The 45,098-nt window shown below is 70.3% G+C and carries 35 protein-coding genes, 1 pseudogene and 2 riboswitches; of the genes and pseudogenes, 17 read left to right on the top strand and 19 right to left on the bottom strand.

Translation table 11 applies throughout. The annotated features are described in order from the left end of the window. The coding region (locus tag VKV26_11640) for a trypsin-like peptidase domain-containing protein (protein ID HLZ70542.1) at positions 1–1,010 on the top strand (1,010 nt) is incomplete at its 5' end. A gap of 227 nt (positions 1,011–1,237) precedes the next feature. Here VKV26_11640 and VKV26_11635 read toward each other — a convergent pair. Together VKV26_11635 and VKV26_11630 are read right to left on the bottom strand one after the other, a co-directional pair. After that, positions 1,238–2,113 (bottom strand): lysophospholipase, encoded by an 876-nt coding sequence (locus VKV26_11635; protein ID HLZ70541.1) that lies wholly within the window; start codon positions 2,111–2,113, stop codon positions 1,238–1,240. A 148-nt stretch (positions 2,114–2,261) separates the two neighbouring features. After that, the gene (locus VKV26_11630) at positions 2,262–4,127 is read right to left on the bottom strand and encodes an aldehyde ferredoxin oxidoreductase family protein (protein HLZ70540.1); all 1,866 of its coding nucleotides are present in this window, start codon (positions 4,125–4,127) and stop codon (positions 2,262–2,264) included. 217 nt (positions 4,128–4,344) lie between these two features. Here VKV26_11630 and VKV26_11625 point away from each other — a divergent pair, with 217 nt between their 5' ends. Continuing rightward, positions 4,345–4,860 carry an NUDIX domain-containing protein gene (locus VKV26_11625; GenBank protein HLZ70539.1) on the top strand — a complete coding sequence of 172 codons (516 nt, stop codon included), beginning with the start codon at positions 4,345–4,347 and terminating at the stop codon, positions 4,858–4,860. A gap of 43 nt (positions 4,861–4,903) precedes the next feature. On the opposite strand, the gene VKV26_11620 is transcribed toward VKV26_11625, so the two are convergent. From VKV26_11620 to VKV26_11600, 5 genes are all read right to left on the bottom strand, one after another. Next, positions 4,904–6,163, bottom strand: coding sequence for an MFS transporter (locus VKV26_11620; GenBank protein HLZ70538.1), 1,260 nt, complete (start codon positions 6,161–6,163; stop codon positions 4,904–4,906). Between the two features lie 134 nt (positions 6,164–6,297). Beyond that, complete coding sequence (locus tag VKV26_11615) at positions 6,298–7,521, bottom strand: sensor histidine kinase (protein HLZ70537.1); 1,224 nt, start codon at positions 7,519–7,521, stop codon at positions 6,298–6,300. 464 nt (positions 7,522–7,985) lie between these two features. After that, the gene (locus VKV26_11610) at positions 7,986–8,984 is read right to left on the bottom strand and encodes an ABC transporter ATP-binding protein (GenBank protein ID HLZ70536.1); all 999 of its coding nucleotides are present in this window, start codon (positions 8,982–8,984) and stop codon (positions 7,986–7,988) included. Between the two features lie 152 nt (positions 8,985–9,136). After that, a complete protein-coding gene (lexA, locus tag VKV26_11605) occupies positions 9,137–9,778 on the bottom strand; it encodes a transcriptional repressor LexA (GenBank protein HLZ70535.1) in 642 nt (213 codons plus the stop codon). A gap of 498 nt (positions 9,779–10,276) precedes the next feature. Further along, positions 10,277–13,258, bottom strand: a complete 2,982-nt coding sequence (locus VKV26_11600; GenBank protein ID HLZ70534.1) for an EAL domain-containing protein — start codon at positions 13,256–13,258, stop codon at positions 10,277–10,279. 131 nt (positions 13,259–13,389) lie between these two features. Between VKV26_11600 and VKV26_11595 the strand changes: the two are divergent. Continuing rightward, positions 13,390–15,462: pseudogene (locus tag VKV26_11595) on the top strand (S9 family peptidase). 63 nt (positions 15,463–15,525) lie between these two features. Here the strand turns inward: VKV26_11595 and VKV26_11590 are convergent. Together VKV26_11590 and crcB are read right to left on the bottom strand one after the other, a co-directional pair. Continuing rightward, the gene (locus tag VKV26_11590) at positions 15,526–15,861 is read right to left on the bottom strand and encodes a DUF190 domain-containing protein (protein HLZ70533.1); all 336 of its coding nucleotides are present in this window, start codon (positions 15,859–15,861) and stop codon (positions 15,526–15,528) included. Positions 15,862–15,887: 26 nt separating this feature from the next. Then, the gene (gene crcB / locus VKV26_11585; GenBank protein ID HLZ70532.1) at positions 15,888–16,265 is read right to left on the bottom strand and encodes a fluoride efflux transporter CrcB; all 378 of its coding nucleotides are present in this window, start codon (positions 16,263–16,265) and stop codon (positions 15,888–15,890) included. Positions 16,266–16,336: 71 nt separating this feature from the next. Beyond that, positions 16,337–16,412, bottom strand: a riboswitch (Fluoride riboswitch). 76 nt (positions 16,413–16,488) lie between these two features. Between crcB and VKV26_11580 the strand changes: the two genes are divergently transcribed. Beyond that, a complete protein-coding gene (locus VKV26_11580) occupies positions 16,489–16,986 on the top strand; it encodes a hypothetical protein (GenBank protein HLZ70531.1) in 498 nt (165 codons plus the stop codon). A gap of 388 nt (positions 16,987–17,374) precedes the next feature. Here VKV26_11580 and VKV26_11575 read toward each other — a convergent pair whose 3' ends face one another. After that, complete coding sequence (locus VKV26_11575) at positions 17,375–18,370, bottom strand: DUF72 domain-containing protein (protein HLZ70530.1); 996 nt, start codon at positions 18,368–18,370, stop codon at positions 17,375–17,377. A 190-nt stretch (positions 18,371–18,560) separates the two neighbouring features. Between VKV26_11575 and VKV26_11570 the strand changes: the two genes are divergently transcribed. The 9 genes from VKV26_11570 to VKV26_11530 all read left to right on the top strand — a co-directional run bounded on the left by VKV26_11570 (position 18,561) and on the right by VKV26_11530 (position 29,085). After that, entirely contained in the window at positions 18,561–19,073 is a 513-nt protein-coding gene (locus VKV26_11570; GenBank protein ID HLZ70529.1) for a DUF2231 domain-containing protein, read from the top strand. Between the two features lie 235 nt (positions 19,074–19,308). Further along, positions 19,309–19,617, top strand: coding sequence for a ribbon-helix-helix domain-containing protein (locus VKV26_11565; protein HLZ70528.1), 309 nt, complete (start codon positions 19,309–19,311; stop codon positions 19,615–19,617). Beyond that, the gene (locus VKV26_11560; protein HLZ70527.1) at positions 19,614–20,021 is read left to right on the top strand and encodes a type II toxin-antitoxin system VapC family toxin; all 408 of its coding nucleotides are present in this window, start codon (positions 19,614–19,616) and stop codon (positions 20,019–20,021) included. Before VKV26_11565 ends, VKV26_11560 begins: the two co-directional genes overlap by 4 nt. 402 nt (positions 20,022–20,423) lie before the next feature. Then, positions 20,424–22,634: an MMPL family transporter gene (locus VKV26_11555; protein HLZ70526.1), complete on the top strand. Its 2,211-nt coding sequence runs from the start codon at positions 20,424–20,426 to the stop codon at positions 22,632–22,634. A gap of 322 nt (positions 22,635–22,956) precedes the next feature. Continuing rightward, positions 22,957–24,282 (top strand): hypothetical protein, encoded by a 1,326-nt coding sequence (locus VKV26_11550; GenBank protein HLZ70525.1) that lies wholly within the window; start codon positions 22,957–22,959, stop codon positions 24,280–24,282. Between the two features lie 141 nt (positions 24,283–24,423). Next, complete coding sequence (gene ccsB / locus VKV26_11545; protein HLZ70524.1) at positions 24,424–25,305, top strand: c-type cytochrome biogenesis protein CcsB; 882 nt, start codon at positions 24,424–24,426, stop codon at positions 25,303–25,305. Positions 25,306–25,363: 58 nt separating this feature from the next. Next, positions 25,364–26,041: a TlpA disulfide reductase family protein gene (locus VKV26_11540; GenBank protein HLZ70523.1), complete on the top strand. Its 678-nt coding sequence runs from the start codon at positions 25,364–25,366 to the stop codon at positions 26,039–26,041. Between the two features lie 10 nt (positions 26,042–26,051). Then, complete coding sequence (locus tag VKV26_11535; GenBank protein ID HLZ70522.1) at positions 26,052–27,806, top strand: cytochrome c biogenesis protein ResB; 1,755 nt, start codon at positions 26,052–26,054, stop codon at positions 27,804–27,806. Then, positions 27,796–29,085 carry an MFS transporter gene (locus tag VKV26_11530; GenBank protein HLZ70521.1) on the top strand — a complete coding sequence of 430 codons (1,290 nt, stop codon included), beginning with the start codon at positions 27,796–27,798 and terminating at the stop codon, positions 29,083–29,085. The genes VKV26_11535 and VKV26_11530 overlap by 11 nt, the downstream gene beginning before the upstream one ends. A 15-nt stretch (positions 29,086–29,100) precedes the next feature. On the opposite strand, the gene VKV26_11525 is transcribed toward VKV26_11530, so the two are convergent. From VKV26_11525 to VKV26_11505, 5 genes are all read right to left on the bottom strand, one after another. After that, positions 29,101–29,652 (bottom strand): molybdopterin-dependent oxidoreductase, encoded by a 552-nt coding sequence (locus VKV26_11525; protein ID HLZ70520.1) that lies wholly within the window; start codon positions 29,650–29,652, stop codon positions 29,101–29,103. A gap of 230 nt (positions 29,653–29,882) precedes the next feature. After that, positions 29,883–30,452, bottom strand: coding sequence for a CAP domain-containing protein (locus VKV26_11520; GenBank protein HLZ70519.1), 570 nt, complete (start codon positions 30,450–30,452; stop codon positions 29,883–29,885). A 106-nt stretch (positions 30,453–30,558) separates the two neighbouring features. Continuing rightward, positions 30,559–30,660, bottom strand: a riboswitch (cyclic di-GMP riboswitch). A gap of 250 nt (positions 30,661–30,910) precedes the next feature. Beyond that, positions 30,911–35,155, bottom strand: a complete 4,245-nt coding sequence (locus tag VKV26_11515; GenBank protein HLZ70518.1) for an IPT/TIG domain-containing protein — start codon at positions 35,153–35,155, stop codon at positions 30,911–30,913. A 93-nt stretch (positions 35,156–35,248) separates the two neighbouring features. Beyond that, complete coding sequence (locus VKV26_11510) at positions 35,249–36,766, bottom strand: hypothetical protein (GenBank protein ID HLZ70517.1); 1,518 nt, start codon at positions 36,764–36,766, stop codon at positions 35,249–35,251. Positions 36,767–36,815: 49 nt separating this feature from the next. Further along, complete coding sequence (locus VKV26_11505; protein HLZ70516.1) at positions 36,816–38,366, bottom strand: hypothetical protein; 1,551 nt, start codon at positions 38,364–38,366, stop codon at positions 36,816–36,818. Positions 38,367–38,976: 610 nt separating this feature from the next. Here VKV26_11505 and VKV26_11500 point away from each other — a divergent pair. Then, on the top strand, positions 38,977–39,300 hold the full coding sequence (locus VKV26_11500) for a cupin domain-containing protein (protein ID HLZ70515.1): 324 nt from the start codon (positions 38,977–38,979) through the stop codon (positions 39,298–39,300). Here VKV26_11500 and VKV26_11495 read toward each other — a convergent pair. Together VKV26_11495 and VKV26_11490 are read right to left on the bottom strand one after the other, a co-directional pair. Further along, positions 39,207–39,674, bottom strand: coding sequence for an SRPBCC family protein (locus VKV26_11495; GenBank protein ID HLZ70514.1), 468 nt, complete (start codon positions 39,672–39,674; stop codon positions 39,207–39,209). The genes VKV26_11500 and VKV26_11495 overlap by 94 nt on opposite strands. A 112-nt stretch (positions 39,675–39,786) precedes the next feature. Next, positions 39,787–39,945 carry a hypothetical protein gene (locus VKV26_11490; GenBank protein ID HLZ70513.1) on the bottom strand — a complete coding sequence of 53 codons (159 nt, stop codon included), beginning with the start codon at positions 39,943–39,945 and terminating at the stop codon, positions 39,787–39,789. Between the two features lie 116 nt (positions 39,946–40,061). On the opposite strand from VKV26_11490, the gene VKV26_11485 reads away from it, so the two are divergent. After that, positions 40,062–40,790 carry a hypothetical protein gene (locus VKV26_11485; GenBank protein ID HLZ70512.1) on the top strand — a complete coding sequence of 243 codons (729 nt, stop codon included), beginning with the start codon at positions 40,062–40,064 and terminating at the stop codon, positions 40,788–40,790. Positions 40,791–40,969: 179 nt separating this feature from the next. Here VKV26_11485 and VKV26_11480 read toward each other — a convergent pair whose 3' ends face one another. Beyond that, entirely contained in the window at positions 40,970–42,496 is a 1,527-nt protein-coding gene (locus VKV26_11480; GenBank protein HLZ70511.1) for a GMC family oxidoreductase N-terminal domain-containing protein, read from the bottom strand. Positions 42,497–42,815: 319 nt separating this feature from the next. Here VKV26_11480 and VKV26_11475 point away from each other — a divergent pair, with 319 nt between their 5' ends. Together VKV26_11475 and VKV26_11470 are read left to right on the top strand one after the other, a co-directional pair. Further along, entirely contained in the window at positions 42,816–43,886 is a 1,071-nt protein-coding gene (locus VKV26_11475) for a hypothetical protein (protein HLZ70510.1), read from the top strand. Between the two features lie 224 nt (positions 43,887–44,110). Continuing rightward, complete coding sequence (locus VKV26_11470; protein HLZ70509.1) at positions 44,111–44,962, top strand: intradiol ring-cleavage dioxygenase; 852 nt, start codon at positions 44,111–44,113, stop codon at positions 44,960–44,962. A 15-nt stretch (positions 44,963–44,977) separates the two neighbouring features. On the opposite strand, the gene VKV26_11465 is transcribed toward VKV26_11470, so the two are convergent. Beyond that, on the bottom strand, positions 44,978–45,098 hold a 121-nt coding region (locus tag VKV26_11465), incomplete at its 5' end, for an IS5/IS1182 family transposase (GenBank protein ID HLZ70508.1).

Genomic DNA, 45,098 nt, shown 5'->3' with positions numbered 1-45,098 from the left:
CGAGCGTCGACGGCCAGCCGATGCCGTCGCTCGCGCCGATGCTCGAACGCGTCACGCCGGCGGTGGTGAACATCAATTCCAAGACCCGCGTGCGCGTGCGCAACCCGTTCATGCAGGATCCGTTCTTCCAGCAGTTTTTCGGCATGCAGAACGCGCCGCGCGAACGCATCGAGCAGTCGCTCGGCTCGGGCGTCGTGATCGATGCGTCCAAAGGCTACGTGGTGACGAACAACCACGTCGTCGACGGCGCCGACGACATCTCCGTCACGCTGCACGACGGCCGCACGCTGGCGGCGAAACTGGTCGGCACCGATCCCGACACCGACGTCGCCGTGATCCAGGTGCCGGCGGAAAACCTGACGCAGATCGCGCTCGCCGATTCGAGCAAGGTGCGCATGGGCGATTTCGTGGTCGCGGTCGGCGATCCGTTCGGCGTCGGCCAGTCCGCCACCGGCGGCATGGTCTCGGGCGTGAACCGCACGGGCCTCGGCGGACGCGGCTTCCAGAACTTCATCCAGACCGACGCGCCGATCAATCCCGGCAACTCCGGCGGCCCGCTCGTGGACCTCGGCGGCAAGGTCGTGGGCATCAATACGCTGGCCGCGGGCCAGGCGGAGCCGGGCGTGCAGGCGCAGGGCATCGGCTTCTCGATCGCGATCCACACGGCCAAGCCGGTCGCCGATCAGCTCGTCAGCTCTGGCCAGGTCGTGCATCCCTCGCTGGGCATCGGCTACGTGCCGCTGAACCCGGCGATCGCCGCGCAGCTTGGCGTAAACGCGAAGCAAGGCGCCGTGGTGTTGCGCGTGCAGCCCGGCGGCCCGGCCGCCGGCGCCGGCCTGCAGCGCGGCGACGTGATCAGCCAGGTGGACGGCCAGCAGCTACAAGGCGACTCGGGCCTGGCGGAGGCGATCAATCCGCGCAAGCCGGGCGACACGGTGACGCTGACCGTGCTGCGCGGCGGCCAGAGCATGCAGGTGAAGGTCACCCTCGGGCAGCTGCCGGCGGGCTGAGCGGTGGCCCTCATCCCCCGCTTCATGCCTCTTCCCCCGATTCCAGGGGAAGGGGAGATCTGCAAGCGGGGCTCTGGGGCTGAAGGTGCGGCGCTGCCGCCACCTGTGGGCCGTACCTGCGGACCCATGGCGGGGAGCAGCCAGCTCAAACGGCCGTGCCCGCCGCTCATGCGAGGGCCGCAGGCGCGGCGGGTCGGCCATATCGATGCAGCGTGAGCTGGCCGCGATCAGGCGCCGCGCCGCGCGGCAGCGCCGGCCGCCGCGCCGGGTGTCGCGCGCTCGTCCAGCCAGCCGCACAGCTCGGCGATGACCTCGTCCTTCTCCGGCTCGTTCAGCACCTCGTGCGCCAGCCCGTCGTACAGGCGCAGGCGCTTGTCGGTGGAGCTGGCGCGCGCGTAGAGCTGGCGGCTGCCGTCGGGATTGGCCAACTCGTCGGCGGTGCCGTGCACGATCAGCAGCGGCACGGCGATCGTCTCCATTCCTCGATCGATGCGGTTCAATGCGTCGACGAAGGCCCGCAGCATGCCGGCGCGCATCCTGCCGCGGTAGACCAGCGGATCCGCGTCGTAGGCCGCCGCGACCGCCGGATCTCGCGAAACCGTCTCGGCCTTGAGCCGGGCGAGCGGCAGGCCGGGAACGAGCCGCCCGAGCACGGAGAAGACCGGCGCGGTGAGGCGCTGGGCGCGGTCGCGGGCCGTGAGGGCGGGGCCGCTGAGCACGAGCCCAGCCAGCTCCGGCTGGAATTGGATGGTGTGGAGCGCGGCGATCGTGCCGCCCATGCTGTGCCCGAGCAGAAAGAGCGGCTTGCCGGGATGGCGCTCGCGGACCCGCCGCAGAAAGCGCCGCAGATCGTTCAGGTACAGGCCGAAGGTGCGCACCGTGGCCCGCTCGCCCTCAGAGCGGCCGTGGCCGCGCAGGTCGAGCGCCTCGACGGCGTAGCCGGCGGAAGCGAGCGCCTGGCCGACGTGCTCGTAGCGCCCGCTGTGCTCGGCGTAGCCGTGCACAAGGGCAACCGCCGCCCGCGGCTCGCCCTCCGGCAGCCAGGCGTGCTCGAACAGGCGCAGGCCGCCCGCCGCGTCGAAAGTGCCTTCTCGCGTCTGCATCGCCGTACCCTCCCGGCCGCGCCGGATGGCCCGATCGCGTCCGGAACGCTTCAGCCAGGCTCACCCCTCTCTCCCATACGCTCGGCGCAGGGGGCGGATCTCCCGCCGCTTGTGTATGGGCGAGAGGGGAACGGGGGAGTGAGGGCGCCTACGCCCCGCCGTGCACCATGGGCACGACGTCGGCCAGGCCGAGCGACTGCAGCTTGGCGGCGCTGGGCTTGCACGTCTCCGTGTCCCAGTCGCAGGCCTGCAGGTACTCCTTCTCCAGCGTCTCGGTGTCGAGGCCGAAGTCCTTGTGCGGCCCTTCGCTGTAGACCGCGCCGGACATGCGCTCCGGCACCTGGCGCTTGCGCGGGTTGCCGCCCTCGCGTACCTCAAAGGCCATGCGCATGTTGGCGATGCGCTCGCCCACCTCCAGCAGCTCCTCGCGCGTCATGTCGAAGCCGGTGGTCATGTTGATCCACTGCGGGATGTTGGCCGTGTTCGCGGCCATCATCACGAACTGGCAGTGGCCCGCGGCGTTGACGACGTGCATGTACTCCGAGGCGCCCTTGTGGTGCGGGCCGCGGCCCTCGGACACCGTGCGGTCGCGCTGCGCCGCGGGGATCAGGCCGAAGCGGCGGTTGCCCTCGTACTGCGTGTGCCGCGCCGGCGTCGGGTCGAGCTTGTAGGTCGTGTGGTACTCGGGCTGGAGCTTCGGGTCGTGCATCGGCAGCTCCTGCCCGGCCACATGCATGGCGAACTTCTCCGAGCCGCGGCCGATCTTCTCGGAGGCGACCTTGACGCCGTCCGCCAGCACGGCGCCGATGCCCTGGCGCGTGCCCATCATCTCCAGCAGCTTGATGATCGCCTTGTCGTCGCCCCAGTGCAGCTCCAGGCCGTCGGTGTCCTCTTTGGTGAGAATGCCGTTCTCGTAGCACTCGATCGCGAAGGAGACCGTGGCGCCGGCCGAGATCGAGTCGAAGCCGTAGGCGTTGCAGAGGTGGTTGGCGTAGGTCAGCGAGTCGAGGTTGTTGTTCAGGTTCATCGTCCCGAAGGTGGCCATCGTCTCGTACTCGGGCCGGTGCGTGTGGCGCGGATACGGGTACTCGGCGTTCTCCGACTCTTTGGACTCGGCGCCACAGGCGAGCGGGCAGTGCCAGCAGGCGTAGTGCTTCTCCATCGTGGCGTTGACCACGTCGCCGGTGATCGTCTCGACGTTGGGGAAGTCGACGATGCCGACGCCGCCCCAGTTCTTCACCGGCGAGTCGCCGCTGTGCGCCGAGCGGCTGGTGATGCCGGTGGTGCCGTACGTCCGGAAGAAGTCGGCCGTGGGCTTGACGAAGTCCTGCAGCCCCTGCTTCACCTCGGCCAGCGTCTCTTTGTTCTGCACCATGATGTTGCGCGAGGGCACGATCACGATCGCCTTGAGCTTCTTCGAGCCCATCACCGCGCCCACGCCGCTGCGTGCCGCCAGTCGGCCGTGGTCGTTGCAGATGCCGGAGATCAGCGACAGCGTCTCGCCCGCCGGGCCGATATCGGCCACGCTCGACTTCTTGCCGTGCCGCTCCATCAGCAGCTTCTCGCTCTCGATCGCGTCCGTGCCCCAGAGATCCGAGGCGTCCTCGATCGAGACCTCGTCGTCCTTGATCAGCAGGTAGACCGGCTTCTCGGACGCGCCGAAGAACATGACCCCGTCCCAGCCGGCATGCTTGAGATACGGCCCCGTGTTGCCGCCGCAGTTGGCGTCGCCCCAGCCGCCGGTGAGCGGCGACTTGCACACGGCCTGATAGCGCTGGCCGAAGAGCGGCGTGCCGGTCATCAGGCCGGGGAAGATGCCGAGCATGTTCTCCGGGCCGAGCGGATCGGCGCCCCTGGGCACGCGGTCCAGCAGCATGCGGGCGCCGAGGCCGTAGCCGCCCAGATACTTGCGGTACATCTCATCGGGCAGGTGCTCCGCCTTGATCTCGCCCGTGCTGAGGTTGACGTTGAGGATCTTGCCGTTGAAGGCCCGCTCGGTCTGGCCCGTGGTCATTGCGGTCTCCCTTCGCGCGATCGACGCCCACCGGCGCGCGGCTGCACGGCGCGGGGTCGGTGGGCGTACGCTGCGGTTATGTTCGAGCAGCCCGTGGCGCAGAGCAATATGCTGCGCTCAGCATAACGCTTGTTCGCGACGCAGGCTCCAGCCGCCCTCCTGCCTCCCCTCTTCTCCGCAGACGAGGCGTGTGGGGGCGGTCTCGGGACGAAGGACGGTGACGGCTGCGGTGCGGGAGCGAGCGCAACGGCGGCTGCGCGAGTGGCGCATCGTTCTGCTACGGCGCACGCCGCTCTCCTGGCGTGCGAAGCGCTGGCTGATCTGGGCGCTCTCGCCGCGCTACGCGCTTGGTGTGCACGTCACGATCACGGACGCGCAGGGCCGCGTGCTGGCGCTGCGCTCGGCCTACTCGCGCCTCTGGCAGTTGCCGGGCGGCGGCGTGGGCTACGGCGAGAGCCTGGAACGGGCGATGCGCCGCGAGGCGCGGGAAGAGACCGGCCTGGCGCTGCGCGATCTGCGGCTGGTGGCGCTGCAGCGCGACACCTCCGGCCGCGGCCTGCACGGCCTCTTCCGCGCCGAGCCGGCGCCGGGCGCCATCCGCCTCAGCGAGGAGCACACCGAATGGCGCTACCTTCCCGTCGCCGAGCTGCCGCCCTTCTACCGCCGCTGCGCCGCCAACGCGCTGGCCGCCGACCGCGGTGACGGCGTGCCCGTGTTCGCCGCGTTCGATTGACGCGAGTTCGTCTCCGGTCCGGTTCGGCCCTGCGCCCGTCCGCCTATCCTTCGCCCTGTGCGCCGGCGAGGGCGACGATTGCGGCGGCCCGCGGGCGCGGGATCAGCCCGAAGACGGTGATGCCCACCAGCACGAGCACGCCGTACAGCGCGGCGTACGTGGCGCCGACGCTCCACAGCTTTGCCAGCGCCGCGCCCAGCGGCGGCCCGGCCAAACCGCCGGCCGAGCAGAGCGCCAGCGCCGAGGCCGAGACACGCCCCATCAGCGCCGGCTCCGTCTCGCGCTGGATGAGGAAGGCGTACGGCGTCCAGATCGCGGCGAACGCCACGCCCGTGATGCCGCTAACCACGAGCCACACCGCCGGCACGGCAGCGATGCTTGCCGCCGCCGCGCCGCCGGTGATCACGCCGATGAAACCGGCGAGCATCAGCCCGGCGGCGAGCATCGTGAAAGCGTTGTGGCGGTGGCCCCACTGCCCGATCGCGATCGAAGCCAGGATATTGCCGAGGCCGGCGCAGCCGATCGCCCGCCCAATCGCCGCCTCGTTCAACGCCAGCCGTTGCAGCACGAGCACGGAGGAGCTGTCGCTGCCGGCGACGAGGATATACTCCGCCGTCATGGCGCCGACCAGCAGGCGCAGGGCGCGGCTGCGCCGGATGTAGCCGAAGCCCGCGCGCAGCTCGCGCCGGAAGGCCGGCGCCGCCTGCGCCGCCTCATCGGGCAAACGCGGCAGTGCCGGCAGCCGCGCGAGGAAGGCGGCGGAGGCGAGAAAGGTCGCGGCATCGACGGCGAAGGCGGCGCGGGCGCCGACGACGGCCACCAGCACGCCGCCGAGGCTCGGGCCGATCACCTTGCTCGACTGAAACGAAAGCCGGCTGAGCGCGTTTGCCGAGAGCAGATCCGCCTCCGGCACGGTGGCGCGGATCGTTGCCTGCCGCGCGGGGCCGAACAGCGTGCTGAGCGTAAGCTTCGCGGCGACGAGCAGCAGCAGCGCCGGCAGGTTCGGCGCCCAGAGCAGGCCCAGCACGATCGCGGCACGGGCAAGGTCGCAGCCGACGAGCGTGGCGCGGCGCGGCCAGCGGTCGGCCAGGACGCCGGCGAAGGAGCCGATTAGGGCGAAGGGCAGCAGTTGCGCGAGGACAAGCGCCGAGAGCGCCGCCGGTCCGAGCCGCCAGCGGAAGGCGATGAGAAAGAGCAGCGCCAGCAGATCGAGCCAGTCGCCCAGGTCGGAGACGGCCTGGCCGGCAAACAGCAGGCGAAAGGGCCGGTGGCGCAGCGGATGCAGGATCAGCAGGCGCCGCATCGATCGCCTCGTCGGCCTCGTTGAGGGCTATGTAGTATCCGATACGCGACGCGCTACCCACCTAAATTATGCCTCGGGCGCCGTCCATCTCCAGCTAACGGGGATTACCCGAGGACGGCCCGCCCGGCGGTTGGCTAGCGGGCAGGCGCGGTGGGTGCGGCCGGTGCGGTGCGGGGCAGGACGACCTTTACCGTTGACCCCTGGCCCCGTCCCGCCGAGGTCAGCCCGATGCGCCCGCCGTGCGCCTCCACGATGCCGCGGCAGACGAAGAGGCCCAGACCCAGACCCGGGATACCCCGGGCCTCGACGTCTGCCGTCCGCGTGTAGCGCTGAAACAGGCGCGGCAGCTCCTCGGGCGCGACACCAACGCCCTCATCGCTGACCAGCAGCGTGACCGTCTCTCCCGCCCCCGCCACCGTCACGGTGATGGGGCTGGTCCCCGGGGCGTACTTGGCCGCGTTCGAGAGCAGGTTGGTCACCACCCGTTCCAGCCGCACCGGGTCCCAGGTTCCCTGCGGGTCGGTGCCCGGCGCCACCACCAGGCGGATCCGGGCTCGGATCTCTGGCCCGCACTGGCCGACCACCCGCTGCGTGAGGGCGACGAGATCCACCGGCTCGGGCCGCAGATCCAGCCGGTGGAGCGCGACGCGGGAAGCATCGACCAGTTCGTCCAGCAGCGCCTCCATCCGGGCGGACGCGGCCACGATGCGGGCCAGGTCGTCCCGGGCGCGGGCGATATCCGCCGGGGCTGCGGCCAGGTGTCGATCCGCAAGCTGCGCCGCCGCCCGCATGAGCGTGAGGGGTCCGCGCACGTCGTGCACGGTGCCGGCCAGGAAGTCCTCGCGGACCGTCTCGACGAGGTCCGCCAGCGCCCGCAACGCCACGGCGACCGCCCCATCGAGCGCATCATGCACCAGAAGCTCGGCGCCCAGGACATCGCTCACCGGCACGGTATCGGGCAGATGGTCGCGCAGGGTTTTGACGAGTTCCTGACGCAAGAGCCGGAACTCCACGGCGATATCGACGGGCTGCAGTCCTTGCTGGAAGCGGGCGTCCGCATGCTGCTGCGCGGCGGCGAGGATGGCGGGGTCGTCCAGCACCGCGCCCGTCGCCGTCCGCGAGCTTCCACCCCGGGCGAGGAAGGCGACGATGGCGTCGTAGAGGGCCGGGATATGGTCGGCGACCGCTTGCTCCGGCCGCGCCGCGTGAAAGGATTGGCTTTTGGCCGCGACCATCCAGCGGTCCAGTACCTGGTCGCGCTCTGAGGCCAGCGGCGCGGTTACCCAGGTGAGGTCGCTGCCCGCGGCGATCTGCTCCGCCCGGCCTGCGACATCCGCCGGGTCCGCCTGGTTCGTCATCGTCGATCCTGTCTGCCCGTCGCGTCAGAATCTGGAGGCCGATCAGCACAAGGCCAGGCCGAACCTGGTCCAAGCTGGTCAGGCGCCTCATGGTCATCGCCCTCGGCGCCGACGGTGTACCCCCTTCTGGCGGACGATGTAGCGGACGACGGCCATGAAGTCGCGGGGGCCGTGGTCGCCGTCCACGACCAGAAGGCACGGCGGATGCTGTCCGGGCGGGGAACCTGGCGAGCAGCGCGCAGGCAACAGACTCATGCTCGCCTATGCGCACGCCTTGTACACTATCAGAACAGCCAAAAACGAGTCATTGAACCGCAGCCTCGCCTTCCAACCCGGCGCTTTCGACACCCTGCCTCGCGGACTGCAGAATGTCCCGCCCCCTTGCTCTGCGCTCTGCATCGGGGGCATCCGAGAGTGGTAACCCGACGCGAGCCATCGCCGCTGATCGCACGATCGGGCACGCCCTAATCCGCCGCGTCTTCGTCCCACTCGTGGAACATCGGGTTGTAGCAGGCGACGAAATGGCCGGGGGTGGCCTCTTCGAGCGGCGGCGCCGGCTCTTGCCGGCAGCGGTTGAGCGCCTTCGTACAGCGCGCGGCGAAGCTGCATTCGGGCGGCAGGTTGAGCAAGCTGGGCGGCGAGCCGGGGATCGCCTGCAGCGGGCCGTTGCGGCCGTCCACCCGCGGCAGCGTGTTGAGCAGCGCCGCGGTGTAGGGATGGCGCGGCCGGCCGAAGACGGTGTGGACGTCGCCCTGCTCGACGATCGCACCGCCGTACATCACGGCCACGCGGTCCGCCGCCTGCGCCACTACGCCGAAGTCGTGGGTAATCAGCAGGATCGCCGTGTTGCGCGTGCGGCGCAGCATCTCCAGCTCGGCCAGGATCTGCGCCTGCACCGTCACGTCGAGCGAGGAGGTTGGCTCGTCGGCGACGATCACTTGCGGGTTCAGCGCCGTCGCCATCGCGATCATCACCCGCTGGCACATGCCGCCGGAGAGATGAAACGGATACTGGCCGAAGATGCGCTCGGCGTCCGCCAGGCCCACGCTGCGCAGGATCTCGACCGTGCGCCGCTTGCGTTCCTTCTTGTCGAGGCTCAGGTGGCTGGCGAGGATCTCCTCGACCTGCTTGCCGACCGGCAGCACCGGATTGAGACCGGTGACCGGGTCTTGAAAGATCATCGAGATCGCGCGGCCGCGCAGGCGGCGCAGCGCGTCGTCGGAGAGGCGGCAGAGGTCGTCGCCGTCGAACAACACGCTGCCGCTGGTGATGCGGCCCGGCAGCGGCAGCAGGCGCAGCAGCGAGAGCGCGAAGGTCGTCTTGCCGCAGCCGCTTTCGCCGACCAGCGCCACGATCTCGCCGGGGTGCAGCGCGAGTGAAGCGCCGTTGACGGCGCGCACGGCGCCCTCGCGCGTGGCGAACTCCACGCTGAGGTCGTGCACCTGGAGAATCGGCTCGGGCATGCGGCCCCCGCCCCGTGGCTCGCGCCGGCTCAGAACGCGCACAGAGCGGTAGTCTGCCTACCGCTCTGTACAACGAGTATAGCGCGTTATGACGATCAAGAACCCGCGTGGCAGCGCCGTTTGCCGCGTGGGCAGGATTGGCGAGATCCCGCTCAGGCCATCGAGCGGGTGACGTAGAGCACGCGGCCTTGCACCTGCACGTTGTCCGCGGCGCTGTAGATCGGCGCCATCGTGGTGTTCATCGGCTGCAGGCGCACGCGGTCGCCTTCGAGGTAGTACTTCTTCAGCGTGGTTTCGCCCTCGCGCTTCAGCCAGGCCGCCACCATGTCGCCGTTTTCGGCGTGGTTGGTCGGCTCGAAGACGACGATGTCGCCGTCGTTGATCAGCGCGTCGATCATCGAGGTGCCCTTCACGCGCAGGGCGAAGACGTTGTCCCGCCCGTACAGCAGGCGCTCGCTGACCTCGATCGTCTCCGAGCTGTCCGGCACGCTGGCGCCGGACTCGGGCACGTCGATCGGCGCGCCGGCCGCGATCTGCCCGACCACGGGCACCGACACGATGCCGTTGCCGTTGCGCCGGTGGCCGAGCACCTCGATCGCGCGCGAGACCTCGCGGTCGCGGCGGATCAGGCCCATGTTCTCCAGCGCTTTGAGGTTGTAATCGACCACGGAGGTCGAGCTAATGCCGCAGCCGTGCTGGATGTCGCGGATGCTGGGCGGATAGGCATTCTCGTCCAAGAACTGCCGCATGAAGTTCAGGATCTTCTCTTGCTTGACCGAAAGCTTGCCCCGCATCATCGCCCCCTTGCCGGCCTCCGCACGGGCACGACGCCACACGCGCCAAGCCCAGATCGGAACACCCGTTCTGACGCACAAATGTACCACTCGCTCCAGAACGTGTCAACAAGCGTTGCGCGGCGCACGGCGAAGGGTCGAGAAGCGCTGCACGGGGGCGGCCGCGACGAGCCGCCGGCCGCCCCGGATGTCCGCCGCCTACCTGCCGAAGCGCACGCTGCCGTCGGCGAAGTGCAGGCCGGGCGGCAGCGGCTGCGGATTGAGCGCGAGCACCGGGCCGGCGGGCTGCGAGAGCGGTATGAACGTCAACATCGTCGGGTCCTCCTTCTGCATCTTCTACACCCTGCTGCGTGTTGGGCGCTGGCCGCACCCGCGGCGCTTTCGCCGCTACCGGAAACACGCGGGAGCGGCAGGGCCCGTTGCGGCGCCGTGTGGCGGTGGCCACGGGGAACGCGTGAAGCGGCTCACAAGGGGCGTTGCCCGCCGGCCAGACGCCGGCTAGGCCGCGGCCTCGTGCGGCGAACCCAGCCATTCGGCCACGGGGCGCGGCCGGCCGGTGTGATAGCCCTGCGCGAAGTCCACGCCGAACTGGCGCAGCAGCCGCACCGTCTGGTCGTCGCCGACGAACTCGGCGATCGTCTGCTTGCCCAGCCCGCGCGCCACCTCGACGATCGCCTTCACCAGGTGCTGGTCCACCAGGTCGCGCGCCAGGTTGCTGACGAAGCTGCCGTCGATCTTGAGATAGTCCACGGGCAGATGCTTCAGATAGTAGAAGGAGGAGAAGCCGACGCCGAAGTCGTCGATGGCGAAGCGGCAGCCCAGTTGCTTCAGCGTGGTGATGAAGCGCCGTGCCTCGTCGATGTCGGCGATCGCCGCCGTCTCCGTGATCTCGAACACCAGGTCGGCGGGGTCGATGCCGCTCTGGTGCAGCTCGCGTGCGATCAGCGGCAGCAGCTCCGGGTCGGTGATCGACTTGCCGGAGAGGTTGACCTCCAACGTGATCTGCCGCCCCGCCGCCGTCTCGGCCGCGATGATGCCGATCGCCTGCCGCACCACCCAGCGGTCGATCGCCCGGATCAGGCCCGAGCGTTCCGCCACATCGAGGAAGGCGCCCGGCAGCACCACCTCGCCCGCTTCCGTGTGCAGCCGCAGCAGCAGCTCATAGGAAGCAACGGAAGCAACGGAAGCAACGGAAGCAACGGTGGCGGCGGCGCCGTGCGGCACGTCGCCGCGTAGGTCAAGGATGGGCTGCGCGTAGAGCACGAAACAGTCCGTCGCCAGCGCCTCGCGGATGCGCCGCTCCCAGGTGAGCGTGGCGGCGATCTGCGCCTGGGCATCGCCGGGCACGTAGACGCCGAAGCCGTTGCGGCCCTCTTCCTTCACCTGGTACATCACCAGGTCGGCGTAGGCCAGCAATTCGGAGGCCGAGTCGCTGTGCCGCGGATAGAGCACCAGGCCGATGCTGGCCGTGGTACCGACCGCCTGGCCGCCGAGCGGAATCGTGTGATGGCGCAGTGCGTCGAGCAGCTCCTCCGCGAGGCGCGTCGCCTCGCTCTCGGCCGTGTGCGGCAGCAGAATGGCGAACTCGTCGCCGCCCAGCCGGGCAAGAATGTCGCTCGCGCGCAGCCGTTGCCGCAGCACGCGCCCCACGCTCACCAGCAGCTCGTCGCCGGCGTGGTGGCCAAGCGTGTCGTTGATGTACTTGAACTGGTCGAGATCGATGTAAAGCAGGGCGCCGGCCGTGCCGTGGCGCCGCGCCTGCACGAGCTGCTCCTCCAGTTCCTCGGCGAAGCGACGGCGGTTGAACAGCCCGGTGAGCGGGTCGTGGCTGGCGAGGAAGACCAGTTCCCGCTCGGTTCGTTTGCGCTCGGTCACGTCCTGCGCCACCACCAGCGCCGCCGCGCGCCGGCCGAACTCGAGCGCGTGCGAGATGATCTCGACGTCGAGCTGCCGCCCGTCCCTGGTGCAATGGCGCCACGGTCCCGACGCCTCCAGCGCCGGCGCCTCCTCGCCCGCGGGCGCCAGCAGCGACTGCACGTCGTCGTCGCGCAGATCGCCGATGCGCATCTGCAGGAATTCCGCGCGCGTGTAACCGTAGTGGGCGATCGCCGCCTCGTTTACCTCGAGAATCTCGAAGCTCTCGAGGTCGTACACCCACATCGGATGCGGATTGGCGGCGAACAGCAGGCGGAAGGTCGCGGTGCTCTCCACCAGTGCGGCCTCGGCGTGGCGGCGCTCTTCCAGCTCCTGCTGCGTCTGCTCCAGCAGGCGGGCGTTATCCAGCGCCAGGGAGGCCAGTTCGGCGAACTGGCTCAACACCGCGACTTCAACGGAGGTGAAACGGCGCCCCGGCTCGCCCAGCGCGAGCGAGAGCACGCCGACGGGCTGCCCTCCTGAGACGATCGGCACGCCCGCCGCCGCGTGCACATGGTCGTACGCCGCGGCCGTCAGACGCCCTGCCCAGGTCGCATAATCCTCGATCACCACGGGCCGGCGCGCCTTCCAGACGCGGCCGCCCATGCCTTCGCCGTAGGCCACGCCCGCGCCGACGCGCGCGCTGAAGACCCCCGTCGCCACGGCCATCACCATCGCCTGCCCGTCCGCATCGAGCAGGGAGGCGTAGCCGTGGGACGTGTTCAGCAGCGCCGCGGCGCGGACGACGATCGTGTGCAGCACGTCGGCCAGCTCGCGGCGCTGCATCACCGCGAAGGTCGCCTCGTGCAGCGCGGCGAGATAGGCGTTCTGCTGGCGGACGGCCTCGTCCGTCCGTTCCTGTTCAGCAAGTCCCTGTTCGAGCTCGCGGCGCTGCCGCTCGATCGTGCGGCCGTCGCCGTTGACGATGGCGATCAGCAGCAGATAGACGATCGCCAGCCCGATGGCCAGCGCCAGTTCCGTCGATCGGCGCGCCGCGTCGATGCGGGCGGCGAGCGGCGCATAGGGGCGGTAGACGCCGAAAACGGCGCCGATCTCCGTGGCGCCGGGCAGGACGAGGGGAACGTCGATCTCCAGCAGCGGCGGCGCACCGGGCAGGCGGCCAACCTGATAGGCATCGGCGCCCATCGTCGCCCCGGCGGCGCTGTTGCCGGCCAGGGCCCGGCGCCGCCCGGCATCGGGCGGGAACACCCGGCCGATCTCGGCGGTTTCGCTGGAATAGAGCAGGCGGCCGGCGCGATCGAAGATCACGACGCGCTCGGCGTCGTCGCTCAGGATCTGGTCGCGCACGAAGGCGTCGAACCCGTCCAGCCGCTCGCCGCGGAGGGGCGCGGCCAGATCGGCCCGAGTGAGCCGCGGTAGCACGCGATTGGCCGCGAGCCGCTGCACGTCACTCTTCGCGTCGAGCAGCGCTCCCTGCTGCACGGCATGCGTCTGCGCCCAGACGGAAACGGCGAAGACAACCGCCATCACCCCCGCCGTGGCGACGGCGAAGCGCCAGGTCAGGCTCAGGCGGCTGAGAAACAGCAACAGCGACTGCCGGCGCATCCGTCCCTTCGCGTCTGCCGTTTCAGACGCACTCGGATAAGTATCGGCGCCGTACGCCCGTTCTTAAGATCCATGCCCAGCCGCCCTGTTGCCAGGCAGCCGTTCCCTGTCACACCGGTTACCCGGTTACAATGGGGCGCACCGGGCGTGCATGCAGGCGCGCCTGCGAGAGGCTGGCGATGACGCAATCCGCACGCCGAGGCATGACCCCGGCCGATCTCTTCCGCCTGGCGCTGGTGAGCGATGCGCAGATCGCGCCGGACGGCGCCCGCGTGGCCTTCGTGCGCACGCGGATGGACGAAGAACAGGACCGCTACCTCTCCACGATCTGGATCGTGCCGGCGGCCGGCGGCGAGCCGCGCCAGTTCACCACGGGCCCACGCCGCGACACGGCCCCACGCTGGTCGCCGGACGGCCGCTGGCTCGCCTTCTTGTCCGACCGCCCGCAGTCAGGGCTGAAGCGCCGCCGGCCGCAGCTTTACGTGATGCCCGCCGACGGCGGCGAGCCGCAGCGGCTCAGCGGCCTGCGGGGCGGCGCCGGCGAGCCGGTCTGGTCGCCGGACAGCCGCCGCATCGCCTTCGCCGCGCGCGTGGAACCCGAAGAGGCGGACGAGGATGAGGGCAAAGACGCCGCCGAGCGTCCCTCGAAGCCGGCGCGCGTGATCGAGACGCTGCGCTACAAGGCGAACGGCGAGGGCTTTATCCACGATCGCTGCCGCCAGATCTTCGTCGTCCCGCGCGAGGGCGGCGAGCCGCGCCAGCTCAGCGAGGGCGACTTCGACCACGGCGAGCCGTCATGGTCGCCGGACGGCACGCGCCTGGCCTTCGCCGCCGCCCGCCATGAAGACCGCGACTACGACCAGGTGGTCGACATCTGGTCGGTCGCGGCGGATGGCGGCGAGCCCGTGCGCCTCACCCCCGGCCGCGGTCCCAGCGCCAACCCGGCCTGGTCGCCGGACGGCGGGCTGATCGCCTACACCGGCAACGAGTACGCGCTGGACATGGGCCGCAACGCCCGCGTCTACGTTGTGCCGGCCGCGGGCGGCGAGCCGCGCTGCCTCACGGAGCGCCTCGACCGCACCTGCTCGCCCTTCGCCGGCGCGATCGGGCCGTTCTGGTCGGCCGACGCCCGCTTCGTCTATTTCGGCGCCGAAGACCAGGGCACGGTGCCGGTGTACCGCGTGGCGCCCGACGGCGGTGAGCCGGAGCGCCTGCTCGCCGGCCAGCGGCAGATCAGCAGCCTCTCGATCGCGGCAAACGGCGCCCTGGCCTTCACCGCAACGGACCCGACACACCCGGCCGAGGTCTTCCTCTGCGACGCGGCCGGCGAGCGGCAGCTCACCGATCTGAACCGTGTCTTCCGAGAAGAGGTCGAGCTGGTGGCGCCGCGGCCGATCCGCTACGAGCGGGCAGGCCTGGCGCTCGACGGCTGGGTGATGCCGCCCGCGGGCGCCGAGCCGGGCCGGCGCTACCCGGCGCTGCTCAACGTGCACGGCGGCCCGGCCACGCAGTACGGCTACACCTTCTTCGATGAGTTCCAGGTGCAGGCCGGCGCGGGCTTCGCCGTGATCTTCACCAACCCGCGCGGCAGCCAGGGCTACGGCGAGGAGTTCACCCGCGCCGTGCGCGGCGACTGGGGCGGCGGCGACTACGAGGACGTGATCGCCGGCCTCGAGGCGGCGCTGGCGCAGAGTGACTTCATCGATGCCGAGCGACTGGGCGTGCTGGGGGGCAGCTACGGCGGCTTCATGACGAGCTGGATCGTCGGCCATACCGATCGCTTCAAGGCGGCCTGCTCCGAGCGGGCGGTGAACAACGTCTATACCCTCTTCGGCACCAGCGACATCGGCTTCTTCTTTTCCGAGACACAGGCCGGCGTGCAGCCGTGGGAGAACCGGCAGTGATTCATCGATCACTCGCCGCTCACCTACGCGCCCAACATGCACACGCCGCTGCTGATCCTGCATGCAGAGAACGACATCCGCTGCCCGATCGAGCAGGGCGAAGAGCTGTTCGTGGTGCTGAAGAAGCTGCGGCGCGAGGTGCGCTTCGTACGCTTTCCCGACGAGAACCACGAGATGTCGCGCGCCGGCCGCCCGCGCCACCGCCGCGACCGCTTCGGCTTCATCCTCGACTGGATGCACGCGCACCTGCAGCCCCAGCAGCAACCAGCCGCGGAGCCGGAGGCGGCCGCGCGGCGCTGACGGCGGTGTGCGACGGCAGGACGATGCGCGAGCCCGCGTCGCGGAAGGTGGGGCGCGGCGCGGCTACCGGAGCGAGCGGTAGACGATCACGTTGACGCGCTCCAACGTCACCAGCCCTTCCTGCACCAGGTCGTGCACGGTGGGCAAAAAGGCCTGGATCTTCGCCTCCTCGTCCACGATCTCGATCACCATCGGCAGGTCGGGAGCGATATCCACCAGCCGTGCGGTGTGGATGCGGCTGTGCGCGCCGAAGCCTTCCACGCCGCGCAGCACGGTGGCGCCGGCCAGTCCCTGCCGCCTCGCCGCCTCCACCAGCGCCGAGTGCAGGCTCTTGCCGTGCCAGGTGTCCGATTCGCCCACGAAGATGCGCAGCAGCACGCCCTGCAACGGCGTATCCATCGTCGCCTCCCGCATCGCGGCCCGGCCTAACGGCTGAGCAGGCGCGCCAGGGCGATGCCCAGCAGCGCCGCCGCGAGGCCGACGCCCACGCTCGCCAGCAGGTAGGCGATCGCCCGCTCGGTCTCATGATGCTCCGTCAGCCGCAGCGCATCGAGCGAAAAGCTGGAAAACGTCGTGAAACCGCCAAGCACGCCGACGACGAGAAAGACGCGGCCGTTCGGCCCGATCGCGCCCGCTTCGTCGGCCAGCGTGGCAAGCAGGCCGATGCAGAAACAGCCCACGATGTTGACGCCGAGGGTGCCCCAGGGAAACGCGGCGCCGAACCGATCGGCCGCCCAGGTCGAGGCCAGGTAGCGGGCGCCGGAGCCGAGCGCACCGCCGGCCAGTACGAACAGCAGCTTCACCGCACCTGCTTTCCGGAGCGCAAGCGAACGCCCCTACCGGGATCCAGACACCGCGCGCAAGCGCGATGAGGAATTCGGTAGAGGCTATCAGCCCCGTGGGCGGTTCGCCGGCGCGGCCGGCGGGCGAGCCTCATCGCCCGTCCTCACCGTAGCAGCGCGGCGCGCCTGGCGCCAGTTGGCCGCGCTGCTGGCCCCGCCGTCGCGCCGGTGCTACGATCCCGCCGTGAGCACGGCGACCGCGATGGACGAGACGGCCTACCTGGACGAGCTGCAGCCGCAGATGGAGGAGCTGGGCCTGCAGCAGGCGCCCAACCTGGGGCGCTTCTGCGGCTACTGCTACGGCCGCTTGCCCGATGGCGAAACGGTCTGCCGCCACTGCCGCCGCGCCGTGAGCGAGATCGCATCGGTCAGCAAGGTGCCGATCTACGTGCTGCGGCTCTATCTGGCGAAGCGGCGGCGCGAGGGGATCCTCGTCAACACCTTCGCCTTCCTCGGCCTGTTCCTGGCCGTGGTGCTGTCGGGCGTGATCTACTTCTTCCTGATCGGCAACTGGCGCATCATCGCGCTGCTGGTGCTGCTAGCAGCGGGCTGGTACTTCGCCAACCTGCTCGGCTACAACGTGGGCGGCACGCTGGGCTACAACTGGGGCCGGCGTGTGCGCGACAACTACTGGCTGCGCTATCTTGAGGACCGGCGCAACGGCGTGGCGCCCGAGGTCTAATCGGCGCGGCGCCGCGGCAACCGTGCGGACGGCAGGGGAGTGGCGTGGACGAAGGGCTGGCCGTGTTTCTGATCGCGCTCGGCATCGCCGGCGTGATCTCGCTGATCGTGGTCCTGCTCGTGATCACCGGCCGCTCGCCCAACCGCGTCTGAGGTCCGACCTTCCGTATTTCTCAACGAATGCCTGCACGAACGCGTCGCGCAAATCGACGACAGCGGCCCGCCAATCCTGGCGCCGCGGCCGCGCGCCGGCGCCGATCGCCAGCTCGATCAGGTCGGGCAACACGATCGGGCCGCCGGACAGATGCGTGCACCGCGGCGCTTGCGGGCGGTGGCCATGGCGCGGCCCGCTTCTGCCCGCCGTTGTCGCACGTCGCATGGCGGCGGCTTCAGAGCAGGCGGGGCTGCGGCGCCGGCTGGCCCTCGCCCCGCGGCGGCGCCACGGCGGGCGCCACGTCCGGCGCCTCGCGCAGCAGGCGGGCCAGGTCCTGCGCGTTGCGGATGCCCTTGTCTTCCACGCAGTTGTTCATCAGCACATGCACATCGCTCGATTGCTCGGCCAGTTGCTCGATGCCTGGCAGCCAGCCCTGCAGCTCGGCGTCCGTGTACTGGTAGTCGTACTTCGCCGAGACGCCCACGTCGCGCGCCGCCCAGGTGGCGGCGTTGCGGCCGTGAAAGCGCACCACCGCCGTCTCGGCCGTGGCCGCCACGATCGGCGGCACGCTGGCCGGCGTGCCCTGCGGCTCATCCACGCAGACGAAGGGATAGCCGTGCTCGCGCAGCAGCGCCAGGGTGCCCGGCGTGTGCTCCGCGTCCAGCCAGAGCGGGTTGCGGAACTCGACGGCGGGCGTGTACTGCGGCAGCCGCTCGCGCAGGGCGGCGAGGTAGGCACGGCTTTCGCGGCCGGGCAGGAACCACTTGGGGAACTGGAAGAGCACCACGCCCAGCTTGCCGGCGCTGTCGAGCGGCAGCAGCGCCGCGGCGAAACGGCGCCAGAGCTCGTCTTGCAGGCTCGCCGGCAGGTCGCGGTAGTAGAGGTTGCGCTTCGCGCCCAGCTCGTCGGGCAGCGCCTCGCGCAGATCCTTCGGCAGCGAGCGCGGCGGCGTCGGGTGCTGGGTGAAGAGCGCGTAGGCCTTGATGTCGAAGACGAAGCCGTCCGGCGTGCGCTCCACCCAGAGGCCGGCCGTGTGCTCGGCGGGCATGGCGTAGTAGGAAGAATCGACCTCCACGATCGGAAACTGGCTGGCGTAGAACTGCAGCCGCGCCTCGGCCGTCTTCGCCTCCGGCGGATAGAAGCGGCCGCACTCGATCAGGCTCTTGTCCGTCCACGAGGCCGTGCCGATACGGATGCGCCCCAGCGTGTCGTGCCGTCCGTTTTCGCTCATATGTTCATTTTAACACTGCTTAACACCGCTTAACACTGCCCGCACGGCGTGCCCATACCGCTCGGGGCCACGTTCGCCGGCCAGTGGAACCCGTGGCGAGGCATTTGCAGCGCCGATGCACGGGCGTACACTTGTCCCAACCGTACCCCGCGAGCCGCGCCCCTACGGGCCATGGAATGCGAGGGAAAACATGCGCAGCAAGTTCGCGATCGCCGGGCATCCGCTGCATCCGGCTCTGGTTTCCTTGCCGATCGGGCTGTTTATCTGGGCGCTGATCGCGTCGATCGTGCATGCCGCCGGCGGCGGCCGCAGCTGGTACGACATCGCCTTCTGGACCAGCTTCGCCGCCTGGATCATCGCCCTGGTGGCGGCGCTGCCCGGCTTCGGCGACTTCTTCACGCTGGCGCGCGGCAGCGACGCGCAGACGATGGCGATCACGCACATGGCGCTGAACCTGAGCGTGGTGGTGCTGTACATCATCGCCTGGGCGCTGATGCTGAACGCCGGCGCCACCAGCGGCGGCAAGCAGGCCGCGGTGATCGTCCTGCAGGCGGTGGGCACGGGGCTGCTGGCGCTGAGCGGCTGGCTGGGTGGCGAGCTGGTCTACCGCCATCACCTGGCGATGGTGCCCGACGACGCCGAACTGGCGCAGGCCGAAGACCGCGTGCACCACGCCGGCCGCCCGGGCCTGCAGGGGCGCTGACCGCCGCGGCCCCACGCCTTCAGCGGCATGCTGGTCCGTGCTGCCGGAACTGCGGCCGGCGGGCCGGCTCTGTGCGCGCCGAACCGGCCGCGAAACCGGCCGTGGGGGCAAGCGCAACCCGTACGCTGGTACCGGTCGGCGGCGGACCATCTGCCTTGCGGTTCCACAAGCCGGCATTGCTGTCACTTGGCTCGGCACACACCTGTGTGATATAGTGCTCACGTATTGTACGTCTATGAATGGAATCGAGTCGATGATGAAAGAAACCATGCGCACGCATGTGCATGTTCCGCGCGACCTGGTCGAGGCGATCGACCGGGTCGCGGGCAAGCGCAAGCGCAGCGAATTTGTGACCGAGGCTCTGCGCGAGAAGCTCGCGCGCGAACGGCAGAAGGAAGCGCTGGCCGCCACCGCCGGGGCGCTGGCTGCTGCCGACTACCCCGAGTGGGCCACGCCGGAAAAGACCTCGCAGTGGGTGCATGACCTGCGCCGTGCCGCTGATGCGCACACCGGCGAGAAGCTGCGCGGCAGCTCCCGCGCATGACCTATCAGGTGCTTGATACCGACAGCATCATCGACTACCTCAAGGGGGTCGCCAGCTCCGTCGCCTTCATCCTGAGCCTCGGGGCCACAGGGCACACCCTGGCCACGACCGGTGTAGTCGTGGGCGAGGTCAGCTCCGGCCTGCATCCCCAGGACCGGCCGGCGGGTGAGCAGCTCCTGGACTCCCTGATCTACCTGCCGACCTCACGTAACGCCGCGCGCCAGGCGGGCCTGTGGCGCTATACGTTTGCGCGACAAGGCATTGCCCTGGCGATGACCGATGCCCTCATCGCCGCGACCGCTCGGGAACACGGGGCGATGGTGGTGACCGGCAACGTCCGCGACTTTCCCATGCTCATATCCGGCTCGACCCTGCTGCCGCTGCCACGCGTGGCGCAGCCGTAGCGCTCGCCGGTGGGGAGGTTGACAGCGAAGGGCAGGCCAGCACGAGCCGCTCGATCGCGTCCCGCCGGCCCACGTCCGGCGCGGGCCGAGGACCGCGTGCACCACGCCGGCCGCCCGGGCCTGCAGGGGCGCTAGTCGCCGCCGCGGCCCCACGCCTTCAGCGCCATGCTGGTACGTGCTGCCGGAACTGCGGCCATCGGCTCGCTTCGGTGTGCGCCGAACCGGCCGCGAAACCGGCCGTGGGGGCACGTGCAACCCGTACGCTGGTACCGGTCGGTAGGCGGACCATCTGCGGGTGCGCGCTCGCAACCGTGGCACGGTCTCTCCCCCATGCCCCCGCTGCGACACTGGTGCTTGTGAGCGAGGTCACATTGGCACCGACCGCTCCAGGAGGAATCAGCGATGCAATCGCAGCGCTCTTTCACCAGTCGCATCGCCAGCTTCAGCTTCCGGCACAAGTGGTATGTGCTCGGCGCCTGGCTGGTGCTGCTGGTGACGGCCGGTGTACTTTCAACCGGCCTTGGCTCGACCCTGACCACCGACTTCCGCGACCTCAGCCATTCTGACTCGCGGGTCGGCAAGGACCTGATCGACAACCGCTTCGGCGCCCGGCCCTTCGTCGAAGAGCTGGTGGTCCGCAGCAACACGGACACGGTCGATTCTCCCGCCTTCCAAAGCCAGGTGACGGGCCTGGCGGGCCAGCTCCGCGGCCTCAAGGGCGTGCAGAGCGTCCAGACCTATCTGGATACGCAGAGCCCGAGCATGGTCTCCGCCGACCGCCACGCCGCGCTGACGGCCGTGACGCTCTCCAACGATGAGAAGACGGCCGAGAAGGACGTGGGGGCCGTGGTCGACGCGGTGAAGGGTGCGCAGCACCCCGCGGGCTACGAGCTGCACCTCACCGGCCCCGCCTCGACCGCGCATGAGCAGAACAAGCTCTCGGAGAAAGATCTCTCCAGCGCCGAGACGTTCGGTCTGCCGATCGCGCTGATCGTGATGCTGCTCGCCTTCGGCACCGTCGTGGCGGCGGGCGTGCCGCTGTTGCTCGGCTTCGCCGCGATCGGCGGGGCGCTGGGCATCGTGGCGCTGATCGGCAAGGTGTTCGCGCTCAGCTTCTTCGTCACCAATATCATCTCGATGATCGGCCTGGCGGTCGGCATCGACTACTCGCTGTTCATCATCGGGCGCTACCGCGAGGAGCTGAAGCGCGGCCGCACGCCGGCCGAGGCGCTGGCGATCGCCAGTGACAGCTCCGGCCGCGCCGTCTTCTTCTCCGGCATCACGGTGCTGCTGGCGCTGGCCGGCATGCTCTTCGTGCGCAACAACATCTTCGTCAGCATCGGCATCGGCGCCATGGTCGTCGTGCTGGTTGCGGTGGCCGCCAGCCTGACGCTGCTGCCGGCGCTGCTGAGCCTGTTCGGCCGCAAGATCAATGCCCTGCGCATCCCGTATCTGGGCAAGGCCGCCTTCGGCCAGCGCTTCTGGGGCATGGTGACGCACGCCGTGCAGCGCCGCCCGGTGGTCTTCCTGGTCGGCAGCGTGGCGCTGCTCGGCGCCGCGGCGCTGCCGCTGACGCAGATCAACCTCGGCTCCAACGGCGTGGAGTCGCTGCCGCACAACACCGATTCCTACCAGGGCATCAAGGCGCTGGAGCGCGACTTCTCCGCCGGCATCAACGACCCGATCCGCATCGTGGTCGACGGCGACGTGAAGAGCGCGGCGACGCAGAGCGCGATCACGTCCTTGCAGCAGACGGTGGGACAGAACCCGTCCTTCCAGTGGCTGGGCGTGCAGAACGACCAGGCCGGCCGCACGGCGCTGATCGAGGTCTCGACGAGCACGGTGGATACCGGCAACGCCTCGCGGCAGCTCGTCAACGAGCTGCGCAGCGACACGGACTCGGCCTTCCACGGCAGCGGCGCCAGGGCCTACGTGACGGGCAACCTGCCAGGCTTCTTCGATGTGAAGAACCAGACCGACTCGGCCGTGCCGGTGGTCTTCACCTTCGTGCTCGGTCTCAGCTTCCTGCTGCTGCTGATGGTCTTCCGCAGCGTGGTGATCCCGGCCAAGGCGATCCTGATGAACCTGCTCTCGGTCGGCGCGGCCTACGGGCTGATCGTGGCGGTCTTCCAGAAGGGCTTCCTGGCGAGCCAGCTCGGCTTCCAGCGCACGAGCCAGGTCGAGTTCTGGCTGCCGCTCTTCCTCTTCAGCATTCTCTTTGGCCTGAGCATGGACTACCACGTCTTCCTGCTCAGCCGCGTGAAGGAAGAGTACGACCGCACCGGCGACAACACGCTGGCGGTGCGCGAGGGCGTGCAGTCTACGGCCGGCATGATCACCAGCGCGGCGATCATCATGGTGGCGCTGTTTGCGGCCTTCAGCCGCAGCAGCCAGGTGAGCCTGCAGCAGATGGGCTTCGGGCTGGCGGTGGCCGTGTTCATGGACGCGACGATCATCCGCTCGATCCTCGTGCCGGCGGCGATGCAGCTGCTGGGCAACTACAACTGGTGGATGCCGTCCTGGCTGGGCTGGCTGCCGAAGATCTCGGTCGAGGGCAGCGCGGCGCTGGCGGCGGACGCCGAGGAGCGCCTGGAGCTGGCCGCGGCGGACTAACCCCGGCGACCGTTCAACCCCTGCCCCCGCGCTTCCACACGTGTGGAAGCGCGGGGGCTTCGCTATGCCCGGAGAGAACGGGAATCGTGCGGACAGACGACGGACCTGTTGCGGGCATCGGGCCGGGAGGGCCGCCGCGGTTGGACTGATAGAACTTCGCCCGGCGGCTGCCGAAGCGCGAGCGACGGAAGCGGCGGCGGCAGACGACTAACCGAATATCGTTCTCCGGCCGGCGGGGCCGGGATGGCGGCGGCGAAGGCGGCAGATGCGGCACTGAGCAGAAGGAGGCAGCCTCGTGACGCGCAAGAGAAGGACTATCCCGATGAAGGGGGTGCTGATCGCGGCCGCCGGCGCGCTGGCGTTGACCGCGTTTCTGCGCTTCCAGCCGTTCGTGCACGGCCAGGGCCACCGCCCGGCACCGGCCGACCACGGCGTCGACGAAAACGCGGAGCGGATGATCGAAGAGGGACGGCAGACGTTCCGCTTCGACACCTTCGGCTCGGAGGCGTTCTTCGGCGAGGCGCTGAAGCTGCACAAGGCGATCGAGGGCGCCAACCTGGGAGGCGTCGGCCCCGGCGTCAGTCCGAAGACGGCGCTCTCCGTCGGTCTGAAAGTCGACCAGGACGCGCTGCCGCCGAATGTGGTCAAGGCGATCCAGGCAGGTCAGGTCAACCTGGACGACCCGGCCACGACGCTGACGCTGCTGAAGCTCAACGCCGTCGTCGGGCTGACCGGCTTCTTCGATGACTCGGGCCAGCTCAAGTCGCTGGGCATCCAGTGCGCCCTCTGCCACTCCACGGTCGATAACGCCTTCGCGCCGGGCATCGGCCACCGGCTGGACGGCTGGCCGAACCGCGATCTGAACGTCGGCGCGATCATCGGCCTGGCGCCCGACCTGTCCACCGTCACCACGCTGCTTGGTGTGGACGAGGCCACGGTGCACACGGTGCTGAACGCCTGGGGCCCGGGCAAGTTCGACGCCGAGCTCTTCCTCGACGGCAAGGGCTTCCGCCCCGACGGCAAGACGGCGGCGGTGTTGATTCCGCCCGCCTTCGGCCTCGCCGGCGTCAACCTGCATACCTACACCGGCTGGGGCTCCGTGCCCTACTGGAACGCCTTCGTCGCCAATTTGGAGATGCACGGCCAGGGCAACTTCTACGATCCGCGCCTCAACGATCCGCAGAAGTTCCCGGTTGCCGCCAGGGCCGGTTTCGGCAACACGCGCAACAAGCCGGACCAGGTCACCGCGAAGCTCGCCGCCCTGCAGTTCTACCAGCTGGCGATCGCCGCGCCGGCGCCACCCAGGGGAAGCTTCGATCCGGTGGCGGCCAAACGGGGCGAAGACCTCTTCATGAACAAGGCGAACTGCGCCCAGTGTCACGTGCCGCCGTTGTTCACCGAGCCCGGCTGGAATATGCACACGCCCGCCGAGATCGGCATCGATGACTTCCAGGCCAGCCGCTCACCGGACGGGCACTACCGCACCACGCCCCTCAAAGGGCTCTGGACGCACCAGCAGGGCGGCTTCTACCACGACGGGCGCTTCGCCACCCTGCGCGAAGTCGTGCAGCACTACAACGACTTCTTCCACCTGGGGCTGAGCGATCAGGAGATGAACGACCTGGTGGAGTACCTCAGGTCGCTGTAGCTCCGGCATCAGTCAGGCGTGTGGCCCGGTGGCCCGTGTGCGGTGCCTGCGGTGCAGTGAGACAGGCCGGCCTGCCTCACTTAGCGCCGGCGCGCCAACCCATTGCCGGAAGGCACATCCCACGGAACAGCGGAGCGGACGATGGCCAGCCTTTCGATCGACCTCTTCTATATCGGGCTCGGCGTTACGGCCGTGGCAACGGCGCTCTATCTGCTGCACGCGATGGGCGCCTGGGTCGGCTACCGGCGGGCCGCGACCAGCGCCGGCGAGATCACGATCCCGGTGATGGTGCGCCTGCCGGCCGAGCTGGGCCGCTGGGCCAGCGGCACGCGGCTGCTGGCGACGGCGCTGCTCACCGCCGCGCTCGTCTGCCGCGTGATCGCCACCGGCCACCCGCCCTACACCAATATGTGGGAGTACCAGGTCGCCTTCGGCTGGACGACGCTGGTGATCTACGGCCTGTTCGAGTGGCACTACGGGCAGCGCACGCTCGGCGCCTTCGTGCTGCCCGTCGCGCTGACACTGTTCGTCGTCTCGGCGGTCTTCTTCCCCGCGCAGGTGCAGCCGCTGGTGCCGGCGCTGCAGGCCAACCGCATCCTCGCCATCCACGTCGGCACCATGATCCTGGCCTACAGCTCGTTCACCGTCTCCTTCGGCGCCGCGGCCATGTACCTGCTGCAGGGGCCGAACGCCCGTTTTCCGCGGCTGCCGGGCCGGGTGCTGCTCGACACGATCGCCTACCGCTCGGTCGCCGTCGGCGTGCCCCTGCTGGCGCTGGGCATCGGCCTGGGCGCCTGGTGGGGCTATTCGGCCTGGGGCCGCTACTGGGGCTGGGATCCGAAAGAAACGTCGGCGCTGGTCACCTGGCTGATCTACGCCGGCTACCTGCACGTGCGCGGCCTGCGCGGCTGGCGGGGCGACCGCTCGACCTGGATCCTGATCGGCGGCTACGCCGCGGTCCTCTTCACCTACTTTGCCGTCAACCTCTGGGTCAGCGGCCTGCACAGCTACGCCGGCGTATAGCTTCCCGCAGCCGCGGGCCGGAGCGCGCCTGAGTGCGCCTGAGTGCGCCTGAGTGCCAATGAACATAGAACCGCAGCGAAACGCCCCCCGCTCCGACACCGCACCGGCGGAGCGGATCGAGGAAAACCCGCAGCAACGGCGCGAGTGGCACGGAGCCTGGCGCAGCATCGTGCTGCCGCTGGCCGTGGTCGCGGCCGTTGCCGCGGCCATCTACGGCGTGCAAGCGCATCACGGCGGCAGCGGCGCCGTCCACGGCAACGGCGGCTTCGGTCTCGTCGCGGCGCCCACGGACAAGAGTCCCGCGGGTGTGCGCCCGGCGGCCAGGGAGGGAAGGCCGGCGCCGGACTTCGTCCTGCAAACCGCCGACGGCGGCGTGGTCCGCTTGAGCGATCTGCGCTCCCACCCGGTGGTGCTCAACTTCTGGGCGAGCTGGTGCGGTCCCTGCCGCGCCGAGATGCCGGAGTTCCAGACGGTCTACGACACCGCGCGCGACAGCGGTCTGGTGGTGCTGGCCGTCAACGTCCAGGAAAGCCCGGGCAAGGTCAAAGACTGGGCGAAGCAGTTCAGCCTCACCTTCCCGATCGTGCTCGACGCGACGGGCCAGGTGAGCCAGGGCTACGACGTGGGCGGGCTGCCGTTGACCGTCTTCGTCGGCCGCGACGGCGTGATCAAACGCATCCACCCCGGGCAGCTAGACCGTACGGCGATCCTGAACGGTCTGGCGGCGATCCTGTAAGGCTGGTGCCATGATTCGACTCTCGGTCGTGCGCCGCCGCGTCCGTGCTGGCCGGCGCGTCGATCTGCCGCACGCGCTGTGGCGGTTGCTCACCTCCGTGCGCTTCGCCCTCTGGCTGATCGGCTTCGTTGCCCTCTCCGGGCTGCTGGGCGTCCTCATCCCGCAGGTGCCGCCGGCGATGCGCGGCGATGCGACGGCGGTGGCGGGCTGGCTGCAGTTTGAATCGGGCAAGTTCGGCGTCTTCACCGAGCCGATGCACCGCCTGGGGCTCTTCGACGTCTTCGACACCCGTTGGTTTCAGGCGGGCCTCGGCCTGCTCGCGATCGCGATCGCGGTCTGCGTCGGCAACCGCTTCCCGCCGATCTGGCGCACGATCCGCCGCCCGCCGAAGCGCGTCGCCGACAGCTATCTGCGCCGCGCCCACCACCACGCGGAGTTCGCCACGCCCGCGGAGGCCGGCGCCTTCGAGCGGGTGCTTGCGCGCCGGCACTACCGCGTGCAGCGCTTCGAAGAGAACGGCGCGGTGTATCTCTTCGCCGACCGCTTCCAGTGGGCGCAACTGGGCACCTTCGCCTCGCACCTGGCCCTGATCGTCTTCATGGTGGCCGGCCTCGTCAGCGTGGCCACGGGCTACGAGACCCAGCTCTTCATCGCCAAAGGCTGGGACGCCCCAATCTACCCCGTCAACAACCCCAACCAGATCCAGGTGCATCTCGACGACACGCTGGGACGGTTTGACCAGCGCGGGCGCCCGCTCGACTACCGTTCTATGCTGACGCTCTCCCGCAACGGCCGCGAGGTCAAGCGCTGCGTGGCGACGGTCAACGACCCATGCTCGTACGGCGGCTTCCGCTTCTCACAGGCCGCCTATTTCGGCTTCGGCGCCGAGTTGCTGGTGCGCGACCTGACGGCAAACCGGGTCGTGTACGACGAGGTCCTGCAACTGAAGGACCAGATGCCCGGGCCGCATCTGGCCGTGCGCGACGACGCGGGCCGGCTGCTGCTCGATCAGACGGTGGTGATGCGCACCTCGCTGGCAGGCACCTTCCTCTCGCGCGTGACCGTCCCGCAGACGAATCGGAGCTTCCTGGTCGGCGTGCGGCCCGACGAGGACCACCACCGCTGGTCGATGGTCGTGCTCGAGAGCCGGCCGGACGGCGGCCAGGAAGCCGCGGCACGGCTGCTGCTGGTGCCCGGACAGGAGGGCGCGCTGTCCGGCCTGCACTTCCAGTTCAGCAGCCTGGCCGCGCTGCCGGCAGCCACACGGAGCGACGTCCCCGCCGCGCCGTCGAGCAGCGCCGACGGCGGACAGGCGCCGGTACTGCTGCAAATGACCAACGCGATCTTCGGCTCAAGCGAGTCGTCGTCGGGCCGCGCCCTGCCCGTGGCGCCGGTAAACGGGCCGCCCACCCTCTACATCAGCGGCATCGGCACGGAGCCGGCGGCGCTGCGGCAGGGCGAATCCGTCTCCATCGACGGCTTCGAATACTCCTTCCTGGGCCAGCGCGCCTTCGCCGGCATTCAGGTGAAGCGCGACCAGGGCGCGCTGTTCATGTGGATCGCGATTGCGCTGCTGGTCGGTGGCACGGCGATCACCTTCCATGTGCCGCGGCGGCGGCTCTGGGCGAAGATCACGCCGCAACGGACGTATGTCGCGGGTATCGCCGGGCACCTGGTGGACTTCGGCAAGGAGCTGCACGAGCTGGGAGCGGAGGCCGGCGCATCGGACACAGCGGCCGCGGACGAGCAGATCCATGCGCGCTGAATCCGTCGAAGCGGCAGGCCGCGGCGGTATGACACCGGGCGCCGTCCTCACGGCTCCAGCGGCTGGGCACGTGCGCGAGGCAGGGGAGCGGCGGCTGCGACGCTCGCCGCTGGCGATCGTCTACCTGACGGTCTTCATCGATCTGCTCGGCTTCAGCATCATCCTGCCCCTGCTGCCCTTCTACGCCGAGCGCTTCGGCGCCACGGGGGCCTGGGTCGGGACGCTGCTCACCGCCTACGCCGCCGTGCAGTGCGTGAGCGCGCCCCTGCTCGGCCGGCTCTCCGATCGGGTCGGCCGTCGCCCGGTGTTGTTGCTGAGCCTGGCGGGCTCGGCGGCATCGCTGGCCCTGACGGGGGTCGCGAACTCGCTTGTGCTGCTGCTGGCGGGCCGGGCTCTGGCCGGCCTCTTCGGCGGCAGCATCTCGACGGCACAGGCCTACGTCGCCGACATGACCGAGCCGCGCGAGCGCGCAAAATACATGGGCCTGCTGGGCGCGGCGATCGGACTCGGCTTCGTCTTCGGCCCCGCCATCGGCGCCGGGCTGGCGCCGTTGGGCTTCGGCGCGGCCGCCTTCGCCGCCGCCGGGCTGGCCGCCGCCAACCTCGCCTTCGCCTGCCTCAGGCTGCCCGAGTCCCACGGCGATCGCGGCTGGAACAGACACACCCGCGCTTCCCTTGCGAGCCTGCTCGCGGGGTCGCGCCGGTCCGGCGCCGGCCGCACGCTCGCCGGCATCTTCCTGGCGACCTTCGCTTTCGTCAGCCTGGAGGCGACCTTCGCGCTGTTCAGCCAGCAACAGTTCGGGCTCGGCCCGGCGGGGTTCGGCATCGTCTTCACCTACCTCGGCCTGCTGATCGTCTGCGTGCAGGGCGGCCTGGTGGGCCGCTTGAGCCGGCGCTACGAGGAGCGCGCCCTGGCCGCCGCCGGCGCCGCGGCTCTCTGCCTGGCGTTCGTGGCGCTCGCGGCCGCTCCCGGTATCGGGCTGGCGCTGCCGGCCCTGGCGGCGCTCGCCCTCGGACAGGGGTTGCTCTCGCCCTCGCTCTCTGCCCTGCTGTCGCGAGAGAGCCACGCGGGCGAGCAGGGCAGCATGCTCGGCCTGGGACAGGCCGCCGGGGCCGCCGCCCGCGCCGCCGGCCCGATCGCCGCCGGCTGGCTGTTCGACGTCAACCGCGCCGCGCCCTATCTCGTGAGCGCCGGCCTGGCGCTGGCGGTGGCCTATCTGCTCAGTCAGACGAAGGCGCCCATGGTGGCAGCCACGGCCGGCGAGTCGGCCCCCGGCTGAGACCCGGCAGACGGATCAGGGTTGCGGGGCGGGTTTCGCGGGTGCGCCGATGCGGCCCAGCGCGATCGGCTTCGCCGTCTCCAGCCGCTCGTCGGCCACCAGCTCAAGGTGGTCCACCCACTTGACGCTCTGGTAGCAGGCGGTCCAGCTTGCGATCAGGCGCAGCGGCCCGCCGTGCTCCCGCGGCAACGGCGCGCCGTCCAGCTCGTAGGCCAGCAGCGGCCCTTCGCCGCCGATCTGCGCGAGCGGCAGCACGCTCACGAACGCACCCGCGCCCACGGCCACGTAGCGCGCCGCCGCCAGCGGCCCGGCCTGGCGCAGCACGTCGGCAAGCCGCGTGCCCGTCCAGCGCAGCCCCGGCACGCGCCAGCCCTCTTCGCAGGCGAAATCGGCGGTGAATTCGGCCACGGGCAGCGCCAGCACCTGCGCCAGCGCCAACGCCAACGGCGTGCGTACCAGGCCGTCGACGCGCAGCCGTGCAGGCGCCCGCTCTGCTTGCCCCTCGGCGACGGCTTCGCGGGGCATCGGGAAGCGGGGAAGCTGGCTGAGCAGGCGCTCCTCGGCCATCGTTCGCTCTCCTCCAGTTGTGCGCGCTGCGCCGGTACGGCGGGCAGGGCCGCGCGGTTCGCCTGGCCTTCATCATACATGGATACGTGGTGCGGCGGGCGCCGCGGGCGGACACGCCCGCGCCTTGAACCGCTTGTTGCGGCGCCGCCCCGCGGGTGCTGGCAACGAAGACGGCCCGCCACCTCTCCGAAGGGGTGGCGGGCCGGGAAGCCGATGGCGAGACAGGGCCCTCAGGCGTCGCTGCCCAGCTCCAGCACCCAGTACCAGCCGTACGGGGCGTTGGGGTTGGTCGGCTGGTAGCGCACCAGGCCGACGTAGTTCATGTTCGGGTCCAGCAGGTTCGCGTTGTGCACCGGCGAGTGTTCCCACTGGTTCAGCGTCTCCACCGCCGTGGCGAAGCCGCCGGAGATGTTTTCCGCCATAAAGGCGTAGGGCGCCGTGTAGCCGCAGTCGCGAAAGCGCTGGTCCCAGGTGCGGAAGCTGTCGTCGTGCGCGGTGTAGCGGTTGTTGGCCATATCCATGGCCTTCCATGCCGCCGCGCGCTGCAGCGGCGGATCGAACTGCAGCGGACCGAGCCCGTACTGCGCCCGGTAGGCGTTCAGCATATCGAGCAGCGCCTGCTCCTCGGGGTCGATCTGGAGCTGGCTGTCCGGCACGTCGCAGTTGACCGTGGCGCCGTCCGCGTGGACGGGCGCCGTGCTGCGCAGGCCAGCGGGCAGCGCGGCGGCGAGCAGGGTGGCGCCGAGCGCCATGGCGAGCGCCTTGCGCGACGTGCGGATGAAGGTGCTGCTGGGTGTCACCGTAGACGTTCCTTTCTCCGATCGCCGCCCGGCGGCGACGAGAGAACACCGAGGCGATGGCCGCTCGAAGCGCGGTCCCCGGTGCGGGAACGTCTTCGCAGTGGCTTGCGGCGGTCCGGCTGCCGTGTCCGCGCCGGGCGCGCCCGTACGCGAAGGTAGGCCCGAGACTTTGCGCCCCCGCCTTTCGCCGGGTTTGCCTTTGTCCAGCGTGCGAACCGGATCAGACTCGGAAGGCGATCGCCGCGGCCTCGCCGGGCCGCGGCGGCGCTCTACCACCGGCTTATATCAATATCGTGGCTGTGAAGCAATGTCTTTGCACAGCCGTGGTAACGCTTCAGTAACGTTGCCGCGGCCTCCTGCCGCTGCCGGCGGCAAGGGCGCAGCCGGAGGGTCCGGCTGCGCCCTCGCCTGCTGCCGTGCCGTCCGCGCTGGCCAACGCGAGGCGGCTCAGCCGCCGCTCATTTGACCGTCACCTGCACGCTGCAGGTGGCGCCGACGTTGCCGGCCACGTCGAACGGCTTATAGGTCAGCGTGTAGCTCCGGCCCTTCGTGGCCCGCAGCTGGCCCGTCGTATCCGCCGAGCCCGGCGCGAAGCCGACGATGTCGCTGCCGGCCGTGGCCGGGTTGTTGCTCGCCACGGAGACGAGCTGGAAGCCGTTCGGCCCGGAGAGGCCCGACTGATCGGTGACTGTGACCGTGGCCACGACGCTCACCAGCTTGCCGTTGGCCGGTCCGATCGGGTTCGGATTCACGACCACGCTGCACACGGGCGGCGCCTTGTCGATCAGGATCGGCCCGAAGAAGGCCGGCGGGTTCGCCTCGTTGCCGGCGGCGTCGCTGCAGTTGCCCGTCACCGAGCTCGTCGTGCCCTGCGCGCTGACCGTCACCGGCGGGCTGAGGAAGGCCTGCTCGTCGGTGACCACCGGCGGCACGCCCGACTGCACCGCGCCCTGGTCCTGGCAGCTGAACGTCACGACCACGTCGTGGTTGGTCCAGGCGCCGGCGGTGTAGGGCACGGTGTGGCCGTTGTTGTCCGTCGTCGTTGCCGAGGCCGAGGCCCTGGGCAGCGTCATGTCGATGTCGATGCCGTTCGCCGGGTCGGGCGGGAACGTGATCGTCGCGCCGTTGCCGGCGGCGTCCGTGCAGTTGCCGCTCACCTGGTCGTTATGCACCTCCGTGTTGATCAGGATCGGCTGCGTGACGAAGGCGATCTGCGTGCCGCCGGCGATCGGCGTACAGCTGAACGTCACCGTCACCGCCTGGTCGGTCCAGGTGCCCGGCGTGTACGGCTGGCCGCCGGCCGTGGCCGACGCCGTGATCACCGGCGCGCTCTTGTTGATGTTGATGCCGCTGAAGGTCGAGCTGGCGCTGTTCCCGGCCACGTCCGTGCAGGTGGCCGTCACCGACTGGTTGCTGCCGGGGCTGTTCACCGTCACCGCCAGCGGGTTCGTGCCGCTCGTCGTGGTCGACGAGGCCGTGCTGAAGCTCAGCGTGTTCACGCCCGAGCCGCCGTCGGTGCAGCTGAACGTGACGGTCACGTCCTGGTTGGTCGGTTGCCCGAAGTTGTACGGCTGGGTGCCGCTGCCGTTCGGAATCGTCGCGCTCGTCGCGATCACCGGCGGCGTCTTGTCCAGCCAGATCGCCACCGTGTTACCCGGCTGCGTCTTGTCCTCGACGTTGCCGGCGTTATCGGTGGCGAAGAAGTTCAGGTTCGTCTTGCCATCGACGGTGATGTTCACCGTGGTGCTGCTGACCGGCGTGGTCGACGTCGGGATGGTTTGTCCCGGCCCGCCGCCGGCCGGCGCGGCGCTGATCGTAATCTGCTTGACGCCCGAGCCGCCGGGGTTGTCCGTGGCGTTGAGCGCGACGATCACGTTCTTGTTGGTCCAGGTGCCGAAGCTGTAGCCGGGCGGCGCTGACGCCGTGGCCGTGGTGGCCGGCGGCGTAGTGTCCGTCGGGTAGAAGAAGCCGGGACCGTTGGCATCGGCGGCGCCCTTCAGGATCACGCCCTGGTGGTCGGGGTTCGTAATCGTGATGTCCGCCGGGCCTCCCGGCAGCGACGGCACGACGCCCTTGATCGTGGTGGCGCTCTGGATGATCGGCGGTGAGACGATCGCCGGGCTTACCGGCGGCAGCGGCTGCAGCGCCACGCCGCCGATCGTCACGAAGGCGTTGCCGGTCGAGTTCGCCCCGGCATACGGATCGGCGGTGCCGTCGGCCAGCTTCGCCGGGTTGTCGAAGGCGAAGCCCGTGCCGGTGATCGTGATCACCGTGCCCTTCGCGCCGCTCGTCGGGTTGATGCTCATGATCATCGGCGCCGGCGCTGGCGTGAAGTTGAAGGCGTTGGCGAGCGTGGCGCGGTCGGGGCTCCCGCTCGTGTCGTCCGGGTTGATCACGGTGACGCTCACCAGGCCGTAGACACCGGCCGGCGTGAGCGTGTCGATCTCCGTGCTGCTCGGCACCGAAGTCGAGGCCGCCGGTGCGACGGTGCTGCCGAACACCACGCTGGCGCCCGGCGCGAAGCCGGCGCCGGTCAGCTTCACCGCGGTGTTGCCCAGCGTGCTGCCCGTGGTCACGTCGAGCTTCGTGAGCGAGATCGCGGCCAGCGCCGTGTAGGTAAAGCCACCGCTCAGCGTGCCTGAGCTCTGGCCGTCCGGGTTGACCACGATCACGTCGACCGCACCGGCCGCGTGGGGCGGCGTGGTCACGGTGATCAGCGTGCCGGTGCCGTTGACGCTGGCACTGCTGCCGGCCGTGCCGCCGAAGGTCACATGCGCGCCGGCGACGAAGCCGCTGCCGCTGAGCTGCACCGGTGTGCCGCCCGTGGTCGGACCGCTGGTGGCGCTGCCGCCGGCGAAGCCGGTCAGCGTGGGCGCCGGGCCGGCGGTGTAGGTGAAGGCGCCGCTCAGCGTGTTCGAGTTCTGCCCGTCCGGGTTGGTCACGAAGACGTCGGCCGCGCCGGCCGCATGGGCGGGCGTGTTGACGATGATCTTCGTCGAGCCGGAGACGGTCGCGAAGGCCGCCTGCGTGCCGCCGAAGGTCACCGCGGCGCCGGGCGCGAAGCCCGTGCCGGTGATCGTCACCTGTGTGCCGCCGGTCGAGCTGCCCGTGGCCGGGCTGAGCGGCGAGGCGATCGTCGGCGCCGCCGAGTTGGTGAAGGTGAAGCCGCTCGCGGCCGTGACGCTGCCGCCGTCGGGGTTGGTCACGACGACGTTCACCGCGCCGGCCGTGTGGATCGGCGTCGTGGTCGTGATCGCCGTGCCGGCACCGTTCACGCTCGTGGCCGTGCCGCGGGCGCCGGGGTCGCTCGTCGGGCTGGGGAAGATGAAGGTCACAGTTGCGCCCGACTGGAAGCCGGCGCCCGTGATCGTCACGCTTGTGCCGCCCAGCGTGCCGCCGCTGGTCGGGCTGATCGGCGTCGCGGCCAGCGTCGGCGGCGATCCGGTGAAGGCGAAGTGGTTGGCGTCGCCGGACTTGAGCACGCCGAACTGGCCGTCGGGATTGATCACGACAACGTTCGTGGCGCCCGGCGGGCCGGCCGGCGTGATCGCCAGGATGCTCGTGCCGCCCAGGACATCGACCGCCGTGGCCGAAAGGTCGTTGGGGAAGGGGTTGCTCGGCGAGCCGTTTGAGCCATCGGAGGGGCCGAACAGCACGATCGCGCCGTCCTGGAAGTTCTGGCCGCCGATCGTCACATCCGTGTTCGAGCCGGGCGGCGCCGTGCTCGGCGTGACGCTGGTCACGATCGGCGCCGGCACGAAGGTGAACTGGTCCGCCGTGCTCGTCGCGCTCGTCTCGGAGGCGCCGCCCGGCAGCGTGACCGTGACGGTCACGTCCACCGTGCCGGTAGCCGCGGGCACAGACGGCGAGACGGCGTCGATCTCGGTGTCCGAGACGGGGGTGACGCTCGCGGCCGCGTGCGTGCCGAAGTTCACCGTGGTGGTCGCGCCGGCGGGCGGGTTCAGGCCGCTGCCGCTGATCTGGACGTTGGTGCCGCCCTTCTCCGGGCCGCTCGACGGCACCACGCCGCTGACGGCCGGATGTGCGACGTAGGTCAGGCCGCCGGGCACGTCCGCCGACCGCGTGTCGCCCGTGAGCGTGACGGCGGCGCTGACCGGCACGTTGCCGGTGAGGTTCGCCGCCGGCGCCGTCGCCGCGATCGACGTATTGGTGATCGTGCCCGTGGAGACGGCGCCGCCGTTGATCGAGAGGGCGGTCGTGCCGGTGCTCGGCGCGAAGCCGGAGCCGCTGACCGTCACCGCCGTGCCCACGTCGTTGAAGACCAGCGCCGGGGTGATGCCCGTGGCGCTCGGCAGCGGCGCGTAGGTGTAGCTCGTCGTCCCCGAGGAGGAGCCGTTCGACGCCGTGACCGTGACCGCGCCCGCCGTCGTGCCCGCTGGCACCGTGACGGCGAGGTGGCCGTCGTCCGTGACGCTGAACGCCGCGGCCGTGCTGCCGAAGGTCACGCTGGTAATGTCGCCGTTGTTGTGGAAGCAGCTGCCCGTAATCGTCGCCGCGGGTGTATCCGGTTGAAAGGAGATCGCCGGGCTGATGCCGCTGACGCTCACGCTGCAGGCCGCGGCGGCCTGGCCGCCGGGGCGCGCCAGCGTGAGCGCGGCGAGCGCCAGGGCGCCGAGCAGCAGGAAGCGGGAGCGGCCGTGCCAGGCGCGCCCCCCGCGGGTGCGTTCTCTTTCGTGTCTCACGCGATCCTCGCTTTTGCCGGTTCGGGGGCGGCGGGATGTGTAGTACCCTCCCGCCGCCCGCCGACCATGACCGAAAAGCGGCCGGCACGGCGCCTACTGCACCGCCGTCTGATACGCCATGGCGTAGTCCTCGTACGCGGTCTCGAACTGGCCGCCGGCGGCTGCCGCGTTGCCCTGCGCCAGGAACTGCTGCGCGTTGCCGACACCCTGGCCGGCCGCCTGGAGGTTGGCGATGGTGCCGGCCACGATCGCGCGCGCCGTTTCCAGATAGCCGCCCTTCGCTGCCGGCAGGGCGAAGATCGCCAGCGACGGCTGCGAGGAGACGGCCATGTTGCGCTCGATCTCCATCTGGATGCTCAGCGCCTGGAAGGCGGAGATGTTGCCGAGCAACGTGTCCATGTGCCCGTTGATGTCGTTCGCCAGGCCGTTGGAGGTGTTGTCGGTGTTGTCGTTGGGCTGGCCGACGGTGCTCTGCAGCGTGTCGGTCTGCCCCTGCAGCGTGGTGGCCGTGTTGTGGATCTGCGTCGCCGTGCCCTGCGCGGTGCCGAGCTTGATGATCAGGCTCGCCAGGTCCTGGGTGATCAGGTTCACGTCGGTCTGCACGTTGTTGAGGATCGTCTGAATCTGGCCGGAGAGCGCGGCGAGCGCGTTCACGCTGATCTGCGAGGACGCCGGAATGAAGCTGCCCGGGTTGTTCGGGTCCTGCGGGAAGGTGCTGACCAACTGCTGGTTGAAGGCGAAGGTGATGCAGTCGGTGGCGAAGGTCAGCTCCTTCTGCAGCTCGATCGCGATACCGTTCGCCACGCCGAAGGCCGCGCCGGCAATGATCGTCACCGCGGCGAAGTCGGCGCCGTCCGGCGCGCCGGAGGCGACGGCATTGGCGATGGCAGCCGCGTCGGCCGCAGCCCAGTAGGCGTAGAACAGGGTCTTCGCATTGCCGGGGCTGTTGCAGTCCGGGGCCAGGTACGGCTCGGGGAAGCCGGCAGCCGGCGTCACCGCCAGCGCGTCTTCCACCGCCAGCGCATCGGCCCGCAGCGGCGTGCCGCTCAACGAGCCAAACAGCGCGGTCAGCGAGGCGGGCATCGAGTAGTCGGGGATGGCGCTGGCCAGGGTGTTGCCGCCGCCTCCCGCATTGCCCGGGAGCGCGCTGCTGCGCCGCCCGCCGCCGGGTCGGGCGCCGTTGCCCGGTCCGACGCTGTCGATCAACGCCTTCAGCTTGGCCGGCTGGTCGCGCCAGGCCGGGTTCGTGCCGTAGCGCTTCTCCAACTCGCGCAGCTCGTTCGCATTGAGCGTGTCGACGTGCTGCTGCGCGACTTTAATCGCCGAGCCGGGGTCATGCACCGTGTTCTTGCCCAGGTGGTGGCTCGTGTTCGGGTTCTGTTGCAGGGCGTTGAGGACGTCCTGCATGCCGGCGAAGTAGGTCTTCAGGTCTTTGCGGAAGTTTTCGTCGTCGCCGTTCGTCGGCGGTGAGGCGTTGTTGCCGTTGCCACGCCCGGCCTGCGGCGTGGCGTTCGGACCGGCGCCCTGCGCCGCGGGCGAATCGGCCGCGATCAGCGGCAGCGCGGCACCGATCAGCGCGACGGCCGCGACGATAACCAACCAGCGTCTCATGGCTGTTCTCCTGATCACGCGGGTGACCTGCTCGTCGAAGCGTCGCGTATTACTTCGTGGCATCTTGATAGGCCTTGGCGTAGTCGCTGTACGCGGTCTTGAACTGGCCCGCGGCGAACGCCGCCTCGCCCTGCGCGAGATAGGACTGCGCGTTGAACACGCCCTTGCCCGTGGCGATCTCGTTCTGGATCTCGGTCTTGACGATGTCGTGCACGATCTCCAGGTAGCCGCCCTGGGCCTTCGGCGTCTCGAACAGCCCGATCGGGTTGTTGCCGTGCAGGCTCAGGTTCGCCTCGATCTCCATCTGCACCTGGAGCGTCTGGAAGGCGTTCAGGTTGGTGATCGCCTGCTTCGCCTTGGTCAGGATCGTGTTTTCGGTGTTGTCCAGCGCGTTGACGTAGGTCTGCGTGACCTGCGTGTCGTCCTGGATCTCGTCGACCTGGCTGTTGTCCGTGGTCAGTGTGCTGTTCAGCGTGTCAGCCTGCGCGAGCAAGCCCGGCGCGCAGTTCGGTCCCGCCTGCGGCGCACCGCTGGTCTTGCCCTGGATCTGGCAGTTCTCGATCGTGTCGGTCGTCTTCTGCACGTTGGTGATCTGTTGCTGCGTGCCGGTGGCCTTGTTGATCAGGTCCAGCACGCTCTGTTCCGACGAACCGGCCACGACACTGCTGCTGTTGTTCGGATCGGTGGGGAAGGTGGCGGTCTGAATCCCCTGGAAGTAATTCTGGGCGCAGTCGAGCGCGATCGCGTCGAGCTGCGAGAGCACGAGGAAGGCGACGTTGGCGACGCCCCAGGCCGCGGCCTCGGCGATCTTCACGCCGGTGGGCACGTCCACCCCGATGAAGGCGGCGAACACGCCCGGTGTGGCCAGCATGATCGCCTGGATCGCGCTCTGCACCTGGTTGGCGATGAACGCGTCGTTGAACAGCTCGCTGGCCTTGAAGTTGGGCGCCGTGCCGCCGGTGCTACTCTCGCAGCTGTCGACGAAGGTGCCCTGCGTGTCGTCCAGCGTGGTCGGCGCGGCGTTGGGGTGGAACGGGTTGAAGGCATCGAGCGCGCTCCCGCGGTTGGCCGGCGCGGGCGCACCGTTGTAGCTGCGCACGAAGGCGAGGAACCGCGACCGCTGCACAGAGGGCCCGGAGGCGGGCGCCGGCGCGCGCGTGGCGAGCGTGCGCAGCCCAGGCACGCCCAGCGCCGGCAGCGCGCCGGCGTGGCCGCCGACGCTGACGGCGGCCTTCAGCTCTCCTGGGATCTGCTGCCAGTTTGGGTTCTGTGAAACCGCCGTCTGCAGCGCCGCCAGGTCGGTGGAGGTGAGCTGCGGCACCTGCTGCTGCGCGGCGGTGAGCTGGCCGCTCGGGTCGCTGCCCGTGGCCACCAGCGCCTGCGCCGTGGCGGGGTTCGCTTTCATGGTATTGATGACATCTTGCAGGCCGCTGAGGAAGCCGCCTAGCTGCTGCCGCAGCGCTTCCTGATCGGGTGTGGTGGGAGGTGGAGGAGTCGCCGTGGGCTGGGTTTGCGCCCGTGCAGGGGAGTCGGCGGCGATCAGCGGCAGCGCCATGAAGACGAGCGCGAGCGCCGCACAGACGAGGAACAGGCGTCTCATGGAGGTTCTCCCTGTGCGTGTATGCCGTGTGCATGTCTGGTGCGGATCCAGCTGGCGCCGAACACGCTGGCTCCCGCGCCGTCGCGGCACGGGCAAGGACAGCGCCCACGCTGCCTGAACAGCGTCGCAGGAGATGGCCAGGCAGGGCGCGCATGAACGGGCGCCGGATAGCGCAGGCACCTGCGGGGACCAGCCGCGGATTGTGAGGGGCGTGAGGCCGGCATCGCCTCCGATCTCTTCGCCGTCAGAGGCGAAGAGGTACGGCGGCGCCGTGCCTATTGCTCTCTGCCGGTCGGCTACGCGGGGACAGGGCGCCGTGCAGAAGCACGGCGCGAAGCCTCTTTCCGGCTAGGCTGAGCAGACGCGGAGCGACGCTGGCGAGCGGCGCTCGCGGCTGCGGCGCCGAACGCGCGCGCTCGGCATGTTTATAACGCTGAACCGAATTCGATGTTACGGCATCGTGTAAAGGATCTTGCACGGAGTTTCGGTCAATTCTGTAGCTATCGGAGCGAGTTGTAACCTGACTGCCACCGTTTCCCTGGCGTCTATGGCCGCGTGCGATACTGCAAGCTGCCCCGGCCCGCAAGCCGGCGGCACGAGGAGCGAAGCCGTGGAGGTCTTTCCCCCGGAGGAGCTGGACGCCGCGCAGCGGCAGGGCGGCCGTCTCTATCACGAGTTTCTGCGCGTGCCGGCGCTGAGCGCCGGCCTCTACGTGCTGCCCGCCGGCGCCGAGGATCCCCAGCAGCCGCACGCCGAGGACGAGATCTATCACGTGCTGCGCGGCCGCGCCCGCGTGCGTGTGGCCGGCGAAGAGTGCCCGATCGGCCCCGGCGACACAATCTACGTGGCCGCGCGGGTGGAGCACCGCTTCCTGGCGATCAGCGAGGAACTGGCGTTGCTCGTCGTCTTCGCGCCCGCGCACGCCGGCGGGTAGGGAATAGGGAATCGGGGAATGCGCTGCTTCGGCGTCCCCTTCAGTCGCCGCGACGCCGTCTCTCCGTCCTGCTCCAGCGTCCAGACGCCGCGGCCGACGAAATCACCGCTCGCGTCGAGGGCGATACGGCGCGGCGGGTCGAGCTCCGTTACCTGGAATCGCCAGCGCAGCGTGTAGGGCAGCCAGCCCCTGGTGTGGAGGTCGACCACGCGGCCAAGGCCCCGCGCATCGCCCGGCGCCAGCTCGTGCACGGCCAGGTAGACCGCGGGCCACCAGCGCGGCAGGTCCAGCGGGTCGCCCAGGATCGCGGCGACCTCCTCGATCGCGCCCGTCAGGCGCCAGCGCGTGATGAAGCGATACTCATTGGCGGGCACCGGCCGTGCCTCCTCGCGGCGAAGCTGTGTGCAGCTCAGCATACGGCGGGCGCGGCGCCGGCGGCTGAGCGGCGAACCGATGCCGCTGCGCCGTTTTGCCCGCTGCCCGCGTTCATAACACGGGCAACAAGACCACCAGCAGCACCAGCAAGGCTGCGAGCGCGAGCACGGCGATCAGCGCCAGCGCCGCGGCACGGCCATGCAGGCTGTACCAGCCATCGGCCGGCTCCGGCGGCCGGTGCCGCCGAGTGCGCGAGGAGAAGCGCGGCATATCCGCACCGAGTGCAGCGTGTCTGCCCGGCTACCCACCACTGCAGCGCCGGGAACGTACCATCGGCCGATGACAGAATGGTGACAGCCACGGAGATTGTGCCGGCTGGCTGAACCGTGCTCAGCCGCCGCCTGCTGGCCGAGTACGGCGCGGCCGCCGGTCTGCTGCCGCATGCGCTGCCGTTGGCAACCCCGCCCGCGGGCGCCTGGGCCGGCATCGAATCGCGCATTCGCGCCGCCGCCGCCGCCGCTCCGCTCATGGCGCCCGCGGGTGCGCCGCGCGGGCGGCTGGCCGCGCTCTGGACCTGGCTGCAGGGCGGCGGCCTGCGCCCGGCGCTGATCGGCGCGGCGCTGCTCGCGGTCGTCTCGCTGGTAGCCATCGTGTTCGTCGTGCGGGGCGCGGGCCTGCCCGGAGGCAGCGCCGGCAACCGTGCCGTGGTGCGCCAAACGCAGGGCACCGCCGCTGCTGCAACGCTGGCGGCGTTCGCCGGTTCGCCGTCCGCGTCCTCAGTGCCGGTTGCCGCCGCCAGCGGCACACCCAGCGGCAGGGCAGCGGCCGCATCCGCCGTCGCCACGACACCGCCTACGGCAGCCGCCACCCGCGCCCCTGCCGTGCCGGCGGCCAGCGTCAGCGCGGCCACGTCTGCTCCTGCAGTCGCCGCTGCGCCGCGCCCGGTCGCGGCCGCACCCATATCTGCGGCGACGGCGCTGGCGCGCTCACCCGCTCAGCTCCCCGTGAACGGCGACGATCTCTCGCTGGTCGAACTCGGCCTTGCCGTGGGTGGCGTCTTGCTCCTGCTCGGCGGCCTCACACTGCACCTCGCGCGGGGCCGGCCGCGCGGCTGATGGCCCCGGCCCCGTCCCTCGCGCCTGCGAGCGCGACGGCCGCCCGCCACGCGCCCCTGCACGAATGCGCTAACCCAGCGCCATTCCGGAACTTCCTCCTCCGGATCGTCCCTCTCCTTCTCTCCAGTATTGGGAGAAGGACCAGTGGAAGATCACGGGGGTGAGGTTGAGGGCCGCACTTACCGCAGCCACTCCGCCACGCGTTCGCCGATCATGATCGTGGTCAGGTTGGTGTTGGCCCGCGGCAGATCGGGCATGATCGAGGCGTCTACCACGCGCAGCCCTTCCAGCCCGTGCACGCGGCCTTGCTGATCGACCACCGCCAGCGGGTCTTCCGCGGCGCCCATCTTGCAGGTGCCGACGGGGTGGACCAGGTGGCTGACGTTCTCCCGCAGGTAGGCGCGCAGCCGCTCGTCGTCCGCAACGGTGGCGGCGTCGGGACGCAGGATCCGCTCGGTCAGCGCCGCGATCGGGTCAGACGTGAGCAGCGCCCAGGCGCGGCGCACGCCGTCCAGCATGCGCGCCATGTCCTCCTCGTCGTCGAGCAGGTTCAGCTCAATCAGCGGCTGCGTCCGCGGATCGGCGCTCGCCAGCCGCAGATGCCCCAGCGATCGCGGCCGCTGCAAGGTCGGGCAGAGGGCGAACAGCGCGTCGATGCCGGCCACGGCGAAGCGCAACTGCGGCGAGCGCTCGGCGTGGTAGCTCCAGATGTACATCTGCATGTCGTTCGCCCGGTCGCTGCCGGCGGCGGTGTAGCGCAGGCCGATCTGCTGCAGCGGGTCGGCCGCGGCCGAGACGCCGGCGCGCGGCGTCGCCAGCAGCGTGACGGAAGGGTGGTCTTTCAGGTTTTCGCCCACACCGGGCAGATCGCGCACGAGGGGAATGCCGAACGCTTCAAGCTGCCGCCGCGGCCCCACGCCGGAGCGCAGCAGGATCGGCGGGCTGTGCAGCGCCCCCGCCGCCAGCACGATCTCGCGCCCGTAGACCGTCTGCACGCTGCCGCCGTGCTCGACCTCCACGCCCACGGCGCGCTGCCCCTCGAACAGCACGCGGTTGACGTGGCAGTGCGCCCGGATCGTCAGGTTCAGCCGCGGCCGCGCCGGTTGCAGATAGCCGATCGCGGTAGAGACGCGCAGCGTGCCCGTGCGGTTCATCGCCCAGGAGCCGACGCCCGTGGCGTCCGGCACGTTGTGGTCGGTCGATTCCGGGTAGCCCGCCGCGCGGCAGGCGTCGAAGAAGGCGCGTTGCAGCGGCGTCAGCTCGTCGTGGCGCCAGCGCACGATCGGGATCGGCCCGCCCTGGCCGTGGTAATCGCCGCCGTGGTCGCGGTCGTCCTCCAGCCGGCGGAAATAGGGCAGGCAGCGCTCCCACGCCCACTCGTCGTTGCCGGCGGCGGCCCAGCCATCGTAGTCCTCGGGCGTGCCGCGGATGGCGACGACACCGTTGACGGCGGAGGAGCCGCCCACGACTTTGCCGCGCGGGTAGGGCACGGCGCGGCCCGGCACGGCGTTGCCCTGCCAGTGCCAGTCGTGCGCCTCGGTGGAGGCGGTGAGGCCGTCCGTCAGGTCTTGCGGCAGTTGCTCCAGGTCGGGGTAGTCCGGCCCGGCTTCCAGCAACAGCACGGCGCAGTCCGGGTTCTCCGAGAGGCGGGCCGCCAGCACGGCCCCCGCGGAGCCGGCGCCGATGATGACCTGGTCGTACTGCATGGTGCCTCCCAGCGCCGGCGCGATCGCGCCACGGCCGAAGACAGAGTGGCGGGCCTGCCGGCGTAGCGCAAGCCCGCCTATCCCTCCCTCCTGCAGGCGCTCGGATGTCCCTTCCCGACGCGGGAAGGGCGCGGTTCGAGAAGGTCCGGTAGCCCTCTGATAACCCTTTCCTCGTGGGAAAGGGACAGGTTTCGCTTGCGGAACCAGGGATAGGCGGCCGCAAACATTCCCACTGAGATACTTGACAGTTCGACAACAATCAGCGATACAGATTTGCAGCAAACGTTTCGGTGCCGGGCACCGAGAAGGAGCGCCCCGCATGAAGAGACGGATCCTGCTGCTCGCGGTGAGCGCCGCTACTGGCCTCGCGCTGCTCGGCTTCTACCCCGCCGCGCCCGCCCGCGCCGCCACGCTGCCTGCCGGCTGGAACCTGGTGGCCGGCGCCGACGGCGCGACGCTGAACGGCGCCAGCGGGCTGATCTATTCGCTGCAGCCGGGCGACACGACCTACCAGAGCTTCCCCGCCGGCAGTCCGCTCAAGGCCGGCTGGGGCTACTGGGCCTTCTTTGCCGGCGGCGGCAGCGTCAGCTCGCCCAGCAGCCGCAATGGGTACAGCGTGACGCTGACACCCGGCGCCTGGGCGATGGTCGGTAACCCCACCTCGGATTGCATCGTCTCGGTCAGCGGCGCCGACAGCGTGCTGGCCTACACACCCAGCGGCGGCTACGTCGAGGCGACCTCGCTCGGCGTGGGCCAGGGCGCCTGGGTGATGGGCGCAGGCAACGTCACGCTCACGCCCGGCGCCTGCGTCACAGCCACGCCGGCCGCGACGCCCGCCGCCGCGGCCGCACCCACGCCCGCGCCGGCCTCTGCTTCAAGCGGCCCCGACCTGACCACGATCACCGGCCTGCAGAGCGTGGCGCTGCAGCAGAGCGATCTGCCCGGCTACACCAGCGGCAACAGTCAGCTCAATCTGCGTCTCTCGCTGCGCGGTGGCTCCGTCGGCTACGTGGGGTACTGGATCGATCAAAATGACCGCAGCCCGCGGCTGCTGGTTGTCGACGTGCTGCAAACCTATCCGACGCCCGCGCTGGCGCACCAGGGCTTTATGGCCGCCGCCGCCGACGCGCTCAACCCGGACTACAGCGGCACCACGCTCACCGCCGGCAACGTCGTCAATGAGGGCGCCAGGGGGTTGGGCGACGAAGACGCTGCCTCCTACTACCTGCTCACCAACTCGCACGGCGTGCAGTTCGACAGCTACACTGAGATCCTCCGTCGCGGCCTCACCGTGGCGCAGGTCTCGACGCTCGACTTCACGCCGACCGGCTCGCTGCTCAACCCGATCGCCTACGCCGGCATCATCTACAACCGCATGCAGGGCCGCTGAACCGGCGCCGACGCCCGCCGACGAGGATCCGGCCCCGGCGCCCACGCGAGCGCCGGGGCCGTTCGTGCGTGAGCGTATCGTTGCCGGCGCCCGCGTGCTCGCGGTCGCCGGCATGTGCGCCTTCACACGCGGGTCCAATCGCGTTTTCATGCGCCGCCGCTAGCCTTGGCTCAGCGGCCGGGGGCGAGGCGCCGCGAAGGCCGCGCAACCGGGAGGAACAGGCCATGACACTGCCGCAACCGTTCGGCTCGGAGCACTCGCAGAGCGGGCGGCGCACCAACCGGCGCACGCTGCTGCGCGGTGGGCTGGCGCTCACGCCCCTGCTGGTGCTGGCGCCGCTCGCGCGCAGGCTGCTGCAGCCCGCGAGCGGCCGTGCCGCGCCCGCGAGCGTGGCAGGCACGCAGCAGGCGGCGCCGGCCTGCGTGGTGACGCCGCAGGAGACGGAAGGGCCGTACTTCGTGGACGAGCAGCTCAACCGCTCCGACATCCGCTCCGACCCGGCCACGGGCCAGGTCAAGGACGGCGTGCCGCTCTACCTGCAGCTCGTCGTCTCGCAGGTCGATGCCAACGGCTGCGGTCCGCTTGCCGGCGCCGTCGTGGACATCTGGCAGTGCGACGCGCTCGGCGTCTACTCGGACGTGAGCGACCCCGGCTTCAGCACCGTGGGCCAGAAGTTTTTGCGCGGCGCGCAGACGACGGACGCGAACGGCGCCGTGCAGTTCGTCAGCATCTATCCCGGCTGGTACCGCGGCCGTGCCGTACACACGCATTTCAAAGTGCGCACCCACCCAGACGCGGCCACGGGCTACGAGTTCACCTCGCAGCTCTACTACGACGACGCGCTCACGGATACGGTCCACGCGCAGCCGCCCTACGCGGCGAAGGGCACGCGCGACACCCGCAACAGCGACGACGGCATCTACCGCGGCGGCGGCGATCAGCTCGTGCTCGACCTGCAACCGATGGAGGACGGCGCGGGCTACCGCGCGACCTTCCAGGTCGGCGTCGACCTGAGCGCCCCGTCTTCTTCTGGTGCGGGCAGTGCGGGCGGCGGGCCGCCGCGGCCCCGCTTCTAGGGCGTGTCTGGTGAATCACTTGGGGAGCCACAGCAGTAATGCGGCAATCACCACCATGGCGCGGTAGTTCCAGCCTCGCTTGTCGTAGCGGGTGGCCAGGGCGCGGAACTGCTTCAGCCGGTTGTGGCAGCACTCC

The organism is Dehalococcoidia bacterium, from assembly GCA_035310145.1.
Classification (GTDB): domain Bacteria; phylum Chloroflexota; class Dehalococcoidia; order CAUJGQ01; family CAUJGQ01; genus CALFMN01.
This window is presented reverse-complemented; position numbering and strand designations above follow the sequence as displayed.

Bases quoted from the DNA above. Each gene is read 5' to 3' on its own strand.
- VKV26_11490 (HLZ70513.1), bottom strand. From the start codon at position 39,945: ATGCCGCGCTTCTCCTCGCGCACTCGGCGGCACCGGCCGCCGGAGCCG.
- VKV26_11480 (HLZ70511.1), bottom strand. From the start codon at position 42,496: ATGCAGTACGACCAGGTCATCATCGGCGCCGGCTCCGCGGGGGCCGTG.
- VKV26_11590 (HLZ70533.1), bottom strand. From the start codon at position 15,861: ATGGATACGCCGTTGCAGGGCGTGCTGCTGCGCATCTTCGTGGGCGAA.
- VKV26_11550 (HLZ70525.1), top strand. From the start codon at position 22,957: ATGAAGGGGGTGCTGATCGCGGCCGCCGGCGCGCTGGCGTTGACCGCG.
- VKV26_11570 (HLZ70529.1), top strand. From the start codon at position 18,561: ATGCGCAGCAAGTTCGCGATCGCCGGGCATCCGCTGCATCCGGCTCTG.
- VKV26_11540 (HLZ70523.1), top strand. From the start codon at position 25,364: ATGAACATAGAACCGCAGCGAAACGCCCCCCGCTCCGACACCGCACCG.
- VKV26_11600 (HLZ70534.1), bottom strand. From the start codon at position 13,258: ATGCGCCGGCAGTCGCTGTTGCTGTTTCTCAGCCGCCTGAGCCTGACC.
- VKV26_11565 (HLZ70528.1), top strand. From the start codon at position 19,309: ATGAATGGAATCGAGTCGATGATGAAAGAAACCATGCGCACGCATGTG.
- VKV26_11525 (HLZ70520.1), bottom strand. From the start codon at position 29,652: ATGGCCGAGGAGCGCCTGCTCAGCCAGCTTCCCCGCTTCCCGATGCCC.
- VKV26_11470 (HLZ70509.1), top strand. From the start codon at position 44,111: ATGACACTGCCGCAACCGTTCGGCTCGGAGCACTCGCAGAGCGGGCGG.
- VKV26_11575 (HLZ70530.1), bottom strand. From the start codon at position 18,370: ATGAGCGAAAACGGACGGCACGACACGCTGGGGCGCATCCGTATCGGC.
- VKV26_11560 (HLZ70527.1), top strand. From the start codon at position 19,614: ATGACCTATCAGGTGCTTGATACCGACAGCATCATCGACTACCTCAAG.
- VKV26_11475 (HLZ70510.1), top strand. From the start codon at position 42,816: ATGAAGAGACGGATCCTGCTGCTCGCGGTGAGCGCCGCTACTGGCCTC.
- VKV26_11530 (HLZ70521.1), top strand. From the start codon at position 27,796: ATGCGCGCTGAATCCGTCGAAGCGGCAGGCCGCGGCGGTATGACACCG.
- VKV26_11615 (HLZ70537.1), bottom strand. From the start codon at position 7,521: ATGACGAACCAGGCGGACCCGGCGGATGTCGCAGGCCGGGCGGAGCAG.
- VKV26_11535 (HLZ70522.1), top strand. From the start codon at position 26,052: ATGATTCGACTCTCGGTCGTGCGCCGCCGCGTCCGTGCTGGCCGGCGC.
- VKV26_11505 (HLZ70516.1), bottom strand. From the start codon at position 38,366: ATGAGACGCCTGTTCCTCGTCTGTGCGGCGCTCGCGCTCGTCTTCATG.
- VKV26_11635 (HLZ70541.1), bottom strand. From the start codon at position 2,113: ATGCAGACGCGAGAAGGCACTTTCGACGCGGCGGGCGGCCTGCGCCTG.
- VKV26_11555 (HLZ70526.1), top strand. From the start codon at position 20,424: ATGCAATCGCAGCGCTCTTTCACCAGTCGCATCGCCAGCTTCAGCTTC.
- ccsB (HLZ70524.1), top strand. From the start codon at position 24,424: ATGGCCAGCCTTTCGATCGACCTCTTCTATATCGGGCTCGGCGTTACG.
- VKV26_11630 (HLZ70540.1), bottom strand. From the start codon at position 4,127: ATGACCACGGGCCAGACCGAGCGGGCCTTCAACGGCAAGATCCTCAAC.
- VKV26_11510 (HLZ70517.1), bottom strand. From the start codon at position 36,766: ATGAGACGCTGGTTGGTTATCGTCGCGGCCGTCGCGCTGATCGGTGCC.
- VKV26_11610 (HLZ70536.1), bottom strand. From the start codon at position 8,984: ATGCCCGAGCCGATTCTCCAGGTGCACGACCTCAGCGTGGAGTTCGCC.
- VKV26_11620 (HLZ70538.1), bottom strand. From the start codon at position 6,163: ATGCGGCGCCTGCTGATCCTGCATCCGCTGCGCCACCGGCCCTTTCGC.
- lexA (HLZ70535.1), bottom strand. From the start codon at position 9,778: ATGCGGGGCAAGCTTTCGGTCAAGCAAGAGAAGATCCTGAACTTCATG.